Below are 40888 nucleotides of genomic sequence, written 5' to 3'. Positions count from 1 at the left end.
CTGTGCGCCTGCCAGTGCGCAAAGGCCTGCCACAGCGGCTCGAAAGCCGCGGCTGGGGTGCGCAGCGCATCGGGCCGCAAGGGCGTGTGGACTCGCTTGGCCGCCAAGCGGCGCTGGGCGAAAAAATCCTCCAGCAAGATCGCGCACTCGGCCGCCCGCACGCCGCCTTGCACTTCGGTCTGGTGGTTCAACGCCGGGTAGGCAAACAAATCCAGCACCGAGCCCGCCGCCCCGCTCTTGGGCTCGCGCGCCCCATAGACCACGCGCCGCACACGGCTGTGCAAGGCGGCCTGGGCGCACATCGCGCAGGGCTCTAGGGTGACGTAAAGCTCGCAGTCGTCGAGGCGGTAGTTTTGCAGCACCTGCGCCGCTTGGCGCAGCACCAGCATTTCGGCGTGCGCGCTTGGGTCGTTCAGGCCGATGGGCCGGTTGTGCGCTGCCGCCAGCACGCGCGCACTCGAACTGCCCTGCCCTGACCCGCGCTGCACCAGCACCGCCCCCACCGGCACCTCGCCCGCCGCCGCACCCAGCCGTGCCTGCTCCAGCGCCAGCCCCATGTAGTATTCGTCGTCGCTGGCTTGCATGGCTCAGGGGCGGGCTTGCTCGCTGCGGGCCAGCGGCGCCTGGCTAGGCGCCGAACCTTGGGCCGCTGGCTCGGCACCCGCTTGGCCTGCCGAAACCGGCTTGGGCGTGCGCAGCGCCTGCAGCAACAGCGCCCCCAGCAGCCCCCCGGCCACCTGCGCCGCCACCAAGGCCGGGAAAGAGGCCGGTGCCACCCCGGCAAAGCTGTCGCTGAACATGCGCCCAAAGGTAGCCGCCGGATTGGCCAAGGAAGTCGAGGCCGTAAACCACATCGCCGCGCCTATGTAGGCCGCCACCAGCGCTGGGGCGGTGTGGGCAACGCTGCGCCCGATCACAAACACCAGCCCGGCCGTGGCCAAGACCTCGGCCAGCCACAGCGGCGGCCCGCTGCGCACCTTCTGTGCCAGTTCCAGCGGCGCGTGCCCGAACATCAAATTGGCCAGCACCACCCCGGCCACGGCCCCAGCCAGTTGCGCCCCCACGTAGGCCATGCGGGCGCTCCAAGGCAGGCCGCTGGCGGCACCGAACACGGCGGTGACCACCGGGTTGAAATGCGCGCCGCTGATCGGCCCCAGGGTTTGAATCAGCACGAACAGGATGAACACCGTGGCCACGGTATTGGCCAGCAGCATCAGCGCCACGTTGCCGTCGGCCAGGTGCTGCGCCATGATGCCCGAGCCCACCACGGTGCACACCAGCAGCAGCGTGCCCACAAATTCCGCCAGCAGGCGCTGCGCCAGCGCAGGCGGCAAGGCTTGCGCGCTCATGCTTGGGCCAGGCGGCGCGCGATTTGCGCCAGCCGCTGGCCGTCCGATGCGGGATCGGTGATACCGCAGGCGGCCAAGTCGGCGCTTGCAGCCAGCAGGGCTTCGAGGCGGCTGCGGATCGCTTGCAAGGTGCTGCGAAAACGCTGCAGGCGCTGCTCCGGACTTCCTTCACCCTCCGACGGGTCCGCATAGCCCCAATGCGCCGTGGCCGGGTGCCCAGGCCAGATCGGACAGACCTCGCCCGCGGCGTTGTCGCACACGGTGATGATCAGGTCCATGGGCGGCGCATTCGGGCCAGCAAAGGCGTCCCAGCTTTTGCTGTGCAAATCCACGGTGGCTATGCCGGCCTCTTGCAAGGCCGCCAGCGCCAGCGCATGGGGTTGTTGCCCCGGCCGCGGGCTGCTGCCGGCCGAAAAGGCCTGCCAGCGCCCTTGGCCCAGATGGTTCAGGCAGGCTTCGGCCAAGATGCTGCGAGCCGAGTTGTGGGTGCACAAAAACAGCACCCGAATGGGGCGGTGATCAGCCATGTTCAGGCTCCAGAAGGTGACAAAGCAGGGATGGGGGGCTCAGGCAGCTCTGCCCTTGGCAGCAGTGCTCGGTCAGATACGCCAACAGTGCATTCATGCGCTCCAGCGCGGCCCGGTAGTGGATGTGGCGCCCACTGCGCTGCGCCAGCACCAGCCCGGTGTGCATCAGTTCCTTGAGATGAAACGAGAGCGTGGCCGCTGGCAAACCCAGGCTTTGCGCCAGCGCACCGGGCGTCAGACCCTCCGCGCCCGCCACCACCAAGGCACGAAAGACGCGCAGCCGCACCGGGTGCGCCAGGGCGGCAAAACAGGAGGCGGCTTGTGAGTCTTCCATAATTCAACGATTGTCGAATTATAAGGCACAGAAAAAACATGCGGCAAGCGGATGCCGCACCCGCTCAGCACAAAAAAACTTGGGCGGCAGGCGCAACCTCCAGCGCGCCGCCCCAAGGCGCCCTCAATGCCTAAAGTGCCGCACCCCGGTAAACACCATCGCCAGCCCGCGCTCGTTGGCGGCGTCGATCACCTCTTGGTCGCGCACCGAACCGCCGGGCTGGATGATGCAGCTCGCGCCCGCTTCGGCCACCACATCGAGCCCATCGCGGAACGGGAAAAACGCATCGCTGGCCACCGCCGATCCCTGCAGCGACAAGCCCGCGTGCGCCGCCTTGATGCCCGCGATGCGCGCCGAATCGAGCCGGCTCATCTGCCCCGCGCCCACCCCGAGCGTCATGCCATCGTGGCAAAAGACGATCGCGTTGGACTTCACGTACTTGGCCACCTTCCAGGCAAACAGCAGGTCGTCGAGCTGCGCCGGCGTGGGTTGCAACGCCGTCACCACTTTCAGGTCCGTGCGTTGCAGCTCGAAATTGTCGGCCGTCTGCAGCAGCAGGCCCGAGCCCACGCGCTTGATGTCGATCGCATTGCGGCCACGCGCCCAGTCGGAGGCACCGGGCTGCGCCAAGGTGGGCAGCGCGATCTTGAGCAGCCGCACATTGGCCTTGGATTTGAACACCGCCAACGCCTCGGGCGTGAAATCGGGCGCCAGCAAGACCTCGACGAACTGCTTAGACACCGCCAGCGCCGCCGCGCCGTCGAGCGGCCGGTTGAAAGCGATGATGCCGCCAAAGGCGCTGGTCGGGTCGGTCTGAAACGCCTTTTCGTAGGCCTGCTGGGCGCTTGTACCCACCGCCACCCCGCACGGATTGGCGTGCTTGACGATCACGCAGGCCGGCGCCTCAAAACCCTTGACGCACTCCCAGGCCGCGTCGGCATCGGCGATGTTGTTGTACGACAACTCCTTGCCCTGCAACTGCGTGCCCGTGACCAGCGCACCCGGCGCGGGTTCGAGGTCGCGGTAGTAGGCGGCCTGCTGGTGCGGGTTCTCGCCGTAGCGCAAGTCTTGCAACTTAACAAAGCGGCCATTGCTCTGGCCCGGAAAGAGCAACCGCGGCGGCGTCGCATAACCCGCAGGAACCCCTGCGGATAAGTCCAATGACGACAAATAGTCGCTGATAGCGCCATCATAATGGCTGATGCGGTTGAAAGCCGTTATCGCCAACTGCAGGCGGGTGCGCTCGCTCAAGCCCCCGTCTTGCAGCTCGGCCAGCAGCAGCGGGTACTGGCTGGCGTCGGTGAGCACCGCCACGTCGCGCCAGTTCTTGGCCGCCGAGCGCACCATCGCCGGGCCGCCGATGTCGATGTTTTCAATCGCCTCATCGAGCGTGCAGCCGGGCTGGGCCACCGTGGCCTCGAAGGGGTAGAGGTTGACCACCAAAATGTCGAGGGTGGCGATGCCTTGGGTTTGCAGCGCCGCCAGGTGCTCGGGGCGCTCGCGCCGCGCCAGCAGGCCGCCGTGCACCGCCGGGTGCAGGGTTTTGACACGGCCGTCGAGCATTTCCGGAAAACCGGTGAGCTCGGCCACCTCGGTCACGGGCAGGCCGTCTTGCGCCAGCAGGCGCGCCGTGCCGCCGGTAGAAATGAGTTGCACGTCCAGCGCGTGCAGACCGCGCGCGAGTTCGAGCAGGCCGGTTTTGTCGGAGACCGAGAGCAGGGCTTTCATGGAGAAACTTTCAATGCCTAAATAAAAAAACGATCAAAAAAGGGGCCATGCAGCAGCGCAGACGCACGCCACGGCCGCTGCTGACACAGGGGGCCAGCGCTCAATCAAGCAAGCCGTGTTCCTGCAGTTTTTTGCGCAAGGTGTTGCGGTTCAACCCCAGCCACTGGGCCGCGCGCGATTGGTTGCCTTGGCAACGCCCCAGCACCACCTCGAGCAGCGGTTTTTCTACCGTGCGCAGCAGCATGTCGTGCATATTGGCCGGTTCGTTGGCGCCCAAATCTTTGAAATAGGCTTCGACGTTGGCGCGCACGCTCTCGGGCAAGCTCGGGGTGCTCATGCGGCCAGCCTCCAGTCGGGGGTGCAGGCGCTATCGAACCAATCTTGGACGCAGCGCAGTTGTTGCTCGGCCGATTCGGCGCGGTTGATGCCCAGCCTGAAGTCGGCCTGCTGCTGCGCCGTGGCGGGCAGCGAGCGGGCATACCAGCCCAGGTGCTTGCGCGCACTGCGCACACCGCTGTGCTCGCCGTAGAGCTGGTAGTGGTCCAGCAAGTGCGTATGCAGCAGCCGAGCCAGCTCGGGCGCCGTGGGTGCGGGCAAATGCGTGCCGGTCGCCAGAAAATGGGCGATTTCTCTGAACAGCCACGGCCTGCCTTGGGCGGCACGGCCGATCATGAGCGCATCGCAGCCCGTGGCGGCCAGCACCGCGCGCGCCTGCTCCGGGCTGTCGATGTCGCCGTTGGCCACCACCGGAATGCGCAATTCGGCCTTGATCGCCGCCGCCGTGTGGTGCTCGGCCTGGCCCTTGTAGCCTTGTTCGCGCGTGCGCCCATGCACCACGATCATCTGCACCCCGGCGGCCTCGGCGGCGCGCGCCAATTGGGGCGCGTTTTTTTCGCTCTGGCACCAGCCGGTGCGCATTTTGAGCGTCACCGGCACGCCCTGCGGCTGGCAGGCCGCCACCACCGCCTCGATGATCGCCAAGGCGCGGGGTGCGTCTTGCATCAGGGCCGATCCGGCCCACTGGTGGCACACCTTTTTGGCCGGGCAACCCATGTTGATGTCGATGATCTGCGCCCCGCAGTCGATGTTGTGGCGCGCCGCATCGGCCATCTGGGCCGGATCGGTGCCGGCGATTTGCACCGCGATTGGGCCCGGTTCGCCCACGTGGTCGAGCCGGCGCAGGGTCTTGCGGCTGTCGCGCAACTCGGGTCGGGCGCTGATCATCTCGCTCACCGCGTAGCCCGCTCCCAACTGCTTGCACAGGACGCGAAAGGGCCGGTCCGTCACGCCCGCCATGGGGGCGACGAACAGGCGGTTGGCGAGGGTATAGGGGCCGATGCGCATCAGGAAACAGAAAAACCAAAAGCCACGGGCCACCGCCATAGGGCGGCCGACACACGGGCGAAATGCTGAAAAATTATGCAGCTTATTGTAGCCTGCCCATCACCCGTGGCCATGCAACTTCGGTCCGCAGCGCCCGCTGGGCGCCCCTTATACTGGCCCCACGATGGAAGCTGTGTTGTGGTCGATTCTGGATGCCTTGCGCCTGCCACAATTTGGGCTCACCACGGTGTTTGTGGTCGCTTTTCTTTCGGCCACCCTGCTGCCCTTGGGCTCGGTGCCGGTGGTGCTGGGGGTCATCAAGCTCAACCCCGAGCTGTATTGGCCGGTGATGTTCGTGGCCACCGCTGGCAACACCTTGGGCGGCATCACCAACTGGCTGGTCGGCTACGGCGCCCACTCGGCGGTGGACAAGGTGCGCGGCTCGGCCACCCACGTGCGCGCGCTCGATTGGCTGCAACGCTTTGGCCCCAAAGCCTGCCTGCTGAGCTGGCTGCCCGGCGTCGGCGACCCCTTGTGCGCCGTGGCCGGCTGGCTGCGGCTGCCGTTCTGGCAGTGCGTGCCCTATATGGCGCTGGGCATGTTCTTGCGCTACATCACCTTCATCACGGCCTTGCTGTGGATGCTGCCCGACGAATGGGCACAGACTGCGGGTTGAAACACTGCGCCACTGCGCACCCCAAGCAAGCGCAGCAAGTTACCCAGCAATTTACGCAACCCGATCGAGCCCGAAGGCGGCCACCAGGCGCAGGCGCAACGCCGTCCACAGCCCTTGCAACTCGGCCCAATCGGCGCGCTCGGCCTGAACTTGCAAACCATGTGCCAAGGCTGCGATTTCGTTGTGGCCCAAGGTATTCAAAACGCCTTTCAGGCTGTGCGCCAAGCGCACCAGCGCCGCCCGATCTTGCTGCGCCTGCAGCAGATCGGCAGCCAGTCGGAAATCGTGCTCAAACTGCTCGATGCAGGCAGCTCGAAAAGTTAAAAACAAAGCCAAATCGTTGTCGAACAAGCCCTGCACGGCCACTTGCTCGCAGTGGAGCAACTGCGCCGCCCCATCTCCCCCCGAGGCGGTCGGTGGCCGCGGCTGGGCTTGCATTTCAGCCTTTGGCTGGCTGAGGCCGGCGTTCGGTCGCCACAGCTTTGGCCTTGGTGGAGGCCTTGGCAGCCCTGGCAGCCTTGGCAGCCTTGGCAGCCTTGGCAGGGGCCTTGGCGGGGGTTGGCGCTGCAGCGGCGCCTCCGGCCGCCGAGGCAGGCGGGGACACTGCGCTTGCCTCAGCGCTGCGATCGGCCAGCAAATGGCCCATCGCCGCCTCGATCAGGGGCGGCAGGTCTTGCACCAGGCGCGGTTTGTGCACCACCGCCACCTCGTGCAGGGCATGGGCATAGGGCTCGCGCTGCGGTGCATCGAGCGCCGTGAGCACGATCAGCTTGCAGTTGCCAAACAGCGCATGGCTGCGCAGCCCCGAAATGAGCGTGGCACCATCCATGCCCGGCAACAAAATATCGACAATGATGAGGTCGGGCTGCAAATGGCCAAAGGAAACCAAGCCCGCAATGGCGTCGGACGAAACATGCAGCTCGATGTCTTCAAAGCGCTGCCTGATCAGCGTGGAGACCAGATTCTGAAAATGCGCCGAGTCTTCGATCAGCAGAATGCGCGGCACGTGCACCGAATGACGCCGCCGCCCACTCGGGCGCAGACCTGCGCCACCGTGCATGGCTGCCACCCCGGTCACACCGGCACGGCTGCCCTTGACCCAACGCTCGAGCGAATCGCGCGTGATGCGCCGGTGCCCGCCAGGGGTCTTCCAAGCCTGCAAGTCGCCACGGTCCACCATCAGTTGCACCGAACGCACCGCCATGCCGAGCATCTTGGCCACTTCCAGCGTAGTGAAGTAGGCGCCCGAGGACATATCAATAGGGTTGTTTGTATTGTTCATGTTCGCATTTTGCAACAAATGGCATATTCAGCACAAGACTGTTTTTAGTGATTTTGTCGGAAATCGGGCCCGGAGGTGGCAGTCAAAGGCCAAAACCCTTAAGCCAGCGACTTGAAGCGCACGCGCTTGGGCCGTGCGCCCTCCTCGCCTAGGCGGCGCTGTTTGTCGGCCTCGTATTCGGTGAAGTTGCCGTCAAAAAACACCCACTGGCTCTCGCCCTCGTAGGCCAGGATGTGGGTGCAGATGCGGTCCAGGAACCAGCGGTCGTGCGAGATCACCATCGCACTGCCGGCGAATTCGAGCAGCGCCTCTTCGAGCGCGCGCAGGGTTTCCACGTCGAGGTCGTTGGAGGGCTCGTCGAGCATGAGCACGTTGCCGCCCAGCGCCAGCGTTTTGGCTAGGTGCAGCCGCCCGCGCTCGCCGCCCGAGAGGTTTTTCACCAGCTTTTGCTGGTCGTTGCCCTTGAAGTTAAAGCGCCCCAGGTAGGCGCGGCTGGGCATGATGAACTTGCCCACCGTGATGTTGTCGAGCCCGCCGGACACATCCTCCCACACCGTTTTGTCGCCTTGCAGCGCTTCGCGGCTCTGATCGACAAAAGCCAGCTTGGCGGTCTGGCCGATGACGATTTCGCCCGCGTCGGGCTGCTCTACGCCCTGGATCATGCGAAACAGGGTCGATTTGCCGGCCCCGTTGGGCCCGATGATGCCCACAATGGCCCCGGCCGGCACGCTAAAGCTCAGGTCGTCGATCAGCAGCCGGTCGCCGAAGGTTTTGCGCACGTGCTTGAACTCGATCACCTGCGCGCCCAAGCGCTCGGCCACCGGGATGAAGATCTCGTTGGTCTCGTTGCGGCGCTGGTAATCCACGTCGGAGAGTTCCTCGAAGCGCGCCAGCCGCGCCTTGCTCTTGGCTTGGCGGCCCTTGGCGTTGGCGCGCACCCACTTGAGCTCTTCTTTCATGGCACGCAGGCGTGCGTCTTCGCTGCGCTGCTCGGTTTCGAGGCGGCGCTCTTTCTGGTCCAGCCAGTCGGTGTAGTTGCCTTTGTAGGGGATGCCGTGGCCGCGGTCGAGCTCCAAAATCCACTCGGCGGCGTTGTCCAAAAAGTAGCGGTCGTGGGTGATGGCCACCACGGTGCCGGAAAAGCGTTTCAGGAACTGCTCCAGCCAGTGCACGCTTTCGGCATCCAAATGGTTGGTGGGCTCGTCGAGCAGCAGCATGTCGGGCCGGCTCAGCAGCAAGCGGCACAGCGCCACGCGGCGCTTTTCGCCCCCCGAGAGGTTTTTGATCTGCGCCTCCCAGGGCGGCAGGTTGAGCGCGTCGGCGGCGAGTTCGAGCTGCAGGTCGGCGTTCTCGGAGCCCGAGGCGGCGATCACCGCCTCCAACTCGGCCTGCTCGGCGGCCAGGGCGTCAAAGTCGGCGTCGGGTTCGGCGTAGGCGGCATAAACCTCTTCGAGCCGCGCCTTGGCCGCCAGCGCGCCGCCTATGCCCTCTTGCACCGCCTCGCGCACGGTTTGTTCGGGGTTGATGTGCGGCTCTTGCGGCAGGTAGCCGATGCGGATGCCGGGCATGGGGATGGCCTCGCCCTCGATCTCTTTGTCCACCCCAGCCATGATCTTGAGCAGGGTCGATTTGCCCGAGCCGTTGATGCCGAGCACGCCGATCTTGGCGCCGGGAAAGAAGCTGAGCGAAATGTCTTTCAAGATCTGGCGCTTGGGCGGCACCGTCTTGCAGACGCGGTTCATGGAGAAAACGTATTGGGCCATAGGGACAAGCAAATGAAAGGAATGCGCACGCAGCCCCAGCGGGGCCGCCACTTTGCTGCGATTATCCGCTGCTTGAGCCATTTTGTGCCGCTTTGTGCAGATTTGTGGCGCAAGCCAGGTTCGGCTTGCCGGCGCGCCCAAACTGTGGTTTTTAAACGCCAGTCGGCACACCCACCGCGGTCAGGGGCGGTTTGTGCCACAATCGGGCCGTGCGTACTTGCATTCGGTACCACAGCAGCGCCATGCTGGGGCTAGGACAGCCCACTTTGCTCCCCATCTGCCCGCGATTGCCCTTGCCCCTTGCGGCGCAGGGAGTGGCCGATACCCCTAGACGCCCCGTGATGGGCGCAAACCTTACCCATGACTTTTGACGAACTGAACCTCGCCCCGGCTCTGCTGGACGCCGTGCGCGAGCAAGGCTACACCCAACCCACCCCGGTGCAGGCGCAAGCCATCCCCTTGGTGCTGGCTGGCCACGACCTGCTGGCCGGCGCACAGACCGGCACCGGCAAAACCGCCGCCTTCACGCTGCCGCTGCTGCAGCGCCTGCACGCCGGCCAAACCAGCCCCGAGGGACAAGCCGGCCATGAGCCCCCCAAACGCGGCCAAGCGCGACCCATTCGCGCCCTGATCCTGACGCCCACCCGCGAGCTGGCGGCGCAGGTCGAAGAATCGGTGCGCACCTACGGCAAGCACCTGCATCTCAAGTCCACCGTGATTTTTGGCGGGGTCGGCATGAACCCGCAGATCGACAAACTGGCCCGGGGCGTCGATGTCCTGGTGGCCACGCCGGGGCGTTTACTGGACCTGGTGGATCAAGGCCGCTTAGATTTGTCCAAGGTCGAAATTCTGGTGCTCGACGAAGCCGACCGCATGCTCGACATGGGTTTCATTCACGACGTGAAAAAAATCTTGCGCCTGCTGCCGCAAAACAAGCAGAGCCTGCTGTTTTCGGCCACCTTCAGCGACGAGATCCGTGAACTGGCCAACGGCCTGCTGCGCAGCCCGAAGCACATTCAGGTCACGCCGCCCAACACCACGGTGCAGCGCATCGTGCAGACCATCCACCCGGTCGGGCGCGGCAAGAAAAAAGCGCTGCTGGCGCACATCATCAAAGAACACGACTGGAGCCAGGTGCTGGTGTTTACACGCACCAAGTTTGGCGCCAACAACGTGGCCGACTACCTCAATGCCCAAGGCATTGGCGCCATGGCGCTGCACGGCAACAAGAGCCAGAGCGCGCGCACCCAGGCACTGGCCGACTTCAAGAGCGGCACCATCCGCGCCTTGGTGGCCACCGACATCGCCGCGCGCGGCATCGACATCGACGACTTGCCGCACGTGGTCAACTACGACATCCCCAATGTGTGCGAAGACTACGTGCACCGCATCGGCCGCACCGGCCGCGCCGGGGCCGAAGGGGCCGCGGTAAGCCTGGTGAGCCTAGACGAAGAAGGCTTCATGATGGCGATCGAGAAGTTCACCAAGCAGCAGATTGCGGTGCAAATCTTCCCCGAGTTCATGCCCGAAGCCGACGAAAAAGCCGAACCCATCGCCATGGGCCGCCAAACCCTCTGGGGCGGTGCCGGCAAGCCACCGAGCCGCGATGTGATGGCCGCCGCCGGACGCGCTGCGCGCAAAGAGATGACGGACCGCGTGCGCGACAGCAAAGGCGGCGCCCGCACTGGCCGACCGACGGGGGGTGCGCCCGCCAGATTCGGCGCGGGCCCGGCGCGGGTTGCGCCGGCGCGGACGGCGCCTGCGCGGGCGGCTCAGGCCCCCACCTTCCACGACGACGACTTCGAAGACGACTCCCAACCCCCGCGCCACGCCGACCCCTTGGCCCCATCCCGGCTGGCCCATGCCCCCGGACGGCGCCGCAACAGTGGGGGCGCTGCCCCTGGGGCCGGTCGCAACCAGGCACCGGGTTCGGGCACCGGACCCCGCCAAGGCGGCCCGCGCCAAGGTCAGGGCCAAGCCCAGCCGGGCCAGCCACGCAGCCGAAGCGCCGGTAGCGCGGGCGGCCCCGGCGGCGGCCCAGCGCGCCAGCCCGACCCGCTGCGCACCGGCATCGACACCCTGGGCCAGCGCGGTGGCGGCAACCGCTCACGCACAGGCGGCGGTGGCCAGGGCGGTGGCGGTGGTGGCATCGACCCCCTGCGCACCCGCTTTGGGCGCATCAAGTAACCTCAAAAACAGGAGCAGACCATGCGCATTTTGCACACCATGTTGCGCGTGGGCGATCTCGATCGCTCGATCGCCTTCTACACCCAGGTGCTGGGCATGAACTTGCTGCGGCGTTCAGAGAATCCGCAGTATCGGTACACGCTGGCGTTTTTGGGCTTTGAGGGCGGCAACCCCGACCAAGCCGAGATCGAACTCACCCACAACTGGGGCGTGACGCAGTACGAAATGGGCAGCGCCTACGGCCACATCGCCATCGGTGTGCCCGATGCCTACGCGGCCTGCGAGCGCATCCGCCAAGCCGGCGGCACCATCACCCGCGAGGCCGGCCCGGTGTTGGGGGGCAGCACGGTGATCGCCTTTGTCACCGACCCCGACGGCTACAAGATCGAGCTGATCGAACGAGCGGCCTAGGCCGCCCAAGCCTGCTGCGGCAAGGCTGGGCCGGCGGCGCCCATCAGGTCGCGCACCGGCTCGACCATCAGGCGCGCCACCTCGCGCATGACCGGCATCACCACGCTGTTGCCAAACTGGCGGTAGGCTTGGGTGTCGCTGACCGGAATCTTGAAGGTATCGGGGAAGCCCATCAGCCGGGCGCATTCGCGCGGCGTCAGGCGGCGCGGCCGCTTGCCGGGCCCTTGGTCGACGAGGATCTCTGAGCCGTCTTTGTGGTAGCGCGCCGACAGGGTGCGCGTCACGCTCTGGGGGTGCACCAGCCCAAAGCCAAAACCGTTGCCGGCCGCCTTGTGCTTGAGGGCGTAGGCTTGCAGGTACTCCCACAGCTTGGGCGTGAGCGTGTAGCGCGGCTGCACCATATGGCTTTGGTGATCAAAAAAGCGGTCTGCGTCCCATTCCAGCACGGGCTCGCTGCCGTCGGTTCGGTGCAAGATGCTGTGCAGTTTCGGACCTTGTGCGGGCAACTGCAAATCGTCCCAACTAAACCGGGTCGGCTGGCAAAAGCCCACCAAGATGATGCGCTCCCGGTGCTGGGGCGTAAAGTGCCGGCCATCCAAAACGCGGTGATGCACCTCGTAGCCCAGCTCCTCGCGCAGGGTCTGGAGAATCACGGCAAAGGTGCGGCCTTGGTCATGCGAGAGCAGGTTTTTGACGTTCTCTAGCAAAAAGGCCTGGGGACGCTTGGCGGCAATGATGCGCGCCACATCAAAAAACAAGGTGCCTTGGGTCGTGCACTCAAAGCCATGCGCCCGACCGAGCGAATTTTTTTTGCTCACGCCGGCGATGCTGAAAGGCTGACAAGGGAAACCCGCCAGCAGCACCTCGTGGTCGGGCACCTCGTGCGCCGGCAGCGGCACGATATCGCCCACAAAGGGGTGGGTGTCGCCAAAGTTCTCTAGGTAGGTCTGCTTGGAAAAGCGGTTCCATTCGCTGGTAAACACGCACTCGGCGCCATGAGCGGCAAAGCCCATGCGGATGCCTCCAATGCCGGCGAACAGATCGACCACCCGCAACGACGCACCTTGGGGCCGATCAAAAGGCAGGCAGGCTTGGAGTGGCGGCCGTTGCGGTGTGGCCCGCTGGGCGGTTGGCGCTGCGCTCATGGGCGTCAGAGCGTCTCGGCCCCGCCCAAGTAGGGCCGCAGCGCCACCGGGATGCCGATGCGGCCATCGGCCTGCTGGTGGTTTTCCAGCACCGCCACCAGGGTGCGGCCCACCGCCAGCCCGGAGCCGTTGAGGGTGTGCAGCCACTCGTTTTTGCCTTGGGCGTTTTTGTAGCGCGCTTGCAGGCGCCGGGCTTGGAAGGCTTCGCAGTTGCTCACCGAGCTGATTTCGCGAAAGGTGTTTTGCGCCGGCAGCCAGACTTCGAGGTCGTGCGTGCGCGCCGCGCCAAAGCCCATGTCGCCGCTGCACAGCAGCATCACGCGATACGGCAGCTCCAGCAGTTGCAAGATGGTTTCGGCGTGCTGCGTCATGTCGTGCAGCGCCTCGTTGCTGCGCTCGGGGTGCACGATCTGCACCAGCTCCACCTTGTCGAACTGGTGCTGGCGGATCAGGCCACGGGTGTCGCGCCCGGCGCTGCCCGCCTCTGAACGAAAACACGGGGTGTGGGCGGTGAATTTGAGCGGCAGATCGGCCTCGGGCACGATGCAGTCGCGCACGAAGTTGGTCAGCGTGACTTCGCTGGTGGGGATGAGGTAGAGCGCGCCCTCCTCCTCCCCTTCCTGGCCGCCTTTTTTGACGGCAAACAAATCGGCCTCGAACTTGGGCAATTGGCCGGTGCCGCGCAGCGTGGCGGCGTTGACCACGTAGGGCGTGTAGCACTCGGTGTAGCCGTGGCGCTCGGTTTGCACATCGAGCATGAACTGCGCCAGCGCCCGGTGCAGCCGCGCCAGCCGGCCTTTGAGCACGGCAAAACGCGCGCCGCTGAGCTTGGCGGCGGTCTCGAAATCGAGCCCCAGCGGTTCGCCGAGCTCCACATGGTCGCGCGGCGCAAAACCCAGCGCGGCCGGACTGGCCCCGTAGCCACCGGCAGGGGAGCCCGCATCCCCATCCGCCTTCGTCGCACCCGGCCCGCCCGCGTGCGGCGGAGCCCAGCGGCGCAGCTCCACGTTGGCGCTCTCGTCGGCCCCCAGCGGCACCTCGGGCTGGGGCAGGTTGGGCAGGGCCAGCAGCATGGCTTGCAGCTCAGACTGGATTTGCTCCAGCCGCGCCGCCGAGCGCTCCAGCGCATCTTTGATCTGACCCACTTCGGCCATGGCCGCCTCGGCTTGGGCGTGCTGGCCTTGGCCCTTGAGCACGCCGATCTGCTTGGAGCAGCGGTTGCGCTGCGCTTGCAGCTCTTCGGTCTGCACCTGCAAGGCCTTGCGCTCGTGCTCCAGCGCGCCGAAGGCGGCCACATCGAGAAAGGGTTGCGGGTTTTTGCGGGTTTGCAAGCGGGTGACGACGGCGTCGAGGTCTTTGCGCAGGTGCGTGAGGTCTAGCATGGTGGGGCCGATTTTAGGGGTAGTGGGCAGCCCCTAGACCGAGCCTCAATCGGGTCGGATGCCGGTGCGCTGCACCAAGCGCGTGTAGAAATCGAACTCGAAACGGATTTGCTCGGCAAACTGCTCGGGGGTGCTGCCTATGACCGGCGCACCGGCGTCATCGAGCCGCTGGCGCAACGCTGGATCGGCCAAAACGCGCACGGTATCGGCGTGGACGCGCTGCACCACCTCAGGGGGCAGGCCACGCGGCCCAATAAGACCAAAATAGCCCCCACGGTTGGCGATCGGCAGCCCGACTTCGGCAAAAGTTGGCACCTGGGGCAACTGGGGCAGCCGCTGGGGGGCGGCCACGGCGAGCGGGATCAGCCGGCCACCGGGCTGGATATGCGGCATCACCCCGGGCAAGGCATCGAAAATGATGGGCACACGGCCCGCCATCACGTCAACCAGTGCCGGGGCGGTGCCACGGTAGGGGATGTGCACCATGAAGATGCGGCTTTCGAGCTCGATCAGCTCACCCAGCAGGTGCAGCAGGGTGCCGGTGCCGGGGGTGGCGTAGGAGTAGCGTCCGGGGTGGCGCCGGACTTCGCGCAAAAAGGAATCGAAATCGCGCGCCGGAAACGAGGGGTGCACCGCCAGCACCAAGGGGATGACGACGAGGTTGATGACGGGGGTGAAGTCGTTAACCGGGTGATAGGGCGTGTTGGGGATGAAGGCCGGGTTGGTGGCCAACGTCGAGACAGCAGACAGACCCAGGGTGTAGCCATCGGGCGCCGCACGCGCAAGCTCGTGGGTGCCGATGGCCCCGCCCGCGCCGGTGCGGTTGTCCACCGCCACCGATTGGCCCAGCAGCGCCGCCAAGGGCGTGGCCACAGAGCGCGCCACCATGTCGGCCGACCCACCGGGCGTGAACGGGACGATCAGGCGCAGCGAGCGGCTTGGGAAAGTGCGCGCCCAAGCGCGGCCACTGGCGGTGAGCATCGAGGCGAGCCCAGCGGCCCCCATGAGCGTGCGGCGTTGCATGGTTGTGTCTCCCAAATGGTTGAATCGCAACCCCTAGCAAAGGGCCCAATGGCTTGTCTGGCGTATGCAAATCAATCGGGCTTGAGCCCCTTGGGCAGCGGAAACTTGAGGGTTTCGCGCGCGCCGTCGAGGCTGCGCACCGACACCGCCCCGAGCGCCTTGAGGCGCTGCAGCACGCCTTGCACCAGGGTTTCGGGGGCCGAGGCACCGGCGGTCACGCCCACGCGTGCCGCATCGGCAAACCAGTGGTCGCGCAGCTCGGTGGCGTCTTCGACCATGTAGGCGGGAACGCCCAAGCGTTGCGCCAGCTCGCGCAGCCGGTTGGTGTTGGAGCTGCTCGGGCTGCCCACCACCACCACCGCATCCACCAAGGGGCTGAGCAGCTTGACCGCATCTTGCCGGTTTTGCGTGGCGTAGCAGATGTCTTGCTGCTTGGGCTCGCGCAGGGCCGGAAAGCGTGCGCGCACGGCGGCGGCGATTTCGGCCGCGTCATCGACGCTGAGCGTGGTCTGCGTCACCAGCGCCAGCCGCTCGGTCTGCTGCGGCTGCACCCGCGCCACGTCGGCCACGTCTTCCACCAAATGGATGCCGGCATCGAGCTGGCCCATGGTGCCTTCGACCTCGGGGTGCCCCTTGTGGCCGATCATGATGAACTCGTAGCCCTCTTGATGCAGCTTGGCCACTTCCACGTGCACCTTGCTCACCAGCGGGCAGGTGGCGTCGAAAATGCGGAATCCGCGCCGCTCGGCCTCGCGCTGCACGGCCCGGCTGACCCCGTGGGCGCTGAACACCAGCGTGGCCCCGGCGGGCACATCGTCCAGTTCTTCGATGAAGATGGCCCCGCGCGCTTTTAGGTCCTTGACCACGTGGGTGTTGTGCACGATCTCGTGGCGCACGTAAATGGGGCGGCCAAACTTGGCCAGTGCGCGCTCGACGATCTCGATGGCGCGGTCCACCCCGGCGCAAAAGCCACGCGGCTCGGCCAGCAGCACCTCTTGCACGGCCGCCATCACAGCACCGCAATCAGTTGCACTTCAAAACGCACCGGCTGGCCTGCCAGGGGGTGGTTGAAGTCGAGTTGGAGCGCGCCGTCGGGGCGCACCTGGCAGACGGTGCCGGCGTAGTGACCCAGGCCGTCGGGGGTGGGGAACTGCAGCACGTCGCCCACGGCGTGGCCCTGCTGCGGCAGGCCCAGGCGCTGCAGCAGTGTGCGCGCCACCCATTGCACCTTGTCGGGCTGGCGCTCGCCAAAGGCGGCACCGGCGGGCAGCTCGATCACGGCCTGCGCGCCTTCGTGCAGACCGAGCAGCCCGGCTTCGAGCGCGGGCGAGAGCGCGCCGCTGCCCAGGCTCAGGGTGGCGGGCTGGGCGGCAAAGGTGTCAATCAGGCTGCGCCCATCGGGCCCCGAGAGGCGGTAATGCAGGGTGAGGAAGGAGTCGGGGCCGACTGGGTTCATGGCGGGGTTGCGCGGCGGCAACAATAGAATAACTTGGCGTATTGTAAAAAACTTGGGAGCCGCCGCTTTGAACACCACCTCAATGCCCTTGAAGGGCCTGCCCGCCGATGCGCGCCCACGCGAAAAGCTGCTGCAGCGCGGCCCCGCCGCCTTAAGCGATGCCGAGCTGCTGGCGCTGCTGCTGCGCACCGGCATACCGGGCAAGAACGTGGTGCAACTGGCACAAGAACTGGTGGACCGTTTTAAAGGCGTGGCCGGGCTGCTGCACTGCGGCCCGCAGGACCTGCAACGCATCAAAGGGCTGGGGCCAGCCAAGCGCGCCGAGCTGCTGGCGGTGGTGGAGCTGGCGCGGCGCGCGCTGGCGCAGGGGCTGGCCGAGCGGCCGCTGTTTGATACACCGCAGGCGGTGGCGCAGTACCTGCAACTGCATTTGGGCCACAAGCCGCACGAGGTGTTTGCATTGCTGTTTCTGGATAGCCAGCACCGGCTGCTGGCCTACGAGGAGCTGTTTCGCGGCACCTTGGGGCAGACCAGCGTCTATCCGCGCGAGGTGGTGTTGCGCGCCCTGCACCACCACGCCGCCGCCGTGGTGCTGGCACACAACCACCCCAGCGGGGTGGCAGAGCCTTCGCGCGCCGACCAACTCATCACCGACTCGCTCAAGGCGGCGCTGGCGCTGGTCGATGTGCGGGTGCTGGACCACTTTGTGGTCACGGCCGCGGGCTGCCGCTCGATGGCCGAAATGGGGCTGGTCTAGCAGGGCAAACCAGCCCGGGCACCCCCGTGCATCAGACTTGGGGCACCGCCTCCCCCACCACCTCTTGGGGCTGCGGGGTGCGGATCAGGTAATCAAAAGCGCTCAGCGCCGCCTTGGCCCCCTCGCCGGCCGCGATCACGATCTGCTTGTAGGGCACGGTGGTGCAGTCGCCTGCCGCAAACACGCCGGGCACGCTGGTGTGGCCCTTGGCGTCGATCACGATTTCGCCGTGGCGGCTAAGCTCCAGCGCGCCCTTGAGCCACTCGGTGTTGGGCACCAGGCCGATCTGCACAAAAATGCCTTCCAGCGCCAGATCGTGCGCGGTGCCGGTGGCGCGGTCGGTGTAGCGCAGGCCGTTGACGCGTGCGCCATCGCCCAGCACCTCGGTGGTCTGGGCTTGGGTGATCACGGTTACGTTGGGCAGGCTGCGCAGCTTGGCTTGCAGCACCGCGTCGGCGCGCAGTTCGGCGGCAAATTCGAGCAGCGTCACGTGCTGCACGATGCCGGCCAGGTCGATGGCGGCTTCTACGCCCGAGTTGCCGCCGCCGATCACCGCCGTGCGCTTGCCCTTGAACAGCGGGCCGTCGCAGTGCGGGCAGTAGGCCACGCCTTTGTTTTGGTATTCGCGCTCGCCCGGCACGTTCATGTTGCGCCAGCGCGCTCCGGTGCTCAGCACCACGCTGCGCGCTTTCAGCACCGCGCCACTGGCCAGTTCGATGCCGATCAGGCCACCCGGCTGTGCCGCAGGCAGCAGCCGCACCGCACGCTGCAGGTTCATGATCTGCACCTCGTAGTGGCGCACGTGCGCCTCCAGCGCGGCGGCCAGCTTGGGGCCTTCGGTGTGCAGTTGCGAGGGGTAGTTTTCGATCGCCAGCGTGTCGTTGAGCTGGCCACCCATGCGCTCGGCCAGCAAGCCGGTGCGGATGCCCTTGCGCGCCGCATACACCGCCGCCGCCGCACCGGCCGGTCCACCGCCGATGTTGAGCACATCGAAGGGCTCCAGCGCATCGAGCTGCTGCGCCTGCTTGACCAGAGCACCGGCGTCGAGCTTGGCCAGCACCTCTTCCACGCTCATGCGGCCCGAGCCAAACGCGGCCCCATTCAGATACACCGACGGCACCGCCAGCACATCGCGCTCGTTCACCTCTTGCTGGAACAGCGCGCCGTCGATCACCACGGTGTGTACGCGCGGATTCAGCAGCGCCAGCAGGCTGAGCGCCTGCACCACATCGGGGCAGTTGTGGCAGCTCAGCGACATGTAAATTTCGAAGCGGTAGTCGCCCGGCAAGGCCTTGATCTGCTCGATCAGGCCCGCCTCGACCTTGGGTGGATGCCCACCGGCCCACAGCAGCGCCAGCACCAGCGAGGTGAACTCGTGGCCCAGCGGCACGGCGGCAAAACGCAACTGGCCCGGCTGGCCCTGCCCTTGCACGGTAAAGGATGGCACGCGCGCGTCTTGCCCGTCGGTGCGCAACGCGATTTTGTTTGAGAGCGCAGCGATGGCTTCGAGCAACTCGCGCATCTCTAGCGAGGCGCTGGAGCCATCCAGCGCGGCCACCAGCTCGATCGGCTGCTGCAGGCGCTCCAAATAGGCTTGGAGCTGGGCTTTGAGGGTATCGTCGAGCATCTCTGCAATCCTTGGGGTGTGGGCGGGGCCAGCGGGCTTTAGGGGAGTCGCTTAGATTTTGCCTACCAGTTCCAGCGAGGGGGCCAGGGTTTTGGCGCCTTCGTTCCACTTGGCTGGGCAGACTTGGCCGGGGTTCTTGGCCACGTACTGGGCAGCCTTGAGCTTGCGCAGGGTTTCTTTGACGTCGCGCGCGATGGCGTTGTCGTGGATTTCGGCGGTCTTGATCTGGCCTTCGGGGTTGATGATGAAGGTGCCGCGCAGCGCCAGACCTTCGGCCTCGATGTGCACGCCAAAAGCGCGCGTCAGGGTGTGGGTGGGGTCGGCCACCAGCGGGAACTTGGCTTTGCCCACGGCGGGCGAGGTTTCGTGCCAGACTTTGTGCGAGAAGTGGGTGTCGGTGGTCACGATATAGACCTCGGCACCAAGCTTTTGGAACTCGGCGTAGTTATCGGCGGCGTCTTCCACTTCGGTTGGGCAGTTGAAGGTGAAGGCGGCCGGCATGAAAATCAGCACCGACCACTCGCCCTTGAGCGTTTCGTCGGACACTTGCACGAACTTGCCGTTGTGGAAAGCTTGGGCTTTGAAAGGCTGGACTGGGGTGTTGATGATCGACATGGAAACTCCTGAAGGGAAGGATTGAGGGTTAACGAGATTGGTGAAAACCCTAGTCATCATAGCCCAGCCGATAGCCATTGTTTATTGAAACTGGCTATCGCGAACATTGATGCGCCGCAGCACGGGGCGCTGGTGGGGCGCTGAAGAGCCCCGTTGCGGTCGCCTACTTCATCGTTGGCATGACGAATTCGGGGTCGCGCACGCCGGTGGGCCAGCGCGCGGTCACGGTTTTGAGCCGGGTGTAGAAACGCACCCCGTCGGGGCCGTGCATGTGCAGCGGGCCAAACAGGCTGCGTTTCCAGCCGCCAAAGCTGTGAAACGCCATCGGCACCGGGATCGGCACGTTGATGCCCACCATGCCCGCCTGCACCCGGTGCGCAAACTGGCGCGCCGCGTCGCCATCGCGGGTGAAAATGGCGGTTCCGTTGCCGTATTCGTGCTCATCGACCAGCTTGAGGGCGGCCTCGAAATCGGGCACGCGCAGCAGGCACAGCACCGGGCCGAAAATTTCTTCGCGGTAGATGCGCATCTCGGGCCGCACGCGGTCAAACAGGCAGCCACCGAGAAAAAACCCATCCTCGTAGCCGGGTACGCGCAAGCTGCGGCCATCGACCAGCAGCTCGGCGCCCTCGGCCACGCCGGAATCTACGTAGGCGCGCACGCGCTCGCGGTGCGCCGCCGTCACCAGCGGGCCGATATCGGGCTCGGCTTGGTTGCCGGGCCCGATGCGCAGCCCCTCGACCAAGGGCCGCAGCTTGGCGATCAGCGCCTCGGCCGTGGCATCGCCCACGCACACCGCCACCGAAATGGCCATGCAGCGCTCGCCCGCCGAACCGTATGCGGCCCCGAGCAGCGCGGCGGCGGCTTGCTCCAGATCGGCGTCGGGCAGGATCACCATGTGGTTCTTGGCCCCACCCAAGGCCTGTACGCGCTTGCCCAGCGCGCTGCCGCGGGCATAGATGTACTCGGCCACCGGCGTCGAGCCGACGAAGCTGAGCGCCTGCACACGCGGGTCCTCGAGCAGGGCATCGACCGCCACCCGGTCGCCCTGCAGCACGTTGAACACGCCATCGGGTAGGCCAGCATCCTTGAGCAGCCGGGCCAAGATCAGCGGCGCGCTCGGCACGCGCTCGGAGGGCTTGAGCACAAAGCTGTTGCCGCAGGCCAGCGCCACCGGGAACATCCACATCGGCACCATGCAGGGGAAGTTGAAGGGCGTGATGCCCGCCACCACCCCCAGCGGCGCGTACTCGGTGTAGGAATCCACCCCACGGCCGACGTTGATGGAGTGCTCGCCCTTGAGCAGGTGCGGCGCGCCGCAGGCGAATTCGACCACCTCCAGCCCGCGCGTGAGCTCGCCGTGCGCGTCGGCCAGCACCTTGCCGTGCTCGGCGCTGATGGCGGCAGCAATCTCATCGGCATGGCGGCGCAGCAGCTCTTGGTAGCACATCAGAATGCGCGCGCGCTGCAGCGGCGGCGTTTCGGCCCAGGCCGGGAAGGCGGCTTGGGCGGCGGCCACCGCTTGCGCCGCCTCGGCAACCGTGGCCAGTGCCACCTGGGCCTGCACCCGGCCCGTGGCCGGATCGAACACCTCAGCGTGGCGGCCGCTGAGGCCAGCCACGCTCTGGCCGTTGATGAAATGGGGAATGGAGCGCAGGGTGTTCATAAAAAAACCACGCAGGTGGCAACAAAACGGGCTGGGGCGAAGCATTCTAGCGCCCACTCAAAAGCGCTAAACTGCAAGGTATCTGCATCCCCCACTTCAAGGAACCTCCACCATGCAAGGCGACAAACTGGTCATCGGCCACCTGCAAGCCCAGCTCAAAAACGAGCTGACCGCCATCAACCAGTACTTTGTGCACTACCGCATGCTCAAGCACTGGGGCTTGGACAAGCTGGCGCAAAAAGAATACCAAGAGTCGATCGGTGAAATGAAGCACGCCGACCGCCTGATGGACCGCATCTTTACCCTCGACGGCCTGCCCAACCTGCAAGATTTGGGCAAGCTCAACATCGGCGAGAACGTGCCCGAAATCCTGCGCAGCGACCTAGCCTTGGAGCGCGCCGCCCAAGCCACCATCAAAGACGGCATCGCTAGCAGCGAGAGCGCGCGCGACTACGTTTCGCGTGACCTGCTGCTCGACATTTTGCAAGACACCGAAGAGCACATCGACTTTCTGGAAACCCAGATCGACCTGATCGACAAGGTCGGGCTGCCCAACTACCAGCAGAGCATGATGGGCGAAGTGAAGTAAGGCCCTCGCTTAGGGCAACCCTTTATGAGCGCCGCCCCTTACCGCATCAACGCCTGCACCGGCATCGACCAAGGCGATCGACCGTATCAGCAAGACCAGCTCGGCTTGCTGGCGCATCGCTACATCAAGGGCTGCGTGCTGGGCGTGATTGCTGACGGCATGGGCGGGCTGGCGGGTGGGCGCAAGGCGGCGGATCAGGTGCTGCTGACGGCGCAGCAATTGTTTGAGCAGTTCGATCCCGCCAGCGACGACGGCGCTGCGTTTTTGCTGCGTTTGGCCCAAGAAGCGCACATCGGCATACGCCTGACGGCTGCCGCCGCCGACTTGGAGCCGCACAGCACCTTGGCCAGTTTTTTGATACTGCCCAGCGGCCACTGCCACTTCGCGCATTCGGGCGATTCGCGTTTGTACCACTTTCGTGGGCCCCACTTGCTGCACCGGAGCAAGGACCATTCGTTGGTCGAGTCTTTGGTCGAACGAGGCCTGTTGAGCGAAGAACAGGCCCGCACCGACCCCCGCAGCAACCTGTTGCTGCATTGCCTGGGCACCCAGCAAGCCCCCACCATCGACAGCCACCGCTGTGAGCCGCTGCAAGTGGGCGATGTGCTGCTGGCTTGCAGCGACGGCATTTGGCAGTGCTTTACCGCCCAAGAGCTCAACGCCCTGCTGCAGCAAGCCACACCCCGGCAGGCGTGCGAGGAACTGGTCGCGCAGGCGCGTCAGCGTGCCGACGGTCATTGCGACAACCTGAGCCTGATCGTGCTCAAACTCGACGCGGTCGCACCGGTCTAGCGCGCCCAGAGTGTCACTTGACGATCCCCAAAAAAATCGCTAGGCAGCGCTCAACCTCGATGAGGGTGTCGGGCTCGATGCGGCCAAAGACCGGCCCTACGCGCTCGCGCTTGATTGTCATGGCCTTGTCCACCATGACCTGCGAAGGCTTTTGTAACCCGTTGGCGGCGCTGGGCTGCAATTGCACCCGCAGCCGAGGGGCGTCGAGCAAGGTGCTGCTCACCGGCAGCAGCGTCAGGCTCAAGAGATCGCTAAAGGCATCGGCCTGGATCACCAAGGCGGGCCGGGGCTTGCCAAAATCACCCTGCATGGCGATGGTCACCAAGTCACCACGCTTCATGCCGTCCAGCCGTCCACATCAGCCAGTGCGTCGTCCATCAGCCGCTGCAGCTGCGCGTCGGCCAGATCCGACGAGGCAAGCAGCCTAGACTGTCGCTGGCATTCCTGCACAAAACCAGGCAGGCGCGTGTCGGGCACCCAGATTTGCACCGGACGCAGACCGGCTCTGCGCAAGCCGTCGCGGTATTTTTGCACGCGCTCATTGAGGGTTTTGGGCATGGCTAAACCTCGTCATGGGATGTGCGGCAAAGTGTAGCATGTAACATGTTTTAATGCCGCCGTTGATTGCCGTCGCTTTGAGCTTATCCCCCCGGCGGCGGCTACCCCGGGAGAATGTGCCTCCTCGGCCTAGCCTGCGCACCGCCAGATGGTCTTTTGGTCGATGCCCATGCAGCGGGCGATCTCGCGCTGGCTCCTGCCCTAGGCGAGCAGTGTCGGGATGTTGACCCGATCTGTGCAGGTGCGCTTGTTTGGGTGACCGCCTAGAAGGCGATTGAGCAAATGGGCCGCGCTAAAGCGGGCTATTGAAGCTGCTTGTCAGGAGCGGATTGGGGCGCCGTTTCAAGCAAATACAAGCCGGAGCGGCTTTGTTTGGCGTGGTGCTTGGCGCTGGCGGCGGCATTGGCCACACTCTCGGCGTCGGCATAACGACCCGGCGCAATCTTGACCACGCCCAGGCTGACGGTGGTGCAGGGGTGAAAACGCAACTGGCCGTTGCGGTCTTCGGCGCGTACGCCACCCGCAATCTGGTCGGCCTGGTCGTAGAGCTCGAGCGCCTTGCGGTTGAAGGTTTGCACCGAGCGCTCCAGCCGCTCGTGCCAGTCCGGGCTTTGCAGCAGCAGCACAAAGTCGTCGCCGCCCACATGGCCGATGAAGTCGCGCCGGGGGTCGCAGACGGCCTGCAGGCACTCGGCTTGCAGGCGGATCACGGCGTCGCCGCGCCAGTAGCCGTAGTGGTCGTTAAAGGCCTTGAACTGGTTCAGATCGGCGTAGCAGGCCACGAAATCCTGCTGGTTGTCGAGCAGGCGCTGGATGTGCAGCGTGATCGGGATGTTGCCGGGCAGGAAAGTGAGCGGGTTGGCGTGCCGCGCCGCCTCAATGCGCGCCTCGGTCACCATGCGCACCAGGTCGGCCCCGGTGCCCAGGCCCCGGTACTGGCCGCCTTCGGTGATGATGAAACCCTCGGTAAGGTAGCGCTGGTCGGACGAGGTGAGGATTTCGGTCAGGTTTTCGAGCGGCGTGTGCACATCGACCAGCAGCGGGTCGGGGTTGGCGTGCAGGCGGCAGGGCCGGCTGCCATAGATGTCGCGAAAGAAAACCTGCAGAAACAAATCCTGCAAGGTCTTGCGGCTGATCAGCCCCACCGGGCGCTCGCCTTCCATCAGGGCCAGCGCATGCAGACCCTTGTGCTGCTTGAACAGGCCCGCCACCAGCTCGTGGCTGGCTAGGGCGTCTACCGTGGGGGCTTCGATCAACAAGGCGCGTGCCGTCAGGCCCCGGTTGCTGACCTGCTTTTGCAGCGGCAGCACGGTAATCTGGCGGCTGCGCAACACGCGCTCGGCGTCGGCCAAGGGGGCCAGAACGGGTTCGGCTTGCGGCCGTCCCGTGTAAAAGCCTTGGACAAAAGGCAGCCCCACGTCGCGCAAGACCTCGAGCTCATCGGCGGTTTCGACGCCTTCGGCCACCAGTTGGGCGCCAAAGGTTTCGGCCAGACGGCTCAGGGCCTGCACGGTTTGCAATTTGTGGCTGTGCCGGTGGACTTCGCGCACAAAGTATTTGTCGATCTTGACGTATTCGGGGCGCAGCTCGGACCACAGGCGCAGGCTGGAGCGCCCGTCGCCAAAATCATCGAGCGCCAGCGCCCCGCCGTGGCGCCGCAGGCGCTCGATTACGCTCAGGATGGCGTCGATTTCGGTGACCTGCTCGTGCTCGGTCAGTTCGAGCACCAGCGACGAGAGCGATAGCCCGAGGGCCTGCGCGTGGTCGAACAGGCGCACGATCTGCTGGCGCTCCGCGGCCTTGACCAAGACCGAGGCGCTGATGTTGAGAAACAGCCGCCCGACGCGCGCGCTGCGGCTCCAGTACCAGAGGGCCCGAAACAGGCATTCGAGCTCGAACTCAGGCGTCAAATTTTCGCTTTGCGCCGAGGTCAGCAACTCGAGCGGGCCGTTCCACGGGCTGCCAGCAGGCGGTCGCACCAAGGCCTCGTGGGCATGGACCGAAACCCCCGCCAGATCGACGATGGGCTGAAAATGCACCTGCAGCGCCGCGCTGTCGATCAGTTCGCGGATGCTGCAGATTTGCCCCTGCCCGGCCAAGCCATTGGAATCGGAGTGCGTGCGCATGAACCAACCTGCCCCTCGAATCGAAAAATCAATTTTGCGATTGTAGGCGGCTCAAATGACAAAACCGTGAATACGGGTGCGCTAATGGACCCGCCGGCGCAGCAGCGCCACAAACACCGCCAAGGCCAGCAGCGCCATGCCCGTGAAGACCAGAAACGACCAGTTGGCGATCGTCAGACCCAGAAACGACCAATCGACTTTGGCGCAGTCGCCGCTGCCGCTGAACAGCATGGGCAGCAAGCGTTCGAGCGGGAAGCTGGCGATCATGCCGTAAAAGTCTCGCCCGCAGGTGACGAACTCGGGCGGGTACCACTGCAACCAGCTTTGGCGCGCGGCGGTGAAGGAACCAAAACCGGCCATCAAAACGACGGCGACCAAGCCCGTCAGATGCACCGCACGCTGCGCAAAAGCCGCCGTGAGCAAGGCCAGCAGCCCCACACCCATCAGGGCGTAGCGCTGCACCACGCACATGGGGCAGGGTTGCAGGCCCACCACGTGTTGCAAATAGGCGCCGTAGGCAAACATGCCCGCGCACACCAGCGCCAGCAACAGCAGCCAGCGCCGCGGGTGTTGCCCCAAAGAGTCAAGCAAAGTGCTCATGGGCACCGATGGTAGCGCATCAGCTCTCGACGAAGGCGCGTTCGATCACATAGTCGCCCGGCGAGCTCGTGTTTCCTTCGACGAACTGGCGCTGCTCCATCATGCGCTTGAGGTCGCGCAGCATCTCGGGGCTGCCGCAGATCATGACCCGGTCGTGCGCCGGGTCGAGCGCTGGCAGACCAAGGTCGGCGGCCAATTTGCCGTTTTCGATCAGGTCGGTGATGCGGCCGCGGTTTTTGAAGGGCTCGCGCGTCACGGTCGGGTAGTAGCGCAGTTGCTGGCTCACCATCTCGCCCAAAAACTCGTGCTGCGGCAAGTCCACCGTGAGGTAGTCGTAATAGGCCAGCTCTTTGACTTCGCGCACCCCGTGCACCAGCACCACCTGCTCGAATTTTTCGTAGGTGGCCGGGTCGCGGATGATGCTCATCCACGGCGCCAGCCCGGTGCCGCTGCCCAGCAGGTACAGGCGCTTGCCGGGCAGCAGGTAGTCGATCAGCAGCGTGCCGGTGGGCTTGCGCCCCACCACGATGGTGTCGCCGGGCTGAATGTGCTGCAAGCGGCTGGTGAGCGGGCCGTCGGGCACCTTGATGCTGAGGAACTCGAGGTGCTCTTCGTAATTGGCGCTGGCGATGCTGTAGGCACGCAGCAAGGGCTTGCCGCCCTCGGTGCGCAGCCCGATCATGGTGAAGTGGCCGTTGGAGAAGCGCAGCGAGGCGTCGCGCGTGGTGGTGAAACTGAACAGCCGATCGGTCCAGTGGTGAACGGTGAGTACCCGCTCTTCGTTGAATGCGCTCATGTATGCGCTCTTTTTTGGGGTATTTGGCGGAGTGAGAGGGATTCGAACCCTCGATGCGGCTCTACACCGCATACTCCCTTAGCAGGGGAGCACCTTCGGCCTCTCGGTCATCACTCCAGAACTTCGAATTATGCCCGAAATAGGCTCGATTTTGGGCAAGCGCGGTGCAAAAGCCTCAGGTCGAGGCCAGGCTGTCGGTGGGTTGATCGAGGTCGAACTCGCGGTGCAGGGCGCGCACGGCCAGCTCCATGTATTTTTCGTCGATCACCACCGAGGTCTTGATCTCGGAGGTGCTGATCATCTGGATGTTGATGCCCTCTTCGCTCAGGCAGCGAAACATGCGGCTGGCCACGCCCACGTGGCTGCGCATGCCGATACCGACGATGCTGACCTTGCAAATGCGCGCATCGCCCAGCACCTCGGCCGCGCCCAATGCGGGCACAACCTGGCTGCGCAGCAGCTCCATCGTTTTCGGGTAGTCGTTGCGGTGCACGGTGAAGCTGAAGTCGGTCTTGCCTTCTTTGCTGATGTTTTGGATGATCACATCCACTTCCACGTTGGCCGCGGCCACCGCACCCAAAATCTGGTAGGCGATGCCGGGCCGGTCGGGCACGCCGAGCACGGTGATTTTGGCTTCGTCGCGGTTGAAGGCGATGCCGGAGACGACGGCTTGTTCCATGGTTTGCTCATCCTCAAAAGTGATCAGGGTGCCCGACTGGGCTTCTGCGTTCAGGTCGATGTCCCAGGGTGTGAAGCTCGAGAGCACGCGGATGGGCATGCGGTATTTGCCGGCAAACTCGACCGAGCGGATTTGCAGCACCTTGGAGCCCATGCTGGCCATTTCCAGCATTTCTTCGAAGCTCACGCGCGGCAGGCGGCGCGCCTCGGGCACCACGCGCGGGTCGGTGGTGTACACGCCATCGACGTCGGTGTAGATCAGGCATTCGTGCGCGCCGATGGCCGCTGCCACCGCCACCGCCGAGGTGTCGGAGCCGCCGCGGCCTAGGGTGGTGATGTGGCCCTGCTCATCGACGCCCTGAAAGCCGGTGATGACTACCACCTTGCCGGCCGCCAGATCAGACTGGATGCGGGCCTGGTCGATGGACTCGATGCGCGCCTTGGTGTAGGCGCTGTTGGTGCGGATGGGCACCTGCCAGCCGCAGTAGCTCACCGCTTGCAGCCCCTCGGCCTGCAAGGCGATGGCCAGCAGCGCTGACGAGGCCTGCTCGCCGGTGGCGGCGAGCTGATCGAGTTCGCGCTCGGTGGCGCTGCCGGGCTGGGCCGGGGCCAGCTCTTTGGCCAGCGCCAGCAGGCGGTTGGTCTCGCCGCTCATGGCGCTGGGCACCACCACCATCTGGTGCCCGGCGCGCTGCCATTTGGCGACGCGTTTGGCCACGTTGCGGATGCGCTCGGTCGAGCCCATGCTGGTGCCGCCGTATTTGTGAACGATGAGTGCCATGAGAGGTGCTGTTGTGAGGCCGTGCAGCGCAAACTGCCACCGGGGGCCAGTGAAACGAATCTGAAATTATAAACAGCGGCTCTGGGGCGGCGACGCCGCGCTTGCGTCTGCAGGTGCAGCGGCGGCCTCGAAGCTCAGATGCGCGCCGCAGCGCAGCACCCTGCCCTGCCCCACCTTGAGCTCGATCTGGTGGCCCCGGGTGCGGCAGGCGGCCACCTGGCGCAGCAGTTGCTGCAGTTGCGCCGCGCTGGCTTGGGTGCCGTGCTGGCTGCGCAGCCAGTGGCGCAGCAGGTTGGCCTGGCGGTCGGGGCTCAAGCCCTGCACAGCGGCGATGGCGGGCGGATTGCCCACCGCCTGCAAGTCCTGCGCCGCCAGCTCGTCCAGCAGGCGCTGCGCCTGCGCGATCTGGCGGGTGCTGCGCGCCAGCGTGCGCAGGCTGGCCGGAAAGTGCTGCAGCAGCGCGGGCAGCAGGTGCGCGCGGATGCGGTTGCGGGTGTAGCGCGTGTCTTGGTTGCTGGGGTCTTGCTGGTAGGGCACGGCGTGGGCGTCGAGCCACTGGCGCAGCGCCGCCCCGTCTTCGTGCAGCCAAGGGCGGCCAAAGCGCACCCCGTGGCGCTGCATGGCCTCGGGCATGGCCGCCAGCCCCGGCAGACCGGCGCCACGGCTGAGCGCCAGCAGCAGGGTTTCGATCTGGTCTTGCGCCTGCTGCCCCAGAAGCACCCAGGCCGCGCCGTGGGTTTGGGCCAGCCGCGCCAGTGCGGCGTAGCGGGCTTGGCGCGCCGCGTCTTCTGGGCTTTGGCCGCGCGCGGGCCCGGCCTGCACCCGCTCGATGCGCAGCGGCAGCCCGAGTTGATCGCAGCAGCGCTGGGCGTGCAGGGCAAAGCCTTCGGCCGCCGGCTGCAAGCCGTGGTGGATGTGCAAGGCCTGCACCTGGCCCGGCCAGAGCGCATGCGCCGCCAGCAACAGCGCGGTGGAATCGGCCCCGCCGCTGTAGGCCACGGCCCAGGGCTGGGGGGTGGCCTGCGCCTGAGCGGGCAAAGGGTGCCGCTGCGCCCAAGCGCGCAGGCTGGCCAAGCCAGGGGGCGGCGCAGGCACGGGATCGCTCAGGCCCGCACCAGCAACCACCGGGGCCGGGGCCGCCACGGCCTCAACCCGCGTGGCTGTCGGCGCGACCGCTGCCGCTGCGGCTGTCGGCCTTGGTGTCGGTGTAGCGGCCAAAGCCGTTGAGGCGGGCGTGGCGCTGCTCCAGCAGCTCGGCGGGCTTGAGGTCGGCCACCTGACGCAGGGCGTCGGTGAGCGCGCGCTTGAGGAACACCGCCATCTGCTTGGGGTCGCGGTGCGCCCCGCCCACGGGCTCGTTGACGATCTTGTCCACCAGCCCGAGCGCCTTCAGGCGGTGCGCGGTGATGCCCAGCGCCTCGGCGGCGTCGCTGGCGCGCTCGCTGGTTTTCCACAAAATCGAGGCGCAGCCCTCGGGGCTGATGACCGAATAGACCGCATACTGCAGCATCAGCACCTGATCGGCCACGGCAATGGCCAGCGCGCCGCCGGAGCCGCCTTCGCCGATGATGGTGCTGATGATCGGCACTTCGAGCTGCGCCATCTCGAGGATGTTGCGCCCGATGGCTTCGGACTGGCTGCGCTCCTCGGCATCGATGCCGGGGTAGGCGCCGGGGGTGTCGACAAAGGTGAACACCGGCAGGCGGAACTTCTCGGCCAGCTTCATCAGGCGCAGCGCCTTGCGGTAGCCCTCGGGGCGCGTCATGCCAAAGTTGCGCAGCGTGCGCTCCTTGGTGTCGCGGCCCTTTTGCTGGCCCAGCACCATGCAGGGCTGACCGTTGAAGCGCGCCAGCCCGCCCACAATGCTCTGGTCGTCGGCAAAGTGGCGGTCGCCGTGCAGCTCGACAAAGTGCGTAAAAATCTCGCGCACGTAATCCAGCGTGTAAGGGCGCTCGCTGTGGCGGGCGATCTTGGTTACCTGCCACGGCGTCAGGTGGGTGTAGATGTCCTTGGTGAGTTGCAGGCTTTTTTTGCTGAGCTGCTCGATTTCTTGCGAGATATCGACCGCCGATTCGCTCTGCACGTAGCGCAGTTCTTCAATTTTGCTTTCCAGCTCGGCAATCGGCTGCTCGAAGTCGAGGAAATTTTTTTTGGCCAAGATCGGGCTCCTGGGTCGGTGAGGAAAAAAAATCAATGCAGGCCGTGGGGCGCTGCGCGAACGTGGGCGGTCAGTACGCCACCGGCAGCGGGTCCAGCGAGCGCCAAATATACCAAGTCGCCACGCTGCAATAGGGCCCCCAAGGGGCGGCGACTTCGCGCGCGTCGCTGCGGCTGACGGGCTCGCCCGAAAAATAACTCTGGCTGATGCCGCGGATCAGGCCCACGTCGTCGAGCGGCAGCACGTTGGGGCGCAGCAGGTGAAAGATGAGGAACATCTCGGCCGTCCAGCGCCCAATGCCCCGGATCGCCACCAGTTGTTTGACGATGGCCTCGTCGTCCATGTGCTGCCAGTCTTCGGGGCGCAACTGGCCGCTGTCGAAGTGCAAGGCCAAATCGACCAGATACTCCACCTTGCGCGCGCTCAGGCCGGCGGCTCGCATCTCATCCACGCGCAGGCGCAGCAAGGCGGCGGGCTCGAACTGCGGCAGCAGCTTTGCGAAACGCAGCCAAACGGCTTGCGCGGCCAGCACCGAAATCTGCTGCCCGATCACGCTGCGCACCAGGGTGACGAAGGGGTCGCCGTGCGACTGCAAGCCCGCATGCGGCGTCTGGGGGATGAGCTTGCACAGCACCCGGTCGCGCTCGCTCAGGTGCGCGCAGGCGTCGGCCCAATAGGGTGGCACCCGGCAGGCCGCAACCGGACCGGGCGGGAGCACAGTGTCGGACACCGCTGGGGCTACCGGGCACAGGGCGGCTGCGGCCACGGCCTTGGGCACGCGCGTGGCACCCATCAGGCGCGCACCCAAGTCGTGCCTTGGGCGCTGTCTTGCAGCAGCACGCCCTGGGCCTGCAACTGCTGGCGGATGCGGTCGGCTTGGGCAAAGTCGCGCGCGGCCTTGGCGGCGCTGCGCTCGGCGATCAGGGCCTCGATGGCGCTGACCGTCAAACCTTGCGCGGCCTCGGCCGCCCCCACGCCGCCTTGCAAAAAGGCCTGCGGATCTTGTTGCAGCAAGCCCAAAATGCCGCCCAGCGCCCTGAGCAGCGCGGCCAAGGCGGGGCTGCGGCTGCGGTTGACTTCGGTCGCCAGCTCGAACAGCAGCGCCACCGCTTCCGGGGTGCCAAAGTCTTCGTCCAGCGCCGCCTTAAAGCGCGCCGCGTGCGGCTCGGCCCAGTCGATGGCGGCGTGGGTGGCCGCCGCAGGCAGCGGCACCGCCGCCAGCGCGGTGTAGAGGCGGCGCAGGGCGGCGCGGGCGTCGTCGAGGTGCGCGTCGGAGTAGTTGAGCGCGCTGCGGTAGTGGGCGCGCAAAATAAAGAAGCGCAGCGTTTCGGCCTCGTAGCGTTGCAGCACCTCGCGGATGGTGAAAAAATTGCCCAGGCTCTTGGACATTTTTTCCTCATCGACGCGCACAAAACCGTTGTGCATCCAGACCGTGGCCAGCGGTTGGCCGCTGGCGCCCTCGCTCTGGGCGATTTCGTTTTCGTGGTGCGGAAACTGCAAGTCGGCCCCGCCGCCGTGGATGTCGAAGGGCTCGCCCAGCAGGGCGCAGCTCATGGCCGAGCACTCGATGTGCCAGCCCGGCCGCCCGGCTCCATACGGGCTGGGCCACTGCGCTTCGGCGGGCTCGCCGGGCTTGGCCGCTTTCCAGAGCACGAAGTCGAGCGGGTCGCGCTTGTCGTCGGCCACCGCCACGCGCTCACCGGCGCGCAGCTCGTCTAGGCCCTTGCCCGAGAGCTTGCCGTAACCGGCAAAGGCGCGCACGGCGTAGTTCACGTCGCCGTCGGCGGCGCGGTAGGCCAGCCCTTTGCTTTCGAGCCGCTCGATCAGGGCCAGCATCTGCGGCACGTAGTCGGTGGCGCGCGGCTCGTGGGTGGGGCGCTCGATGCCCAGCGCGTCGGCATCTTGGTGCAGGGCCTCGATCATGCGCTCGGTTAGGGCGCGGATGGTTTCGCCGTTGCGCAGCGCGCGGGCGATGATCTTGTCGTCGATGTCGGTCACGTTGCGCACGTAGCTGACGCGGTAGCCACTGGCCTTGAGCCAGCGCTGCACCACGTCGAAGGCCAGCATGGAGCGCGCGTGCCCGAGGTGGCACAGGTCATAAACGGTCATGCCGCAGACGTAGAGGCGCACATGGCCGGGCTGCAGCGGCTGGAAGGTTTCGGTGCGGCGCGTGAGCGTGTTGTAGATGCGCAGGGTCATGGGCTGGGGACAGATCGGAAAAGTTTGCCGAATATATATGGGCAAGGCCGGGCGCGGCGGATGCGGTGGGTGCAGTGCAGAAAGCGAGCAAGCGCGGGCGGGCTTGGTTTGAGGCCGCGCAGATACAATCCGGCAAGTATATCGGCGCCGCCCCTGCGGCCACCAATCCCCGCATTCGAGCCCCTGCCCTGCCCGTTCACATGCCTTTTGCCCTCCCTGACCGCGTTTGGCGGCCCTTGCACCCGCCCCACGCCTGGCACCTGTTGGCCGCCGCCCTGCTGGCGCTGCTGCTCGGGCTGGGCAGCGCGAGTGCTCGGGCACAAGACGCCCCCTACGACGCGGTGCAGCGCCAGACCCAAGCCGGTGACTGGTCCGCCGCGCTGGCGCAGGCCGAGGCCTGGCTGGCGCAGCACCCGGCCGATGCGCAAATGCGTTTTTTGCGCGCCGTGGTGCTGCAGCGCCAAGGCCAGACCGATGCCGCCCAAGCCGCCTTCACCGCCCTGACGCAAGAGCACCCGGAACTGCCCGAGCCGCACAACAACCTGGCGGTGCTGCACGCCGCCGCCGGTCGCTTGGCCCAAGCGCAGCAGGCGCTCGAACAGGCGCTGCGCCTGCACCCGCACTACGCCATCGCGTGGCGCAACCTAGGCGATGTGCAGTTGCAGCGCGCGGCCGAGTCTTACCGCCACGCCCTGCAACATGCCCCGCACGCTGCAGGCTTGGCGCAGCGCCTGCAGGCCGTCGAAACCTTGCTGGCCCCGACCCCGACCCCGACCCCTGCCGCAGCGGCGCGCTGAAGCGCTCCTCACCAGCCCCTCCACATCCCCAGGTCCACACCATGCAACGCCGCCAACTTGCCCCCCTGCTGCTCGGCTCCGTCGCGCTGGCTAGCGCCCTCTGGCTGGGCAGCGCCCATGCCCAGGCGCCCGCTGCCGCACCCGCCGCAGCCCCAGCCCCCGCCAACGCCCCGCGCGTCACGCTGCAAACCAATCTGGGCACCATGGTGCTCGAACTCGATCCGGTGCGCGCACCGCTGACGGTGCAAAACTTCCTGCGCTACGTGCGCGAAGGCCACTACAGCGGCACCGTGTTTCACCGCGTGATTCCCGGCTTCATGATCCAGGGCGGTGGCTTCACGCCCGACATGCAGCAAAAGCCCACCCGGCCCCCGATCGCGTTGGAGTCGCGCAACGGCCTAAGCAACCTGCGCGGCACCGTGGCCATGGCGCGCACCTCCGTGCCCGATTCGGCCACGGCCCAGTTCTTCATCAACACCGTGGACAACCCCTGGCTGGACCAGCCGCGCTCGCCAGACGGGCACGGCTACGCGGTGTTTGGCCGCGTCGTCTCGGGCCTGGACGTACTCGACCGCATCCGCGCCGTGCCCACCGGCCGCCAGGGCCCGCACAGCAACGTGCCCCTGCAACCCGTCACCATCCTCAACGCCACTTTGGAGCAATAACCCCATGGCCAACCCGCAAGTTGAACTGCACATCGCCGGACGCGGCGTCATCACGATCGAGCTCGACGCCGAAAAAGCGCCCAAATCGGCCGCCAACTTCCTCGCCTACGTGCGCAGTGGCCACTACGACGGCACCGTGTTTCACCGCGTGATCGACGGCTTTATGATCCAAGGCGGCGGCTTTGCCGTGGGCATGACGCAAAAACCGACCCTCGACACGATCGAAAACGAGGCCAACAACGGCCTGAAAAACAAGCGCTACACGCTGGCGATGGCGCGCACCTCGGCCCCGCATTCGGCCTCGGCGCAGTTTTTCATCAACGTGGCCGACAACGGTTTTCTCGACCACACCGCGCCCACGGCCCAAGGCTGGGGTTATGCGGTGTTTGGCAAGGTGATCGCTGGCACCGAGGTGGTGGACGCCATCCGCAGCGTCAAAACCGGGCGCAAGGGCTTTCACGACGACGTGCCACTGGACGACGTGGTGCTGGAAAAAGCCGTGGAGCTGCAAGCCAGCGCAGCCTGAGCTTGCTGTGGTCTTGAGGAACGCTCCTGCGACCATGAACGAAGCCACCGTGCCAGCGGCGCACCCGCAGGCCCTGCCCGAACCCGAGCTCGTCTGCGCCGCCCCGGTCTGGGAGCGGGTCGAGTTTATCTCCGACCTGCACCTGCGCCCCGAAGACCCCGCCACCGTGTCCGCGTGGCTGAGCTACTTGGAGCACGGCCGCTTCGATGCCCTGTTCATTCTGGGCGACCTGTTCGAGCTCTGGTTTGGCGACGACATGCTGCAGCGCCCGCCCGAGGCCAGCGGCAGTGAGCTGCTGCAACGCAGCATCCAGGCGCTGCAAGCGGCCAGCGCGCGCGCCCCGGTCTATCTGATGCACGGCAACCGGGATTTTTTGCTGGGCAGCGCCTTTGCACAGCGCAGCGGCGTGCGCCTGATCGCCGACCCCTGCGTGCTCGAATTCGCCAACCAGCGCTGGCTGCTCAGCCACGGCGACGCCTGGTGCCTAGACGACCGCAGCTACCAGGCCTTTCGCCAGATGGTGCGCGCCCCGGCCTGGCAGCAGGGCTTTCTGGCGCGCCCGCTGGCCGAGCGCGAGGCGCTGGCGCGCATGGCGCGCCACACCAGCGAGAGCCAGCGCAACACCGGCAGCGCAACGGCCAGCGCACCCGACGCCCCCGACTACGGCGACCTCGATGCCGCCACCGCCTGCCACTGGCTGCGCGCCACCGGCTGCCAGACCCTGATCCACGGCCACACGCACCGCCCCGGCCAGCACGATCTGGGCGCTGGCTTGCAGCGCCTGGTGCTAAGCGACTGGTGCGGCCTGAGCCAGCCGCCCCGGCGCGAGGTGCTGCGGCTCGATCGCCAAGGCCAGTTCACCCGCATCAGCCCCGAGCAAGCGGTCGCGCCCACACCCCCCGCGCCGGCCCCCCAGCCAGCGCCATGAGCCCGGCCCCGCGCTGGCTGCGCGTGCTGCGCCACAGCCGCTGGGGCCGAACACTCACGCGCTGGTTCGGCGGCGCGCCGCCCATCCCGCCCGGCCTGTGGCGGCGTGTGCTGCAGGCGCAGTCCTTCCTGCAGCACCTGGAGCCGGCGCAAGCGGAGCGCCTGCAACTCCTGTGCCGGCATTTTCTGGCGCAAAAAACCTTTAGCGGCGCCAACGGCCTGCAGATCAACGACGAAATCGCGCTCACCATTGCCACCCAGGCCTGCCTGCCTTGGGTGCACTGGGGCTTGGCGGGGCTGGACTGGTACCGGGGCTTTGCCGGCATCGTGCTGCATCCGGATGAAGTCTGGGCGCAGCGCGAAGAAACCGACGAGGCGGGCGTGGTGCACCGCTGGCGCGAGGCGCTGGCCGGCGAAGCCATGCACGGCGGGCCGCTGATGCTGGCCTGGTCGCACGTGCGCGCCGCCAGCGCCAAGGCGCAGCAGGGCCACAACCTGGTGATCCACGAATTTGCGCACCAGATCGACATGCGCCACAAAGCGCGCCACCAGGCGGCCGACGGCTGCCCGCAGTTGCCGCGTGGCTTTCTGGGGCTGGCGCCGCGCGCCGCCGCGCAGCACTGGCAACAGGTTTGGGACCAGCAATACCGCCACTTTGTGCGCCAGGTGCAAATGGCCGAGCGCTTCGGCGCTCCCCTGCCCTGGCTCGACGCCTATGGCGCCACCGACGCAGCCGAGTTCTTCGCCGTGGCCTGCGAAGCCTACACGGTGCAGCGGGCGCGCTTCGGGGCCGAATTCCCGGCCTTGTTGCCGCTGCTGGATGCTTTTTTTCGGCATCCGGCGACAGCGGGCGTGGCGCCACCGCCAGCCCGCGCTTCTGCTTAGGCTTTCAGGGCCCCGGTAGGGGCGGCCTAGGGTTGCGCGGCTCACCCCCCCCCATTGTGCCGGGGGCGGGGGGGGCAGCTCCGGGCCTTAGCGCCGCAGCAGCAGCTTGAGCACCGCTTGCAAGCGCTCGGCGGCGGCGGCGTCGTAGGGGCTGGCCAGCACCTGGGCCACGTCCTGGGCCCAGGTTTGGGCTGGGGCCGGGTCGTGGCGGCGCGTGAGCAGTTGCAGTTGCAGGGCGCGCCGGGCATCGAGGTGCGCGGCCGGGGTGGGCAGTTCGGCCCCCATTTCGAGCCGCAGCAGGTGCGTGCCGCGTGCGGCTTCGGCTGTGGCTGTGGGGGCTTTGCCCAAGGCGGTGGCCCAAGCTGCGCGCGCTGCGGCGGCCGCTTTGCCGCCCAGGGCTTGGGCGCTCGGCACGGCCTCGGGGCTGCGCTGCTGCCAGGCCGTGAGCAAGCCCATCAGCGCTTCGCCGTGGGCCTGCGCGGCGAGTTTTTTGAGTGCCAGTTCAGCCTGCTCCAGCGCCTGGCGCTGGGCCCGGAACGCGGCGTCGCCCAAGCGCGGTCCGCGCTCCTCGCGCTCGCTGCGCCAGTCCGGGCGCTCGCCGCCGCGCTGGGGTGCACGCGCATCGCCAAAGCCTCCTTCGCGGGGGCCCCGGCGATCGTCGCGGCCCGCACCCGGGCGGCCGGATTGCGGCTGCGCCCGCGCCATGCCGGGCCGGTCGTCGCCGCGCATGGCCACCAGTTTGCGTGGGGCCGGGGCTGCAGCAGCTGGGGCGGCTGGGGCTTTGCCCTCGGCCTCGGGGGGTGTGGCGAGCGCCACGGGTTCGGTGGTGCTGGCAACCGTGTCGGCGTTCGACTCAGGCTTGGCTGCGGCGTCCGCACTGGCGTCGGAACTGGCTTCGGCCACGGCAGCATCTGGCGCAACAGCATCTGGCTGGGCCGCTTTGGGTGGTGCGGCTACCGGAGCTTGACCGCGCAAACAGGCTTGCAAGGCTTCGGTGGCGGCGCGGATGCGCTGCGCATCGCCTGCGGCACAGGCGGCTTCCAGTGCCTGCGCGGCTTGCAGCACCGCCTGATCGTGGGCGCCAAGCGAGGCGGCCACTTGCTCGCGCTCGGCCGTCTTGCGCTCAAAAGCGGCGTCGATGGGCTGGCGAAACGCCTCCCACAGCTTTTGCTCCAAGCGCCGATCCAGCGGCACCGCCTGCGCTTCCTGCTGCCAGCGTTGCTGCAGCGCCTTCACGGCGTCGATGCGCAGCGGCACCACCTGAGCCAAGGCCTGCGCCTCGGCAATCAGGGCCTGGCGGCGCTGCACGCTCTGGTCTTGCGCGGCTTCAAGGCGCGCGTGTGCCTGGCCGATGGCCGTTTTCCAGAGCGGTTGCAGCTCGGCAAACAGCTTTTCGCTCAGGTGGCCGCTTTGGCGCCAGCGCTCGGCATAGGCATGCAGATCGCGCAGTTGCAGCTTCCAGTCGGTGTGGGTGGCATGCGCCGCCGTCCAGGCCTGCACTTCTTCGATCAGCGCCAGGCGCTGGGCCCGGCTGGCCTGGTTTTGCTGCTTGAGTTGTTCCAGCCACGCTTCAACCTGCTTGTGCGCCTCGTTGCAGGCTTCATCGAATTTTTTCCAGAGGGCCTGGTTGGGCACCCCCCCTTGGTCGGTAGCCTTCCACTGTTCGCGCAACTGGCGCAGCGCCTCTTGCACCTTGCGCCCACCCAAACGCTGCCCCTCCGGGGCCTGGTTGAGCGCCACCGCCTTGGCCAGCAGCTCTTCGCGCAATTGGTCGGCGCGCCAGCGTTGCCAGCCTTCGAGTTCGCTGCTGCTGGCCAGCGCCGCCTGCGCCTCGGCTTCGAGGGCGGGTGGGATGTGGCGACCCTGGTCTTTGAGCACCTGGCGCAAGGCCGCGGCGGCCTTGGGCGCGGTTTTGCTGTGCCCCTGCGCCAACTCTTGCTGCAAGGCGGCCACGGCCGCGGCCACGGCTTGGCTGGCTTGTTGCTGCCGCGCTGCTTGCTCGACCGCATCGACGGCGGCGGGCGGCGTGGCCTCGCCCCGCAAGGCGCGCAATTCGTCGGCCCAAACCGGCACCGCTGGCAGGGCCACCTGCGCATCGGATGCCGCCGCCAAGGCCTGACCGAGCGCGGCGTCAAAGGCTTCCCAGACCAGGTTCAACTGGTTGCGCGATGTGTCAAGCTGCAAGGCGTATTTGGGCTCAAGGCTTTCCCAGACCGGATCGGCGGACAGGCCGCTGGCGTGGCTGGTCCAGGCCGCCACGTCGGAGCGCAAGGGCTCGCGCTGGGCCTGCGCCTCGGCCAGTGCCTTGGTCGAGAGCAACTCGATGCGCTGCGCCAGCATGACGGCGGCTTCGCGCTGCACCTGCACCTGGTGCTGCAGGTCTTCGAGCGCCTTCATGCGCTCGCTCAAGGCCAGCCGCAAGCCCGCCAGCGGCTCGCGCGACAGCGGGGCCCCGGCCTTGGCGGCGTCGCGCTGCCAGCCCATGGCATCGGCCAGGTTCAGGCGCGGCTGGCCCAGCAAGGCCTTGGCCTTGGCTGCCCATTCTTCGGCAATGGCGTCTTGCGCCTTGGTGCGCTTGAGCTCATCGAGTTTGTCTTTGAGCGCCTTGGCCGCGCCTTTGTCGCGGTGCGAGAGTTCGCGAAAAACCTCGGTCATTTGCTCGAGGCTGGGCTCGCTGGCCAGCCATTCGCGCAAGCGGGCGGCGCGCTCGCCCGAGGTTGGCGCCTTGAAGGCGCCCCCGGTGAGGGCGTCGAGTTGCGACAGATCGGCGGCGGGTGGGGCGGACTTGACAGAGGCGTTCACGGCTTCGGAGTAGGCAAGGCAACCCGGCTCCCAGTGGGGGCTAACGGGCACATCGGGTTGATCGGGATGAATAAAAAAATCAGCCACCTATTGTCGCCGCAATCGCAGCCCAAATGGGCTTAGACCGGCAGCAATTCGGCCCCCGGCAGCGCCCTGACACCCAATTTGCAACAGTGGGGACCCCCAACACGGCTTGGGGGCGGCAATCAAGCCGCAGGGGGGCCAAGCCTCAGCCCGCCCACAAGTCCAGCGGCGGGTCGTGCACCACGGCCTTTAGGATGTCGCTGCGGGTGACGAAACCCTCGACCCGGCCCTCGTCATCAACCACCGGCAAGCCTTGCAAGCCGGTATCGAGCAGCACCAGCGCCAGGCGGCGCAGCTCCACCTCGGCGCTGACCGCAGGCACGGGGCTGAGCATGACTTGCGTCAGGGGCTGCGCCATCAGGGCCTGCCAGACCAAGGCGTGCCCGTCGGGGGTGGGCAAACGCTCGGGCTGCATCAGTTCGGCCCGCGACAGCAGCCCGATCACCAAGCCATTGCGGCCCAGCACCGGGGCCTGGCCTACCCCGCGCTGATACAAGACCCACCAACCTTGGCGCACCGTCATGTCGTGCGAGAGGGTCACCGGGTTGCGACTCATGACATCGGCCACGTTGCGCAAGGGCCGTCTGGCCACCGGCGCCCGCTGCAACTGGCTGTAGGCGCTCAAGGCGACGTGGGCACTGCCTCGGTGCTCGGCATTGGGTGGAGTGCCGGTTTCGAGCGCTGGCAGCGGGCGGTCGAACTCGGGCTCGAGCGCGCGCGTGCGCACGCTGCGCAAAGTGGGTACGACGCGGCGCAAGTCCTCCGCCAAGCCGCGGTACATGAGCCCAGACGTGCCATAAATCGCAAACATGGTGCACCCCTCGTACAGACGCCACGCCATGCATTATGGCGGCATGACCCACGCCCCAGCTTTAAACCCATGCGCAGGCGCTCGGCGGCAACGCGGTGGCGGCCTTCAGGGCAAAAACAGGGCTTGCAGGTCGTTGAGAAAATCAAAACCGCGTGCGCTGGGCCGGATGCGCCAGGCGTCGCGCTCGATCCAGCCCTTGGCCTCGGCCTCGGCCAAGGGGGCTTGGATGGCAGTCAGCGGCAGGCCGGTGCGGGCGCCAAAATCGGCCACGGCAAAACCCTCGCGCAAGCGCAGCGCGTTGAGCATGAACTCAAACGGCAATTCGCTGGCCGGCACGTCGTTTTCACTGGCCACCGGCTGGCCCTGCAAGGCCTGCTCCATGTAGCGCTGCGGATCGCGCCAGCGCACCTGGCGCAGCACGCGCTGCGCAAAACTGAGCTTGCCGTGCGCCCCTGCCCCAATGCCGAGGTAGTCGCCAAAGCGCCAGTAGTTCAGGTTGTGGCGGCACTGGTGCTCGGCCCGGGCGTAGGCCGACACCTCGTAACGCTGCAGCCCGGCGCTGGCGCAGCGGGCGCCGATGGCGTCGAGCATGTCATAGGCGCTGTCTTCGTCGGGCAGATGCGGCGGCGGATGCTTGGCAAAGGCGGTGTTGGGCTCGAGCGTGAGGTGATAGAGCGACAGGTGCGGGGGCGCATAGCTGAGGGCGCGCTCGAGGTCTTGCTGCGCATCGGCCAGGGTCTGGCCCGGCAGCGCATACATCAGGTCGAGGTTGAAGCTTGGGAAGTGCTGCGCCGCCTCTTGCACCGCCGCGTGCGCCTGGGCGGCGTCGTGTACCCGACCCAGCGCCTGCAAAAAGCGGTCGT

At 66.6% G+C, this 40888-nt stretch carries 42 protein-coding genes and 1 tRNA gene (1 of these 43 running past the window's edge); 11 read left to right on the top strand and 32 right to left on the bottom strand.

Annotated features, from left to right (window positions below; translation table 11 throughout):
• The 7 genes from tadA to dusB all read right to left on the bottom strand — a co-directional run.
• On the bottom strand, positions 1-584 hold a 584-nt coding region (tadA, locus tag SRAH_RS09815), incomplete at its 3' end, for a tRNA adenosine(34) deaminase TadA (RefSeq protein WP_029463174.1).
• Positions 585-587: 3 nt separating this feature from the next.
• On the bottom strand, positions 588-1349 hold the full coding sequence (locus SRAH_RS09810) for an aquaporin (protein WP_076607019.1): 762 nt from the start codon (positions 1347-1349) through the stop codon (positions 588-590).
• Entirely contained in the window at positions 1346-1876 is a 531-nt protein-coding gene (locus SRAH_RS09805) for an arsenate reductase ArsC (RefSeq protein ID WP_082210164.1), read from the bottom strand. Before SRAH_RS09805 ends, SRAH_RS09810 begins: the two co-directional genes overlap by 4 nt.
• Entirely contained in the window at positions 1869-2210 is a 342-nt protein-coding gene (locus tag SRAH_RS09800; protein ID WP_029463171.1) for an ArsR/SmtB family transcription factor, read from the bottom strand. Before SRAH_RS09800 ends, SRAH_RS09805 begins: the two co-directional genes overlap by 8 nt.
• Positions 2211-2333: 123 nt before the next feature.
• Complete coding sequence (purH, locus tag SRAH_RS09795; RefSeq protein WP_029463170.1) at positions 2334-3938, bottom strand: bifunctional phosphoribosylaminoimidazolecarboxamide formyltransferase/IMP cyclohydrolase; 1605 nt, start codon at positions 3936-3938, stop codon at positions 2334-2336.
• A gap of 100 nt (positions 3939-4038) precedes the next feature.
• Positions 4039-4275 carry a helix-turn-helix domain-containing protein gene (locus SRAH_RS09790; RefSeq protein ID WP_029463169.1) on the bottom strand — a complete coding sequence of 79 codons (237 nt, stop codon included), beginning with the start codon at positions 4273-4275 and terminating at the stop codon, positions 4039-4041.
• Entirely contained in the window at positions 4272-5282 is a 1011-nt protein-coding gene (gene dusB, locus SRAH_RS09785) for a tRNA dihydrouridine synthase DusB (RefSeq protein ID WP_045477091.1), read from the bottom strand. The genes SRAH_RS09790 and dusB overlap by 4 nt, the downstream gene beginning before the upstream one ends.
• Positions 5283-5445: 163 nt before the next feature.
• Here dusB and SRAH_RS09780 point away from each other — a divergent pair, with 163 nt between their 5' ends.
• Positions 5446-5937, top strand: coding sequence for a YqaA family protein (locus SRAH_RS09780; protein ID WP_029463167.1), 492 nt, complete (start codon positions 5446-5448; stop codon positions 5935-5937).
• Positions 5938-5988: 51 nt separating this feature from the next.
• Here the strand turns inward: SRAH_RS09780 and SRAH_RS09775 are convergent, their stop codons facing one another.
• From SRAH_RS09775 to ettA, 3 genes are all read right to left on the bottom strand, one after another.
• Entirely contained in the window at positions 5989-6375 is a 387-nt protein-coding gene (locus SRAH_RS09775; RefSeq protein ID WP_029463166.1) for an Hpt domain-containing protein, read from the bottom strand.
• 1 nt (position 6376) lies between these two features.
• Positions 6377-7219: a response regulator gene (locus SRAH_RS09770; RefSeq protein WP_082210163.1), complete on the bottom strand. Its 843-nt coding sequence runs from the start codon at positions 7217-7219 to the stop codon at positions 6377-6379.
• Positions 7220-7317: 98 nt separating this feature from the next.
• Positions 7318-8982 carry an energy-dependent translational throttle protein EttA gene (gene ettA, locus SRAH_RS09765; protein WP_029463164.1) on the bottom strand — a complete coding sequence of 555 codons (1665 nt, stop codon included), beginning with the start codon at positions 8980-8982 and terminating at the stop codon, positions 7318-7320.
• A gap of 360 nt (positions 8983-9342) precedes the next feature.
• Between ettA and SRAH_RS09760 the strand changes: the two genes are divergently transcribed.
• On the top strand, positions 9343-11169 hold the full coding sequence (locus tag SRAH_RS09760; protein ID WP_029463163.1) for a DEAD/DEAH box helicase: 1827 nt from the start codon (positions 9343-9345) through the stop codon (positions 11167-11169).
• A gap of 21 nt (positions 11170-11190) precedes the next feature.
• Positions 11191-11580, top strand: a complete 390-nt coding sequence (gene gloA, locus SRAH_RS09755) for a lactoylglutathione lyase (protein ID WP_029463162.1) — start codon at positions 11191-11193, stop codon at positions 11578-11580.
• On the opposite strand, the gene dcm is transcribed toward gloA, so the two are convergent.
• The 5 genes from dcm to SRAH_RS09730 form a co-directional block, all read right to left on the bottom strand.
• Positions 11577-12725 (bottom strand): DNA (cytosine-5-)-methyltransferase, encoded by a 1149-nt coding sequence (gene dcm, locus SRAH_RS09750; protein ID WP_082210162.1) that lies wholly within the window; start codon positions 12723-12725, stop codon positions 11577-11579. The two genes, gloA and dcm, sit on opposite strands and share 4 nt — an antisense overlap.
• Before the next feature lie 5 nt (positions 12726-12730).
• Positions 12731-14107: a serine--tRNA ligase gene (gene serS, locus SRAH_RS09745; protein WP_029463160.1), complete on the bottom strand. Its 1377-nt coding sequence runs from the start codon at positions 14105-14107 to the stop codon at positions 12731-12733.
• A 45-nt stretch (positions 14108-14152) separates the two neighbouring features.
• Entirely contained in the window at positions 14153-15130 is a 978-nt protein-coding gene (locus tag SRAH_RS09740; protein WP_029463159.1) for a Bug family tripartite tricarboxylate transporter substrate binding protein, read from the bottom strand.
• A 71-nt stretch (positions 15131-15201) separates the two neighbouring features.
• Positions 15202-16140 carry a 4-hydroxy-3-methylbut-2-enyl diphosphate reductase gene (gene ispH, locus SRAH_RS09735; RefSeq protein ID WP_029463158.1) on the bottom strand — a complete coding sequence of 313 codons (939 nt, stop codon included), beginning with the start codon at positions 16138-16140 and terminating at the stop codon, positions 15202-15204.
• Positions 16140-16586, bottom strand: a complete 447-nt coding sequence (locus SRAH_RS09730; RefSeq protein WP_029463157.1) for an FKBP-type peptidyl-prolyl cis-trans isomerase — start codon at positions 16584-16586, stop codon at positions 16140-16142. Before SRAH_RS09730 ends, ispH begins: the two co-directional genes overlap by 1 nt.
• A gap of 82 nt (positions 16587-16668) precedes the next feature.
• Between SRAH_RS09730 and radC the strand changes: the two genes are divergently transcribed.
• Positions 16669-17343, top strand: coding sequence for a RadC family protein (radC, locus tag SRAH_RS09725; protein WP_029463156.1), 675 nt, complete (start codon positions 16669-16671; stop codon positions 17341-17343).
• A 31-nt stretch (positions 17344-17374) separates the two neighbouring features.
• Here the strand turns inward: radC and ahpF are convergent, their stop codons facing one another.
• From ahpF to SRAH_RS09710, 3 genes are all read right to left on the bottom strand, one after another.
• Positions 17375-18970, bottom strand: coding sequence for an alkyl hydroperoxide reductase subunit F (gene ahpF, locus SRAH_RS09720; protein WP_029463155.1), 1596 nt, complete (start codon positions 18968-18970; stop codon positions 17375-17377).
• Positions 18971-19021: 51 nt separating this feature from the next.
• A complete protein-coding gene (ahpC, locus tag SRAH_RS09715; RefSeq protein ID WP_029463154.1) occupies positions 19022-19585 on the bottom strand; it encodes an alkyl hydroperoxide reductase subunit C in 564 nt (187 codons plus the stop codon).
• A gap of 163 nt (positions 19586-19748) precedes the next feature.
• Positions 19749-21242 (bottom strand): CoA-acylating methylmalonate-semialdehyde dehydrogenase, encoded by a 1494-nt coding sequence (locus SRAH_RS09710; RefSeq protein WP_171816051.1) that lies wholly within the window; start codon positions 21240-21242, stop codon positions 19749-19751.
• Positions 21243-21363: 121 nt separating this feature from the next.
• Between SRAH_RS09710 and bfr the strand changes: the two genes are divergently transcribed.
• Positions 21364-21840, top strand: a complete 477-nt coding sequence (gene bfr, locus SRAH_RS09705; protein ID WP_029463152.1) for a bacterioferritin — start codon at positions 21364-21366, stop codon at positions 21838-21840.
• A gap of 24 nt (positions 21841-21864) precedes the next feature.
• Positions 21865-22632 carry a PP2C family protein-serine/threonine phosphatase gene (locus SRAH_RS09700; RefSeq protein WP_029463151.1) on the top strand — a complete coding sequence of 256 codons (768 nt, stop codon included), beginning with the start codon at positions 21865-21867 and terminating at the stop codon, positions 22630-22632.
• Between the two features lie 13 nt (positions 22633-22645).
• Here SRAH_RS09700 and SRAH_RS09695 read toward each other — a convergent pair whose 3' ends face one another.
• From SRAH_RS09695 to cysS, 11 genes are all read right to left on the bottom strand, one after another.
• On the bottom strand, positions 22646-22972 hold the full coding sequence (locus SRAH_RS09695) for a type II toxin-antitoxin system PemK/MazF family toxin (protein ID WP_029463150.1): 327 nt from the start codon (positions 22970-22972) through the stop codon (positions 22646-22648).
• Positions 22969-23190, bottom strand: coding sequence for an antitoxin MazE family protein (locus tag SRAH_RS09690; protein ID WP_029463149.1), 222 nt, complete (start codon positions 23188-23190; stop codon positions 22969-22971). The genes SRAH_RS09695 and SRAH_RS09690 overlap by 4 nt, the downstream gene beginning before the upstream one ends.
• A gap of 302 nt (positions 23191-23492) precedes the next feature.
• Positions 23493-25316, bottom strand: a complete 1824-nt coding sequence (locus SRAH_RS09685; RefSeq protein WP_052369159.1) for an EAL domain-containing protein — start codon at positions 25314-25316, stop codon at positions 23493-23495.
• An 81-nt stretch (positions 25317-25397) separates the two neighbouring features.
• The gene (locus SRAH_RS09680; RefSeq protein WP_029463147.1) at positions 25398-25916 is read right to left on the bottom strand and encodes a disulfide bond formation protein B; all 519 of its coding nucleotides are present in this window, start codon (positions 25914-25916) and stop codon (positions 25398-25400) included.
• 19 nt (positions 25917-25935) lie between these two features.
• Positions 25936-26712, bottom strand: coding sequence for a ferredoxin--NADP reductase (locus tag SRAH_RS09675; RefSeq protein ID WP_029463146.1), 777 nt, complete (start codon positions 26710-26712; stop codon positions 25936-25938).
• Between the two features lie 24 nt (positions 26713-26736).
• Positions 26737-26829: transfer RNA gene (locus SRAH_RS09670), tRNA-Ser, on the bottom strand.
• A 58-nt stretch (positions 26830-26887) separates the two neighbouring features.
• The gene (locus SRAH_RS09665; protein ID WP_029463145.1) at positions 26888-28171 is read right to left on the bottom strand and encodes an aspartate kinase; all 1284 of its coding nucleotides are present in this window, start codon (positions 28169-28171) and stop codon (positions 26888-26890) included.
• Positions 28172-28237: 66 nt separating this feature from the next.
• Positions 28238-29236: a tRNA lysidine(34) synthetase TilS gene (gene tilS, locus SRAH_RS09660; RefSeq protein WP_171816050.1), complete on the bottom strand. Its 999-nt coding sequence runs from the start codon at positions 29234-29236 to the stop codon at positions 28238-28240.
• Positions 29237-29318: 82 nt separating this feature from the next.
• On the bottom strand, positions 29319-30329 hold the full coding sequence (locus SRAH_RS09655) for an acetyl-CoA carboxylase carboxyltransferase subunit alpha (RefSeq protein WP_029463143.1): 1011 nt from the start codon (positions 30327-30329) through the stop codon (positions 29319-29321).
• Positions 30330-30399: 70 nt separating this feature from the next.
• Entirely contained in the window at positions 30400-31122 is a 723-nt protein-coding gene (locus SRAH_RS09650; protein ID WP_082210167.1) for a DNA-3-methyladenine glycosylase family protein, read from the bottom strand.
• Positions 31122-32528 (bottom strand): cysteine--tRNA ligase, encoded by a 1407-nt coding sequence (gene cysS, locus SRAH_RS09645; protein WP_029463141.1) that lies wholly within the window; start codon positions 32526-32528, stop codon positions 31122-31124. The genes SRAH_RS09650 and cysS overlap by 1 nt, the downstream gene beginning before the upstream one ends.
• 200 nt (positions 32529-32728) lie before the next feature.
• On the opposite strand from cysS, the gene SRAH_RS09640 reads away from it, so the two are divergent.
• From SRAH_RS09640 to SRAH_RS09620, 5 genes are read left to right on the top strand one after another with little or no spacing between them, the layout of a single operon-like run.
• Entirely contained in the window at positions 32729-33325 is a 597-nt protein-coding gene (locus SRAH_RS09640; RefSeq protein WP_082210161.1) for a tetratricopeptide repeat protein, read from the top strand.
• A gap of 41 nt (positions 33326-33366) precedes the next feature.
• Positions 33367-33990, top strand: coding sequence for a peptidylprolyl isomerase (locus SRAH_RS09635; protein ID WP_029463139.1), 624 nt, complete (start codon positions 33367-33369; stop codon positions 33988-33990).
• A 4-nt stretch (positions 33991-33994) separates the two neighbouring features.
• Positions 33995-34516 carry a peptidylprolyl isomerase gene (locus tag SRAH_RS09630; RefSeq protein WP_029463138.1) on the top strand — a complete coding sequence of 174 codons (522 nt, stop codon included), beginning with the start codon at positions 33995-33997 and terminating at the stop codon, positions 34514-34516.
• 34 nt (positions 34517-34550) lie between these two features.
• On the top strand, positions 34551-35444 hold the full coding sequence (locus tag SRAH_RS09625; protein WP_052369158.1) for a UDP-2,3-diacylglucosamine diphosphatase: 894 nt from the start codon (positions 34551-34553) through the stop codon (positions 35442-35444).
• Complete coding sequence (locus SRAH_RS09620; protein ID WP_052369157.1) at positions 35441-36328, top strand: M90 family metallopeptidase; 888 nt, start codon at positions 35441-35443, stop codon at positions 36326-36328. The genes SRAH_RS09625 and SRAH_RS09620 overlap by 4 nt, the downstream gene beginning before the upstream one ends.
• A gap of 87 nt (positions 36329-36415) precedes the next feature.
• On the opposite strand, the gene SRAH_RS09615 is transcribed toward SRAH_RS09620, so the two are convergent.
• The 3 genes from SRAH_RS09615 to hemW all read right to left on the bottom strand — a co-directional run.
• A complete protein-coding gene (locus tag SRAH_RS09615) occupies positions 36416-39130 on the bottom strand; it encodes a DUF349 domain-containing protein (protein WP_045477063.1) in 2715 nt (904 codons plus the stop codon).
• 229 nt (positions 39131-39359) lie between these two features.
• Entirely contained in the window at positions 39360-40025 is a 666-nt protein-coding gene (locus SRAH_RS09610; RefSeq protein ID WP_029463134.1) for a CBS domain-containing protein, read from the bottom strand.
• Between the two features lie 105 nt (positions 40026-40130).
• Positions 40131-40888 carry the 3' portion of a radical SAM family heme chaperone HemW gene (hemW, locus tag SRAH_RS09605; protein WP_029463133.1) on the bottom strand. 439 nt of this gene lie beyond the right edge of the window, so 758 of the gene's 1197 nt are visible here — the last part of the coding sequence; the start codon falls outside the window, past its right edge; the stop codon is at positions 40131-40133.

The organism is Serpentinimonas barnesii (assembly GCF_000696225.1).
In the GTDB taxonomy this organism is placed as follows: Bacteria; Pseudomonadota; Gammaproteobacteria; order Burkholderiales; family Burkholderiaceae_C; genus Serpentinimonas; species Serpentinimonas barnesii.
Note: the sequence above shows the minus strand (reverse complement) of the source record. Positions and strands in the feature narration are given on the sequence as shown.

Coding starts and splice junctions, on each gene's coding strand:
- SRAH_RS09675 (WP_029463146.1), bottom strand. CDS start 26,712: ATGAGCGCATTCAACGAAGAGCGGGTACTCACCGTTCACCACTGGACC.
- SRAH_RS09625 (WP_052369158.1), top strand. CDS start 34,551: ATGAACGAAGCCACCGTGCCAGCGGCGCACCCGCAGGCCCTGCCCGAA.
- dusB (WP_045477091.1), bottom strand. CDS start 5,282: ATGCGCATCGGCCCCTATACCCTCGCCAACCGCCTGTTCGTCGCCCCC.
- ahpC (WP_029463154.1), bottom strand. CDS start 19,585: ATGTCGATCATCAACACCCCAGTCCAGCCTTTCAAAGCCCAAGCTTTC.
- dcm (WP_082210162.1), bottom strand. CDS start 12,725: ATGAGCGCAGCGCCAACCGCCCAGCGGGCCACACCGCAACGGCCGCCA.
- gloA (WP_029463162.1), top strand. CDS start 11,191: ATGCGCATTTTGCACACCATGTTGCGCGTGGGCGATCTCGATCGCTCG.
- SRAH_RS09680 (WP_029463147.1), bottom strand. CDS start 25,916: ATGAGCACTTTGCTTGACTCTTTGGGGCAACACCCGCGGCGCTGGCTG.
- SRAH_RS09700 (WP_029463151.1), top strand. CDS start 21,865: ATGAGCGCCGCCCCTTACCGCATCAACGCCTGCACCGGCATCGACCAA.
- cysS (WP_029463141.1), bottom strand. CDS start 32,528: ATGACCCTGCGCATCTACAACACGCTCACGCGCCGCACCGAAACCTTC.
- SRAH_RS09620 (WP_052369157.1), top strand. CDS start 35,441: ATGAGCCCGGCCCCGCGCTGGCTGCGCGTGCTGCGCCACAGCCGCTGG.
- SRAH_RS09665 (WP_029463145.1), bottom strand. CDS start 28,171: ATGGCACTCATCGTTCACAAATACGGCGGCACCAGCATGGGCTCGACC.
- SRAH_RS09635 (WP_029463139.1), top strand. CDS start 33,367: ATGCAACGCCGCCAACTTGCCCCCCTGCTGCTCGGCTCCGTCGCGCTG.
- SRAH_RS09790 (WP_029463169.1), bottom strand. CDS start 4,275: ATGAGCACCCCGAGCTTGCCCGAGAGCGTGCGCGCCAACGTCGAAGCC.
- SRAH_RS09740 (WP_029463159.1), bottom strand. CDS start 15,130: ATGCAACGCCGCACGCTCATGGGGGCCGCTGGGCTCGCCTCGATGCTC.
- radC (WP_029463156.1), top strand. CDS start 16,669: ATGCCCTTGAAGGGCCTGCCCGCCGATGCGCGCCCACGCGAAAAGCTG.
- SRAH_RS09775 (WP_029463166.1), bottom strand. CDS start 6,375: ATGCAAGCCCAGCCGCGGCCACCGACCGCCTCGGGGGGAGATGGGGCG.
- SRAH_RS09805 (WP_082210164.1), bottom strand. CDS start 1,876: ATGGCTGATCACCGCCCCATTCGGGTGCTGTTTTTGTGCACCCACAAC.
- SRAH_RS09695 (WP_029463150.1), bottom strand. CDS start 22,972: ATGAAGCGTGGTGACTTGGTGACCATCGCCATGCAGGGTGATTTTGGC.
- SRAH_RS09690 (WP_029463149.1), bottom strand. CDS start 23,190: ATGCCCAAAACCCTCAATGAGCGCGTGCAAAAATACCGCGACGGCTTG.
- ettA (WP_029463164.1), bottom strand. CDS start 8,982: ATGGCCCAATACGTTTTCTCCATGAACCGCGTCTGCAAGACGGTGCCG.
- ispH (WP_029463158.1), bottom strand. CDS start 16,140: ATGGCGGCCGTGCAAGAGGTGCTGCTGGCCGAGCCGCGTGGCTTTTGC.
- purH (WP_029463170.1), bottom strand. CDS start 3,938: ATGAAAGCCCTGCTCTCGGTCTCCGACAAAACCGGCCTGCTCGAACTC.
- SRAH_RS09610 (WP_029463134.1), bottom strand. CDS start 40,025: ATGTTTGCGATTTATGGCACGTCTGGGCTCATGTACCGCGGCTTGGCG.
- SRAH_RS09640 (WP_082210161.1), top strand. CDS start 32,729: ATGCCTTTTGCCCTCCCTGACCGCGTTTGGCGGCCCTTGCACCCGCCC.
- SRAH_RS09630 (WP_029463138.1), top strand. CDS start 33,995: ATGGCCAACCCGCAAGTTGAACTGCACATCGCCGGACGCGGCGTCATC.
- SRAH_RS09760 (WP_029463163.1), top strand. CDS start 9,343: ATGACTTTTGACGAACTGAACCTCGCCCCGGCTCTGCTGGACGCCGTG.
- SRAH_RS09650 (WP_082210167.1), bottom strand. CDS start 31,122: ATGGGTGCCACGCGCGTGCCCAAGGCCGTGGCCGCAGCCGCCCTGTGC.
- serS (WP_029463160.1), bottom strand. CDS start 14,107: ATGCTAGACCTCACGCACCTGCGCAAAGACCTCGACGCCGTCGTCACC.
- SRAH_RS09810 (WP_076607019.1), bottom strand. CDS start 1,349: ATGAGCGCGCAAGCCTTGCCGCCTGCGCTGGCGCAGCGCCTGCTGGCG.
- SRAH_RS09800 (WP_029463171.1), bottom strand. CDS start 2,210: ATGGAAGACTCACAAGCCGCCTCCTGTTTTGCCGCCCTGGCGCACCCG.
- SRAH_RS09780 (WP_029463167.1), top strand. CDS start 5,446: ATGGAAGCTGTGTTGTGGTCGATTCTGGATGCCTTGCGCCTGCCACAA.
- SRAH_RS09770 (WP_082210163.1), bottom strand. CDS start 7,219: ATGAACAATACAAACAACCCTATTGATATGTCCTCGGGCGCCTACTTC.
- ahpF (WP_029463155.1), bottom strand. CDS start 18,970: ATGCTCGACGATACCCTCAAAGCCCAGCTCCAAGCCTATTTGGAGCGC.
- SRAH_RS09730 (WP_029463157.1), bottom strand. CDS start 16,586: ATGAACCCAGTCGGCCCCGACTCCTTCCTCACCCTGCATTACCGCCTC.
- SRAH_RS09685 (WP_052369159.1), bottom strand. CDS start 25,316: ATGCGCACGCACTCCGATTCCAATGGCTTGGCCGGGCAGGGGCAAATC.
- bfr (WP_029463152.1), top strand. CDS start 21,364: ATGCAAGGCGACAAACTGGTCATCGGCCACCTGCAAGCCCAGCTCAAA.